This is a genomic window from Trueperaceae bacterium, assembly GCA_002707365.1.
Taxonomy (GTDB): domain Bacteria; phylum Deinococcota; class Deinococci; order Deinococcales; family Trueperaceae; genus UBA6957.
Genome location: PAMQ01000010.1, coordinates 115,344 through 173,014 on the forward strand (window position 1 = coordinate 115,344; position 57,671 = coordinate 173,014).

The 57,671-nt window shown below is 46.6% G+C and carries 53 protein-coding genes and 1 pseudogene (2 of these 54 cut by a window edge); 34 read left to right on the plus strand and 20 right to left on the minus strand.

The features are described 5' to 3' along the window. The 3 genes from CMO31_04865 to CMO31_04875 form a co-directional block, all read right to left on the minus strand. On the minus strand, positions 1-430 hold the 5' portion of the coding sequence (locus tag CMO31_04865) for a hypothetical protein (protein MAZ53331.1). The gene continues 197 nt to the left of window position 1, outside the view; 430 of the gene's 627 nt are visible here — the first part of the coding sequence; it begins with the start codon at positions 428-430; the stop codon falls past the left edge of the window. Positions 431-610: 180 nt separating this feature from the next. Next, positions 611-1,456, minus strand: a complete 846-nt coding sequence (locus tag CMO31_04870) for a hypothetical protein (GenBank protein ID MAZ53332.1) — start codon at positions 1,454-1,456, stop codon at positions 611-613. A gap of 47 nt (positions 1,457-1,503) precedes the next feature. Beyond that, a complete protein-coding gene (locus CMO31_04875; protein ID MAZ53333.1) occupies positions 1,504-2,325 on the minus strand; it encodes a hypothetical protein in 822 nt (273 codons plus the stop codon). Between the two features lie 321 nt (positions 2,326-2,646). On the opposite strand from CMO31_04875, the gene CMO31_04880 reads away from it, so the two are divergent. From CMO31_04880 to CMO31_04900, 5 genes are all read left to right on the plus strand, one after another. Next, a complete protein-coding gene (locus CMO31_04880; protein ID MAZ53334.1) occupies positions 2,647-3,480 on the plus strand; it encodes a xylose isomerase in 834 nt (277 codons plus the stop codon). Further along, on the plus strand, positions 3,477-4,445 hold the full coding sequence (locus tag CMO31_04885) for a dehydrogenase (GenBank protein MAZ53335.1): 969 nt from the start codon (positions 3,477-3,479) through the stop codon (positions 4,443-4,445). Before CMO31_04880 ends, CMO31_04885 begins: the two co-directional genes overlap by 4 nt. Before the next feature lie 246 nt (positions 4,446-4,691). Continuing rightward, the gene (locus tag CMO31_04890; protein MAZ53336.1) at positions 4,692-4,958 is read left to right on the plus strand and encodes a hypothetical protein; all 267 of its coding nucleotides are present in this window, start codon (positions 4,692-4,694) and stop codon (positions 4,956-4,958) included. A gap of 247 nt (positions 4,959-5,205) precedes the next feature. Further along, entirely contained in the window at positions 5,206-5,874 is a 669-nt protein-coding gene (locus tag CMO31_04895) for a pyrroloquinoline quinone biosynthesis protein PqqC (GenBank protein MAZ53337.1), read from the plus strand. A gap of 279 nt (positions 5,875-6,153) precedes the next feature. Beyond that, positions 6,154-7,140: a hypothetical protein gene (locus CMO31_04900; GenBank protein ID MAZ53338.1), complete on the plus strand. Its 987-nt coding sequence runs from the start codon at positions 6,154-6,156 to the stop codon at positions 7,138-7,140. 94 nt (positions 7,141-7,234) lie between these two features. On the opposite strand, the gene CMO31_04905 is transcribed toward CMO31_04900, so the two are convergent. Next, positions 7,235-8,767: a hypothetical protein gene (locus CMO31_04905; protein ID MAZ53339.1), complete on the minus strand. Its 1,533-nt coding sequence runs from the start codon at positions 8,765-8,767 to the stop codon at positions 7,235-7,237. Continuing rightward, entirely contained in the window at positions 8,764-10,026 is a 1,263-nt protein-coding gene (locus CMO31_04910; GenBank protein ID MAZ53340.1) for a hypothetical protein, read from the minus strand. Before CMO31_04910 ends, CMO31_04905 begins: the two co-directional genes overlap by 4 nt. Before the next feature lie 296 nt (positions 10,027-10,322). Here CMO31_04910 and CMO31_04915 point away from each other — a divergent pair, with 296 nt between their 5' ends. The 3 genes from CMO31_04915 (at position 10,323) to CMO31_04925 (ending at position 13,123) form a co-directional block, all read left to right on the plus strand. After that, positions 10,323-11,162: a hypothetical protein gene (locus CMO31_04915; protein MAZ53341.1), complete on the plus strand. Its 840-nt coding sequence runs from the start codon at positions 10,323-10,325 to the stop codon at positions 11,160-11,162. Positions 11,163-11,296: 134 nt separating this feature from the next. After that, positions 11,297-12,715: an amidohydrolase gene (locus CMO31_04920; protein MAZ53342.1), complete on the plus strand. Its 1,419-nt coding sequence runs from the start codon at positions 11,297-11,299 to the stop codon at positions 12,713-12,715. An 87-nt stretch (positions 12,716-12,802) separates the two neighbouring features. Next, on the plus strand, positions 12,803-13,123 hold the full coding sequence (locus CMO31_04925; protein ID MAZ53343.1) for a hypothetical protein: 321 nt from the start codon (positions 12,803-12,805) through the stop codon (positions 13,121-13,123). 104 nt (positions 13,124-13,227) lie between these two features. On the opposite strand, the gene CMO31_04930 is transcribed toward CMO31_04925, so the two are convergent. Beyond that, the gene (locus CMO31_04930) at positions 13,228-13,710 is read right to left on the minus strand and encodes a DUF4864 domain-containing protein (GenBank protein ID MAZ53344.1); all 483 of its coding nucleotides are present in this window, start codon (positions 13,708-13,710) and stop codon (positions 13,228-13,230) included. 259 nt (positions 13,711-13,969) lie between these two features. On the opposite strand from CMO31_04930, the gene CMO31_04935 reads away from it, so the two are divergent. Beyond that, a complete protein-coding gene (locus CMO31_04935) occupies positions 13,970-14,941 on the plus strand; it encodes a hypothetical protein (protein ID MAZ53345.1) in 972 nt (323 codons plus the stop codon). A 222-nt stretch (positions 14,942-15,163) separates the two neighbouring features. Here the strand turns inward: CMO31_04935 and CMO31_04940 are convergent, their stop codons facing one another. Beyond that, positions 15,164-16,156 carry an iron ABC transporter substrate-binding protein gene (locus tag CMO31_04940; protein ID MAZ53346.1) on the minus strand — a complete coding sequence of 331 codons (993 nt, stop codon included), beginning with the start codon at positions 16,154-16,156 and terminating at the stop codon, positions 15,164-15,166. A 156-nt stretch (positions 16,157-16,312) separates the two neighbouring features. Further along, the gene (locus tag CMO31_04945; protein MAZ53347.1) at positions 16,313-18,049 is read right to left on the minus strand and encodes a hypothetical protein; all 1,737 of its coding nucleotides are present in this window, start codon (positions 18,047-18,049) and stop codon (positions 16,313-16,315) included. A 245-nt stretch (positions 18,050-18,294) separates the two neighbouring features. On the opposite strand from CMO31_04945, the gene CMO31_04950 reads away from it, so the two are divergent. Beyond that, positions 18,295-18,765: a transcription elongation factor GreA gene (locus CMO31_04950; protein MAZ53348.1), complete on the plus strand. Its 471-nt coding sequence runs from the start codon at positions 18,295-18,297 to the stop codon at positions 18,763-18,765. A 266-nt stretch (positions 18,766-19,031) separates the two neighbouring features. On the opposite strand, the gene CMO31_04955 is transcribed toward CMO31_04950, so the two are convergent. After that, entirely contained in the window at positions 19,032-19,634 is a 603-nt protein-coding gene (locus CMO31_04955; GenBank protein ID MAZ53349.1) for a hypothetical protein, read from the minus strand. Between the two features lie 1,104 nt (positions 19,635-20,738). Continuing rightward, the gene (locus tag CMO31_04960; GenBank protein MAZ53350.1) at positions 20,739-20,936 is read right to left on the minus strand and encodes a hypothetical protein; all 198 of its coding nucleotides are present in this window, start codon (positions 20,934-20,936) and stop codon (positions 20,739-20,741) included. A gap of 272 nt (positions 20,937-21,208) precedes the next feature. On the opposite strand from CMO31_04960, the pseudogene CMO31_04965 reads away from it, so the two are divergent. The 3 genes and pseudogenes from CMO31_04965 to CMO31_04975 all read left to right on the plus strand — a co-directional run bounded on the left by CMO31_04965 (position 21,209) and on the right by CMO31_04975 (position 25,607). Further along, a pseudogene (locus CMO31_04965) lies at positions 21,209-22,535 on the plus strand (deoxyribodipyrimidine photolyase). Positions 22,536-22,959: 424 nt separating this feature from the next. Then, positions 22,960-24,447: a lysine--tRNA ligase gene (lysS, locus tag CMO31_04970; protein MAZ53351.1), complete on the plus strand. Its 1,488-nt coding sequence runs from the start codon at positions 22,960-22,962 to the stop codon at positions 24,445-24,447. Positions 24,448-24,461: 14 nt separating this feature from the next. Then, complete coding sequence (locus CMO31_04975; protein ID MAZ53352.1) at positions 24,462-25,607, plus strand: hypothetical protein; 1,146 nt, start codon at positions 24,462-24,464, stop codon at positions 25,605-25,607. A 67-nt stretch (positions 25,608-25,674) separates the two neighbouring features. Here the strand turns inward: CMO31_04975 and CMO31_04980 are convergent, their stop codons facing one another. Further along, positions 25,675-26,934 (minus strand): aminopeptidase, encoded by a 1,260-nt coding sequence (locus tag CMO31_04980; protein ID MAZ53353.1) that lies wholly within the window; start codon positions 26,932-26,934, stop codon positions 25,675-25,677. Between the two features lie 296 nt (positions 26,935-27,230). Here CMO31_04980 and CMO31_04985 point away from each other — a divergent pair, with 296 nt between their 5' ends. Both CMO31_04985 and CMO31_04990 read left to right on the plus strand, forming a co-directional pair. Then, positions 27,231-28,562 (plus strand): ammonia channel protein, encoded by a 1,332-nt coding sequence (locus CMO31_04985; protein ID MAZ53354.1) that lies wholly within the window; start codon positions 27,231-27,233, stop codon positions 28,560-28,562. Further along, complete coding sequence (locus tag CMO31_04990) at positions 28,562-28,915, plus strand: transcriptional regulator (protein ID MAZ53355.1); 354 nt, start codon at positions 28,562-28,564, stop codon at positions 28,913-28,915. Before CMO31_04985 ends, CMO31_04990 begins: the two co-directional genes overlap by 1 nt. Before the next feature lie 199 nt (positions 28,916-29,114). Here CMO31_04990 and CMO31_04995 read toward each other — a convergent pair whose 3' ends face one another. After that, a complete protein-coding gene (locus CMO31_04995) occupies positions 29,115-30,182 on the minus strand; it encodes a glucose-1-phosphate thymidylyltransferase (GenBank protein MAZ53356.1) in 1,068 nt (355 codons plus the stop codon). A gap of 284 nt (positions 30,183-30,466) precedes the next feature. Between CMO31_04995 and CMO31_05000 the strand changes: the two genes are divergently transcribed. Both CMO31_05000 and CMO31_05005 read left to right on the plus strand, forming a co-directional pair. Next, on the plus strand, positions 30,467-30,802 hold the full coding sequence (locus CMO31_05000; GenBank protein ID MAZ53357.1) for a gliding motility protein GldC: 336 nt from the start codon (positions 30,467-30,469) through the stop codon (positions 30,800-30,802). Between the two features lie 111 nt (positions 30,803-30,913). Beyond that, the gene (locus CMO31_05005) at positions 30,914-32,140 is read left to right on the plus strand and encodes a hypothetical protein (GenBank protein MAZ53358.1); all 1,227 of its coding nucleotides are present in this window, start codon (positions 30,914-30,916) and stop codon (positions 32,138-32,140) included. A 307-nt stretch (positions 32,141-32,447) separates the two neighbouring features. On the opposite strand, the gene CMO31_05010 is transcribed toward CMO31_05005, so the two are convergent. Both CMO31_05010 and CMO31_05015 read right to left on the minus strand, forming a co-directional pair. Next, positions 32,448-33,392 (minus strand): sulfotransferase, encoded by a 945-nt coding sequence (locus CMO31_05010; GenBank protein MAZ53359.1) that lies wholly within the window; start codon positions 33,390-33,392, stop codon positions 32,448-32,450. Between the two features lie 15 nt (positions 33,393-33,407). Next, positions 33,408-34,223 carry a hypothetical protein gene (locus CMO31_05015; GenBank protein MAZ53360.1) on the minus strand — a complete coding sequence of 272 codons (816 nt, stop codon included), beginning with the start codon at positions 34,221-34,223 and terminating at the stop codon, positions 33,408-33,410. 172 nt (positions 34,224-34,395) lie between these two features. On the opposite strand from CMO31_05015, the gene CMO31_05020 reads away from it, so the two are divergent. The 5 genes from CMO31_05020 to CMO31_05040 all read left to right on the plus strand — a co-directional run bounded on the left by CMO31_05020 (position 34,396) and on the right by CMO31_05040 (position 39,623). After that, entirely contained in the window at positions 34,396-35,268 is an 873-nt protein-coding gene (locus tag CMO31_05020) for a xylose isomerase (protein MAZ53361.1), read from the plus strand. Between the two features lie 185 nt (positions 35,269-35,453). Beyond that, positions 35,454-36,431 carry a phytanoyl-CoA dioxygenase gene (locus tag CMO31_05025; protein ID MAZ53362.1) on the plus strand — a complete coding sequence of 326 codons (978 nt, stop codon included), beginning with the start codon at positions 35,454-35,456 and terminating at the stop codon, positions 36,429-36,431. Positions 36,432-36,802: 371 nt separating this feature from the next. Continuing rightward, positions 36,803-37,405 (plus strand): hypothetical protein, encoded by a 603-nt coding sequence (locus tag CMO31_05030; protein ID MAZ53363.1) that lies wholly within the window; start codon positions 36,803-36,805, stop codon positions 37,403-37,405. Positions 37,406-37,631: 226 nt separating this feature from the next. Beyond that, positions 37,632-38,747, plus strand: coding sequence for a mandelate racemase/muconate lactonizing protein (locus CMO31_05035; GenBank protein ID MAZ53364.1), 1,116 nt, complete (start codon positions 37,632-37,634; stop codon positions 38,745-38,747). Positions 38,748-38,999: 252 nt separating this feature from the next. Further along, entirely contained in the window at positions 39,000-39,623 is a 624-nt protein-coding gene (locus tag CMO31_05040) for a hypothetical protein (GenBank protein MAZ53365.1), read from the plus strand. 40 nt (positions 39,624-39,663) lie between these two features. Here CMO31_05040 and CMO31_05045 read toward each other — a convergent pair whose 3' ends face one another. From CMO31_05045 to CMO31_05060, 4 genes are all read right to left on the minus strand, one after another. Beyond that, the gene (locus CMO31_05045) at positions 39,664-40,320 is read right to left on the minus strand and encodes a phosphoglycerate mutase (protein MAZ53366.1); all 657 of its coding nucleotides are present in this window, start codon (positions 40,318-40,320) and stop codon (positions 39,664-39,666) included. A 441-nt stretch (positions 40,321-40,761) separates the two neighbouring features. Continuing rightward, positions 40,762-41,670, minus strand: a complete 909-nt coding sequence (locus tag CMO31_05050) for a hypothetical protein (protein MAZ53367.1) — start codon at positions 41,668-41,670, stop codon at positions 40,762-40,764. A gap of 50 nt (positions 41,671-41,720) precedes the next feature. Next, positions 41,721-42,224, minus strand: a complete 504-nt coding sequence (locus CMO31_05055; protein ID MAZ53368.1) for a hypothetical protein — start codon at positions 42,222-42,224, stop codon at positions 41,721-41,723. A gap of 379 nt (positions 42,225-42,603) precedes the next feature. Then, a complete protein-coding gene (locus CMO31_05060; protein ID MAZ53369.1) occupies positions 42,604-43,434 on the minus strand; it encodes an endonuclease in 831 nt (276 codons plus the stop codon). A gap of 429 nt (positions 43,435-43,863) precedes the next feature. Between CMO31_05060 and CMO31_05065 the strand changes: the two genes are divergently transcribed. The 12 genes from CMO31_05065 (at position 43,864) to CMO31_05120 (ending at position 57,125) form a co-directional block, all read left to right on the plus strand. Beyond that, positions 43,864-45,345 (plus strand): hypothetical protein, encoded by a 1,482-nt coding sequence (locus CMO31_05065; GenBank protein MAZ53370.1) that lies wholly within the window; start codon positions 43,864-43,866, stop codon positions 45,343-45,345. A gap of 42 nt (positions 45,346-45,387) precedes the next feature. Continuing rightward, entirely contained in the window at positions 45,388-46,146 is a 759-nt protein-coding gene (locus CMO31_05070; GenBank protein MAZ53371.1) for a hypothetical protein, read from the plus strand. A gap of 34 nt (positions 46,147-46,180) precedes the next feature. Continuing rightward, a complete protein-coding gene (locus CMO31_05075) occupies positions 46,181-46,933 on the plus strand; it encodes a hypothetical protein (GenBank protein ID MAZ53372.1) in 753 nt (250 codons plus the stop codon). Between the two features lie 13 nt (positions 46,934-46,946). Beyond that, complete coding sequence (locus CMO31_05080; protein MAZ53373.1) at positions 46,947-48,533, plus strand: hypothetical protein; 1,587 nt, start codon at positions 46,947-46,949, stop codon at positions 48,531-48,533. Between the two features lie 112 nt (positions 48,534-48,645). Continuing rightward, a complete protein-coding gene (locus tag CMO31_05085; GenBank protein MAZ53374.1) occupies positions 48,646-49,368 on the plus strand; it encodes a hypothetical protein in 723 nt (240 codons plus the stop codon). After that, positions 49,365-50,330, plus strand: coding sequence for a hypothetical protein (locus tag CMO31_05090; protein ID MAZ53375.1), 966 nt, complete (start codon positions 49,365-49,367; stop codon positions 50,328-50,330). Before CMO31_05085 ends, CMO31_05090 begins: the two co-directional genes overlap by 4 nt. A 74-nt stretch (positions 50,331-50,404) precedes the next feature. Next, entirely contained in the window at positions 50,405-51,184 is a 780-nt protein-coding gene (locus CMO31_05095; protein MAZ53376.1) for a hypothetical protein, read from the plus strand. 19 nt (positions 51,185-51,203) lie between these two features. Beyond that, on the plus strand, positions 51,204-52,136 hold the full coding sequence (locus CMO31_05100) for a hypothetical protein (GenBank protein MAZ53377.1): 933 nt from the start codon (positions 51,204-51,206) through the stop codon (positions 52,134-52,136). Positions 52,137-52,270: 134 nt separating this feature from the next. Next, the gene (locus tag CMO31_05105) at positions 52,271-53,188 is read left to right on the plus strand and encodes a hypothetical protein (protein ID MAZ53378.1); all 918 of its coding nucleotides are present in this window, start codon (positions 52,271-52,273) and stop codon (positions 53,186-53,188) included. Positions 53,189-53,572: 384 nt separating this feature from the next. After that, positions 53,573-55,003 carry a sulfatase gene (locus CMO31_05110; protein MAZ53379.1) on the plus strand — a complete coding sequence of 477 codons (1,431 nt, stop codon included), beginning with the start codon at positions 53,573-53,575 and terminating at the stop codon, positions 55,001-55,003. 7 nt (positions 55,004-55,010) lie between these two features. Further along, positions 55,011-55,862, plus strand: a complete 852-nt coding sequence (locus CMO31_05115) for a xylose isomerase (GenBank protein ID MAZ53380.1) — start codon at positions 55,011-55,013, stop codon at positions 55,860-55,862. Positions 55,863-56,066: 204 nt separating this feature from the next. Continuing rightward, positions 56,067-57,125 carry a hypothetical protein gene (locus CMO31_05120; GenBank protein MAZ53381.1) on the plus strand — a complete coding sequence of 353 codons (1,059 nt, stop codon included), beginning with the start codon at positions 56,067-56,069 and terminating at the stop codon, positions 57,123-57,125. Between the two features lie 124 nt (positions 57,126-57,249). On the opposite strand, the gene CMO31_05125 is transcribed toward CMO31_05120, so the two are convergent. After that, positions 57,250-57,636 carry a hypothetical protein gene (locus tag CMO31_05125; GenBank protein ID MAZ53382.1) on the minus strand — a complete coding sequence of 129 codons (387 nt, stop codon included), beginning with the start codon at positions 57,634-57,636 and terminating at the stop codon, positions 57,250-57,252. A 9-nt stretch (positions 57,637-57,645) separates the two neighbouring features. Beyond that, positions 57,646-57,671, minus strand: the 3' portion of a protein-coding gene (locus CMO31_05130; GenBank protein ID MAZ53383.1) for a hypothetical protein. It continues 154 nt past the right edge of the window; the window shows 26 of its 180 coding nt (coding positions 155-180); the start codon falls outside the window, past its right edge — the gene reads right to left on this strand; its stop codon occupies positions 57,646-57,648.

A 57,671-nucleotide genomic window follows, 5' to 3' on the forward strand; every position in this document is an offset into this window, starting at 1 on the left:
AGTGTCGTGATAGTACTTCGAGCGTGCCAGTTAAAGAGGCTTTAGCCAGCCCTAGTCGCTGGAACGCAGGTCTGATTGCTACCCAGTGGATTAGGCCATAGTACTTTTGTTCAAACCGTCGGTACCAGGCGCCAATGGTGCCGACCTCATGCCCGCCAGGTTCTAGAACGAGGAACACCCTCTGCCAGGCAGTTTTGAGGTCGTCACCAAACTGCTCGAGAAAGTACCCAGGTTTGATGGTGAAGTAAGGCTCAGTTTCTTTCTGGATCTCGTCCCATAGCTTCTCGTCACCCGGACCCATAGGCCGCATCGTATATCCCGGCGGGAAGGTCCATCGTGGAAGGTTATCAAGATTTTCACGAATCATCCATAAAGAGTGGCCAGCGGGACCAGGATTGAGAGGATGCTGTGACGATTGGTCAGTAGACATGATTACCCGGAAAGTATAGTGGAATCATTTTGGTGCATGGACGGCAACAAGTCAATACCTTTCTGGTTGTCAATAAGTATCGATCGCATCTTCGGAGTTTTGTTTTTCAGAAATTATCTTTTAGAGGTTGCACTGGATTCTCAACTAGACTCTGGATCCAGCATCTGGTTGAGAGGGCGTCTATGTGATTGCCCGGCGGTATTCGTCTGCATCCCATCCGGGGTACTGGTCTTCTAGTAGCTTCAAGGTTTGTTCAGTGTAGTAAGGATGTCCTGCTGGTGGGAAACGCCAGAGCTGGCGCTCAGCTGCAGTTAAACCACCAATGAACTTTTGGAATACGGGCGTATTTTCCCCAAGCTGCGTATAGTTTATTAAGCCCTCCCAGTAGTGATCAGCGCGACCGAAGCCATAGCCGAAAGTAAATCGCTGGCCGTCCTTGCGAGCATAAGCACTAGCGCTATGCAAAGAAAAATTAGTGAATACGCAAAGAGTTCCACCTTTACAAACAAGCGGAATGCATTTCGTCATATCACGCCCATATCGTTTAGGGACTAGCCTTAACGGCGCTTGGTCCTCTTCGACGTCCTCAAGGTGAATCCAAAAGCCGATTTGACCAAACTCTCGTAGGTCTTCAGTAACAGGTAATAACGAGTTGTTTCCATTGTCAATGTGTAAGTTGGAATCATCGAAACCAATTCCTCCTCTACTGTGGCCCGGGTAGCGGGCGATTAGGCAGCCAACCCGCATGTGAATATCTTGCGTCTTAAGCCATTTTCGCGCGAATTTGATACTTTCCGGATTCATGGTGGCACGGTACAAATCAAGCTCTTCGTGAGGAAAACACTTAAGTAGACTATGGCCTGCCTGATCCTGCGGAATATCGTCCTTAATTTGCTCGTAGGTTGGCAGGACGCGCCGTTGCGCCGCTTGTAGTTTTGTCAGTTCGTCGCCACTAATAAAGTCAGGGACAATAATAAAACCTTCGTGATCGAGTTCTTCAATATGCGCGTCAGTTAATCTACTCATTGGTTTCGTCCCTTCAAAAATTAGAACAAAAATTTTATTGGTCTAAATCAACCATACGCCATCTCCGGGTGCTTACCGAGAACACGTAACAGTCTTTCATTAGCACCCTCAAGGACGTAATCCGGCAAGTGATAGTTAAGGTAGGGCCAGAAGCGTTGAGCAACGAACCGTTGCCCATATACTTGGTGAAACAAATAGCGTATCCGATTTGAGGTATTTGGAGCGGCTCGGTGCCAGGTCTGACTACTGAGCAAGTACAGATCACCAGCTTCCATTAGTAGTGATGTAGGGCCATGGCCAGCAAAACTTGGATTATCCGGGTCGTTGGGTCTTCTCCCTGAGTAATGACTGCCCGGAACAATTTGACTTGGCCCGTAACGATCCTCGTGTTGATCTGTGAGGGCAATTTGGAAGGACATCCTAAAAACAGGCATTCGTAACCGGCGGTCATGACCTTCTATATTTTTTTCGGTAATTGGGAATTCTAAACTATCGTCCACGTGAAACCGATTAATACCAAGGTCGCTACGGTTTAGGATGCACCCCTGGGCTATGCAGTGGCATTCAGAACCCAACACGGTTTCAGCAATAGAGATTATTGGCTCTCTAACAAGGAGGTCGCGGAATAAACGGTCGCATTCGAACAGTCTGTGTACGACAATAGGGTCCCCACCATCACTAGACTGTAAGTTCTTCACGTTACGCATCTCAGAAAAATACGGTTCTGAAAAAATCTGATCTACCCGGTCACATATTTGTTGGCACTCTTCACGCGAAAGAACGTTACGAATAATCGTTGCCCCGTTCTCGTAAAAGTCCTCGAGGATTGGTTGGATCTCTTCGTCTGTTAATGGTTCTTGCCGGGCCATGGTTTCTCCCTACCGTATCCAAGCTGCCTTCGCTTGATACTACCGTGATCCTTATCGCCTATTCAGAAGATTTAATTATGGTTTTAGATTAAGTAGGCTATTTTCAGCATCCGAGATGATAAAAGAGTTACCTCGGTGAGTCATAGGTATCAGTTCGATACTCTGCAGCTGGTATTTACCTCTTACATCTTTCTATAACCCCGATTGGGGTTTCAACAGGCCCTTGCGGGCGTTGGTTAACTTAAAAAATAGATTAACTTAGAGTTAATAAGCCAATAGAATGGACTCTACTCCGATAAGCCGTATAGAGAAAGGATAAACATGAGATTAGGTGGCCCGATATTAGAAAAATTTGAAACTCCAGACAAATGGATTCAAGCAATTTCTGCCCGGGGGTACCGAGCATCATTCTGTCCTATCCAACCTGGTGCCCCCACTGATGTAATAAGAGAGTTAATAGAGGCTGCTAATAAAGCAGATATTGTGATTGCCGAAGTTGGGGCTTGGAGTAGCCCCCTTAGTTCAGATTCCGCAACCCGAGTTGCTGCACTGAGGAAGTGTAAGGATTCACTTGCGTTAGCAGATGAAATTGGGGCTCGCTGTTGTGTAAATATTGCCGGATCCCGGGGTGAACCATGGCACGGACCGTTCGCTGCCGACCTTACCAAAGAGACATTCGAAATAATTGTGGAAACCGTGCAAGAGATAATTGATGATGTCGCACCAATCCGCACATGCTACGCCTTGGAGTCTATGCCTTGGATGTACCCGGACTCTACTGAATCCTATCTTGCCCTGCTCAAGGCTATAGATCGACCGAATTTCGGTGTGCACTTCGATCCAGTGAACCTGATTAATAGCCCCCAAAGATACTTTGGTAATACGGCAATCATTAAGGAATTTGTCGAAAAACTTGGGCCACACATCAAATCGTGCCATGCAAAAGACATTATGCTTCAACCAGGAGTAGCTGTGCATCTTGAAGAAGTAAGGCCCGGATGTGGACAACTTGATTACCAAACCTTTTTGAGAGAAATAGCAAAACTTCCAGAATACACGCCAGTCCTAATGGAACATCTTCCTAATGAAGAAGAATACGCCTTAGCAGCAAATCACATTCGTGGAATTGGGGAATCTTTGGAGCTCGTCCTATGAAAATTTCCGAGGTAACGGTTACCCGACGAGAAATGGCAGAACTGTTACCAAGCGAACCTCCGGGATCCTTGGGGCCTGAAGAGATCAGAGGACGTACCCTCGTGTCACTAGTAAGCCCAGGGACTGAGATTCAAGCTTACCTTAGTGACAGTCCAAGTACACCTGGTTATGCAGCTGTCTTTATAGCTGAAGAGATTGGATGTAACGTTGAAGGGATAAACCGTGGTGAACAACTATTCTGTATGGGTGGCCACCGAAGTTTGCAACAACTTCCGTCTAAAAGTGTTGTTCGGGTTCCTGAAGGATTAACACCCGAAGAAGCTGTTCTTGCTCGCCTGATGGGTGTGACTATAACGACGTTAATGACAACCTTAGCTCGTCCAGGAGATGTGGTTGTCGTAACTGGCGCAGGGCCGGTAGGTTACCTCTGTGCTCATCTATTTTCAATCTCCGGTTATGAAGTTTTGGTTGTTGAACCAAACACTGAGCGTTGTAGGATCGCGATTGAATCTGGTCTGGAGAAGGTATTTGCCTCAGTACCAGAAAACGATAAGATCAACGGCAGCGTTGCACTGGTTGTTGATTGCTCAGGACACGAACAGGCGGTTTTGGATGGGGCTAGGATTGTCCGAAAAGGAGGCGAGATCGTCCTTGTCGGAGTTCCCTGGTCACAAAGAACCAACCTCACGGCACATGAACTTCTGCATTTGGTATTCCACAAATACGCTGTGCTTCGTAGTGGCTGGGAATGGGCGCTTCCGCACCATGCGTCTGGTTTCCAACCTCATTCCATATATGGAAGCTTCCGATTAGCATTACGTTGGTTAGCAGATCAGAGAATTCCATGTGAAGATATCATCACCTTACACACACCAGAGAACGCACAGGATCTTTACCAAGGGCTTCATCACGGTTCGCTAGAAGGACTTTTTCAGATTTTTGATTGGCGGAATCATAACCAGTAAAGGTGCCAACAAGGGAATGAGCAGCCCAGATTGATGCTTTAGGCTAAATCACCTCAAAAAAACCATCTTTATTTCTAGTTGTAGTTGATTGGTTCGTCCCTTTATATGTTTGGACGCGAGTTGAGCAACGCGGTGTAAGCCAACGTACAAAAGTACAGATAGCCGAAGAGCTTCTTGCTTGATTCAGATGATTTGGTAAAGTTAATTCGGATATAAAAATTCAATTGCATTAGGAGCTGTCTAACAATGAGTATTACCGTACTAATTTCGGTCAAAATCAAAGATTTCGAGAATTATAAAGCTGCTTTCGATTCCAATGCTAGCGCTAGAGAAGAGGTAGGTATTAGTGGTCGTGCATATCGAAATGCTGATGATCCGAACCATGCCATTGTAATAGCTACAGCCCCCTCGAAAGAAGTATTTGTTGGGTTCTTTGCCAACCCAGATTTGAAGCAGATCCAGCAAAAAGCTGGTGTTCTTAGCCCCCCTGAAATAACATTCTTATCGAGCTAACCGACCATATCAACCCACTTTCACTTGTTGTCGAAGTGTAGTTGATCAGAAGGCCCTGTGGAGCAGGTCTTGCTGGCGAGATGGTACAGGTAAGTAAATATTAGAGGTTCGCCTGTTAAAGGATGCGGCTGCTCGGGGCTCTATTTGATAAAATGAATCATCTGCTACTGCTACCACCCGGCCAGCATGCTTGGGCGTAGGAGTGACGGTAATTTGTACGATTTTTAAAACTAAAGGAGGAAAACCGATGTTTTCAAAAAGACTAAACGAGCAATTAGATGAATATCACTTGCTCAAACACCCTTTTTATAAGGCCTGGAACGAAGGAGAGTTGACCAGAGAGGTTATTAAGGATTATGCAGAACAATACTACCAGCATGTAAAGGCATTTCCTCGGTATATTAGTGCTACTCACTCATTATGCGAAGATTTAGATAAAAGAAAAATTTTGCTAGAAAATCTGCAAGATGAAGAAAAGGATGGGGCGGATCACCCCAAATTATGGAAAAACTTTGCAGCGGCAGTGGGCGCTGATATTACGGAAATAGAAACAGTTGAAAAAGAAGAATTTACAGCCGGAATGATCGAAAATTTCTTTAAACACGGAAGATCAAGTTATGCCGAAGGGCTAGCATCACTGTATTCATACGAAAGGCAGATACCAGAGATCGCAGATACCAAAATTCGAGGTCTAAAAAATCATTACGGGGTTTCGTCAGAAGAAGGCCTTGAATTTTTCGAAGTTCACAAGGAAGCTGATATTCTTCATAGAAAAGCGTGTGAAAAGCTACTTGATGCACTATCCGAAGAAGAACAAGAAAAAGCAGAAATTTCAGCACTATCGACAGCCAAATCTTTATGGGGGTTTTTGTCAGGAATTGCTGAAAAACATAACCTGCCCGCACAGAACAACTAAACGCTAAGGGCTTACATAATTAAAAATGACAACGTTATCTTTGTGCATTCTTTCAAAGAAACTTAGGATGACGTTGTCATTATTGTCTTGTTATTAGCTTGGGTGGAATACCGTAAGAACTAAATTTAGTCGAGAAAACCTAAAACAAAATGGTCGTAGCACAATAATTTATGCTACGACCAACCCTATTGACAATCATGCTGAGTGTGATCATGCTGAAGGTAGTTGAGCCGGTATCTGGTCATTAAAGATAAGAATTGAAAAGTGGTGCTATACAGAATGGGTCTAAAGCTAAGAATTATTATCCCCCTCATGCTGCTTGGGACTCTAATCGTTGTTCTATTCTGGCTAATATTTAATAAACCCCAACTTCAACAGGAAAATGTTGAGTCAAAGTTAGAAGTGACAACTGTGAAGCCCAGTGGTTCGCCAGTTGCTGAAATCAGCTTTCAAATTCATGGGAGTGATCAAGTCCGTGGTGCAGTTGAAAGCGATTACAACTTCGCAGTACCTGTCGCACTCTATTTCGATGGCGGCAACTCATCGGATCCAGATGGTGATGAGTTATCGTATTCCTGGAAGCTTAATGATATTCCTGTGGGTAGTACAGCTCGGTTCAAACCATCAACTAACTTCCGTAATTTCTTCTTTGCTGACCTGGAAGGCACTTACGTGGTTTCTTTGACGGTTAGTGACGGGAACCTAACAAACGAAAAAACCGTGATTTTAACCACTTATACTGCCACGCCTGAACTGGATGTGACCTTCAACAGCACGGCAAGCTCTACCGATCAGAAAGAAAATAATCTAGCGAGAAATGAAGAGGTTGAACTTCCAAACATCGACGAGGGGGGACTCGGCTTCGATACTTCATTAGCTTTAAAGAGTTTTAATGAAAACTGCTCCATATGTCACAAGAGTACCGGCTTGGGAGACCCTGGAAACTTCCCACCATTAGTTGAGCACGCAGCTAACCTCTTTAATATTGAGGGTGGCCGGGAGTACCTCATACTCGTTCCGCTCTACGGTTTACAAGGACCAATCGATGTCCTTGGCGAGAACTACAACGCCTGGATGGCCAGGAGAAAAATGGTTTCTGACGATAAGATTGCTTTAGCACTCAATCACGTTGTGACTTCCTGGGGGAACCTAGACCGTCTGGATGGATTTTTGCCTTATAGCCCTGAAGAGGTGGCGAAACTTCGCGGACAGGGACTCACGCCCATCGAAGTGCACCTTCTACGACAGAAACTTGAATTGCCTTGATTAGTCTAACGGATTTTAGGTAAATAACTTACCCAGTAATCATGTAAAGGTAGTAGCGCAAGAATCGAAAGATCACATAAGAACTTAAGAAAAACTATTTAAGAATTAATGGAACACCAAGCACTTCAGAGCTTTGTGGAAAAAAAGGCTGTTTGAGGCGCTTAAAATTGACCTTTAGCACGCTGGCTGGTGTCGGCCCTGGAGTATCTAAAATGTAAATTGCACGGGCGACCTTTCCATAAACTTGTCTATAATTCATTGGGTTTTTAGCGACGATGTACAGGCAGTTCCTCGGGTCAACACCCATCTCCACCCACTGCTCATCCCGCCAGTCATAACTACCATAACTGGTGATTAGCACCGTTATGGATCCTATCTGCAGAAGGGCTGAGGGCCCCATCCCACCTACTGTGCCGTCAAAAATCCCACCCTTGTAGGTGAAGTGACCATCACTTAAACGAATGACCGTTCCTGTTACGGTTATTGGCTCGCCCCAGCGAGCGTCAAGCTTATGACCAAGAGTAAAAGTTACCTCGGTCGTTGTACCAGCAACGTGGCAAGTTGCTGCAGCCTCCGGGTCAACCACCGGCACTAACGCATAAATAGATTCAGGTGAATGCTGCCGTTGTGCATCTAAGAGAGCAACAAGTGTAGCTACGCTGTCCCCTGCTGCTCCACCACCACAACAGTCGGCCGTTTCAACTAGCACTATCGGACTATTGGTTTTGTTAGGTGATTTTACTAAAAGCCTCAGACTGTCTTTGATCGCTTCTTGTGGTGTCCAAGTATTTGGTTCGAAATCGTTACGAAGATCCCAATAAGCTTCTGCTACCTCATTAGCCATACGGGCAGCTAGCTCCGGCGCATTGTTAGTTACTACGATTGCACCGCTTCCCATTTGCGGTTGGTCCAGATAAGGGTCGACTAGGATAGCGCTTGTCGAAATTACCTCGGGATGGATTTCTAATGACTTGGTCATGCGCATTATTTCTGCAAAGGGATCATTACCAGTCGTGGCTCCCCGAATAGCACCAGTAATTACAGGCACTAACGCCGCAACCATAGTGGGCTGATACCGTCCAATCATGGTGTCTACCAGGATGTGAGCTCCGCGTTGTCCTGTGGTGTAAGCATCCGCATGAGGGTAGGTTTCCCATGCCACAAGAGCATCAGCATCTGACACCATTGCCTGGGTTATATGTGCGTGCAGATCAAGCGTGGCGACGATTGGTACGTTAGGACCCACTAAGGCACGTATGTGGGTGATTAAGTCACCCTCAAGGTCGGACCCTCCACCGGGGCCAGCAAAGACGGCAGCACCGTGAAGTGGAAGAAGAACCCCGGCTACCGGTAGCATTGTCCGCAGTGCCGATAACAGCTCCTTCCTAAGGTCCGAATAACATTCGCTTGTGAGAACTCCTCCAGGAGGACAGCTTGCCCACAACAGGGGAATTGGAGTGCATGCTCGTTCTTTAAGGACGTCAAGCATCCCCCCCAACGCTCCACTATCAACAGACAGGAGTTCTTTACCTCGGCGTAGTTCATGGCGTTCGAAATCATTAATGTTGATCGGTAAGCCACCAAGCTCGTTGCACTCAGTAAAGATAGCTCCAACAGCTACCCTCAAGCCTCGCCATCTCCTTCGATATAAGGTAAAGCCTTAGGGAAGTTCTGTACCCCGAACATCATGTCTGAATAAACCCCGTCAGGAACATTCAACGGGTCCTTAAGCCGATATTTTTCTACTACTTCCATGTCGAGACCGATACCGAGGCCCGGACTATCACCTAAAGAGAGCTGACCATCGATTACAGACAATGTGATTCCAGCTAAAGGGTCCAATAACTTGTCAACAAAAGGGTTATTTGTCCTGTCAATCTCTACCGTAAGGCCACTCGGTAGGGCACTAACCACGTGAGCGTTAGCGATTACTGCAACAGCATCGCTCCATGAATGAGTGGCGAAACGAAGACCATGCTCGTGCGCCAAAGTCCCTACCCTACTTACTTCAGTAATACCACCACACTGGGAGGCATCAGGTTGCAGGATATCCACTGCATTCACTCGGATCAATTCACGAAACCCTTGTAAACCGAACTCGTTTTCCCCAGCCGCTAAGGGAACTGTGGTCAGGTTGCGCAGTAAAGAAAAAGCATCAATGTTTTCTGGTGCAAAAGGCTCTTCGTACCAAAATACATCATGATCAGCGAAAATGCGTCCCATCCTAACCGCTAATTCTGGATGGTAGCGCATCGAGGCATCAACAATAATCCCCTGATCAATCCCTATGGCCTTACGAACGACATGTAGAGCCTCTCTATCATAGGTTTCACTTCGAGCAAGCCTCATCTTCACGCGACGGAAACCCTGGTCTATGTAATTTATTGCTTCTCGACTTAGGTCCGCTAATTGATTTTTCCATAAAAGACCACTCGCGTAGGCAGAACAGGTTCCAGTCTGGCCACCCAAAAGTTGCCACACAGGTTTACCGGCAATTTTCCCACGAAGATCCCAAAGCGCTGTGTCTATGCCTCCTATGGCCGACATCGCTGCTCCTTTGCGTCCATACCACCGAGTCAGGCCATACATCTGTTCCCATAGATCCTCTACCTGCGTCGGATCTTTCCCGACAAGAAATGGTTCTAGCTGATCACGTACAACTATGTGAATAATGCCCGGATGTGAGTAGACTGAGCCGATACCAATCTCATCGCCATCCGTTCGGACCAAAATCAGTGTTGTGAGTCGCCCGTCACATCGCCCACCGGCATACTCGAATTGATGCTCCAAAGGGTAAGAGTGCCGTAACGTTATGGTTTCGACGCTAGAGATCTTCACATGCCCCCCAAACCCACGTCTCAATACCGTCTTTATCAGTTGTTTCATAGGAATACTTTCAATCCTATCTAGAAACAGTTTTAATTAAGACGTAGCGCCTAAAACAAGTATAGCTAACCTTTGATTGTTAGATAAAAGGTTAGCTTCAAAGTCAATTCAACAGAAGATTTCTTTACAGCGCCATGCGATAGAATAATGTGGTTGAGTATCACAACTTCTATTGTGATACCGCAAAAAATACTCGGAGAGAGACCTTTGGTGGAACCTTTCGTAATCAGGTTCCTTAAATTCCGAACTGATTCTGGAGGTAGTAATGCATTACTTTGCCAGCGGCCTGGAAGCTTATGGGTAATTACGAAGAAGTTCCTCTCATCCTTGGTGGTCACAGTTTTTTCAGCACCATGGGTAATGACCCTATTCCTAGTCCAGCCGAAGCCCGAGAAATCGTAAGTACCTGTCTCGACGCAGGAATTCGAATGTTTGACACAACTCTTTCTCCTGAAAAAGTAGCCCTTGGTAGGGCTCTTGAAGAACTAGGTCGGCGGGACGAGGCTTATCTAATCGCTTGGAATTTTTTGACGCCTATGGCACCAGCAGACAGCGCTGAGCGGCCCACTGAATTCCGGCCTGAACATCTCGACCAGCTTCTTAGCGAATTGAGAACGAATCGGATTGATGCTCTAGTCATTCACGACCTCGACACCGGCATCTCGGACAAGTATGCTCGAATGGAAGCACTGGTCATAGATTGGCAGCGGCAAGGACATATCACTGACCTGGGATTTTGGTCTCCTGACGAAACCACATTAGCTAGGTTTGAGCAACATAATCCGTTCTCATTCATGGTTCGTCCATTGAATGCCTATAATGCCGCTGAAGTCGCACCCCACTTTAAGGTTAGCCAAGAAAGCCTTGGTTGGAAAACCTATGCTTGCTCACCATTCATCCGAGGATGGTTTCTAGACAAAATGGTTGCTGAAGGGGCTGCAAGTGGTGTCAATAAGATTCAGCTTGCAGACCTACTATTGCGTTACTCCTTATTCCATCCTCATGTCGATAAAGTCATTACCGCCATTCGCAGAACGAAATGGGTTAGGCCTAACGTCAATAGTGTGCAGGCTGGCCCACTATCTGAGGATGAAAGGTTGTTGGTAGAGACATTGGTTAAAGCTGTTCAAATGTAAAAACAAGGGGAAGTTTAATGAGCAGAGCTATTCTCTTTAAAATAAGCGCATTTCAAGCTTGTGTGTAGGTAACGCAGAGGCAGTCGCTCCACTAATGATCGCAGGAGTAATCCCTAAAAAAGGCGGCTATGTATATGACGGCTGAAGAAATGATCCTCAAAAACATTAATGATCAGGAAGAAAATCTAGTCCGTCTCGCTACGGAAATCTGGAGACGGCCTGAAGTTGCCCTTGAAGAAGAATTCGCATCAGCTTTATTGGCGGGGGAGCTCGAGGCTGCCGGGTTTCACATCGAGTGGGGTGTTGGGGGGATGTCAACTGCCTTCGTGGCTCATTGGGGTAAAGGTACCCCAGTTATTGGCTATCTCGGTGAGTATGATGCGCTACCCGGTCTTTCGCAGGAGATAAACAACGAAAAGGAACCCATTCATACTGGAGGTCCTGGTCACGGATGCGGTCACAACCTGTTTGGCACTGCTTGCCTAGCATCAGTCTTAGCCCTAAAAACAGCTATGGAGGAAGGTGGTGTAAGGGGAACTATTCGTTTTTACGGGTGCCCAGCAGAAGAAACGCTAGTTGGTAAAACATTCATGGCTCGTGACGGTGTGTTCGATGATCTTGACGCTGCCCTGAGCTGGCACCCGAGCGACTCCAATATCGTTTGGAGTAATACTTCCCTAGCAATGAACTCTTTTAAGGTTTCTTTTCATGGCATTTCATCCCACGCAGGTGGGGCGCCGCACCTTGGTCGTAGTGCTCTGGATGGGGTATTGCTAATGGATGTAGGTGTCAACTACCTACGTGAGCACGTAATTCAACAGGCACGGATACACAGTGTGGTTACCAGCGGTGGTCAGGCTCCCAATGTGGTTCCTGCTTATGCGCAGGTGTGGTACTTTGTGCGCGCACCGACTCGAGACCAGGTTGAAGAGATCTATGCTCGCTTGCTGGACGTTGCTAAAGGCGCTGCCTTGATGACTGGCACCAATCACAAAGTTGAATTTGTCACTGGCTGTTACAACCTGTTGCCCAACGACACTCTGTCTGACCTCTTGCTAGCAAAGATGCAGGCGGCAGGAGGAATATACTTCACCAAGCAAGAACGAACATTCGCAAAAGCTCTACAGGATACCTTTCCCGAAGGTGCTGTTCAGAATTCCTTTAAAGCCATAAAACATAAAGCCAAAAAAGGCATATCAGAAAACGACCTTCAAAATCCACTATGGGAACATGTCCTACCTCATAAAAGCAAGTTGGAAGGAGGGAGTGGCTCTACGGAAGTGGGAGATGTTAGTTGGATTACACCAACTGGCCAAATAACTACTACTTGCTGGCCGCTCGGGACTCCGGGTCATAGTTGGCAAACGGTTGCATCTTCTGGATCCACTATTGGATTAAAAGGCATGATATTTGCTGCCAAGGGACTTGCCTTGGCTGGATGGGATCTTTTCACAAAGCCGGAACTCCTTGTCCGAGCTAAGGAAGATCTCAACGAGGCGAGCGGTGGTAAGGCATATACAAGTCCTTTGCCAAGTGGTTTAAAACCAAGTTGATTAGGTTATTTTTCCTAATCAACTTGGTTTTAAACCATCAGATCGTGAGACAATAGGTAGAGGATAACCACAGTTAGGAGTGACAACATGATTACGCAAGGCCTAGTACTTCGCCTTAAACCAGGGGCGCTCGAGGAGTATACTCGGCACCACGACCAGATCCCGACACATTGGCCAGAGCTGGAAAAAGCACTTAAAGAAAGCGGAATCATAAAGATCCACACCTTTGTCATGGAACCATACCTTTACCTTTACGCCGAGGTGATTGATCAGGAGGCGTTCCCCCGCTTATGGGATACGCCAGCACACAAAAAATGGGCCAAGGTAATGGATCCCCTCATAGAACTAGATTCGGAGCAAAAACCTGATGCTCGCTTTATGCCCCAGATCTTCACATTTAATGCCTGATTCAACTTTATCTTTCTGTGGCATAGAGTTGCGGTGGTAATGGGGAAAGTATGGGGCTTGCCCGACGTTGGTAGGGCACTAACCAACTGGGCTACCACCTTGTATTAGGTACTACTAGGTTCTGAAACGCTAAAGCGAAAAACGGTGTCAGTCATCCACATACCGGAGTATTGCCCTCCAAGTTGTTTTGACAGAACAAACATAAAACCGTGCCGGGTGCCTTCTGGTGTAGTTAGAATAACTCCCACCCGAGCTTCGTTGCCCAAAATTTCGGCCTCGCTAAATTCTGCTTGCGCGTGATACAGCATTACTCCATAGCTTTCTTTGATCATGTGAGCAAAGCGATTGACTGGACCAGTATTTCTCCGGTTACTCGGTGAGGCGAAGCTGAATGCAAGGGAAATTCCCGCATCTATATATGGATCGTCATTGCGTTGCAGAGCAGCAATCTGAATCCGTACAACTTCGATGGGTGTAAGGTCAGTAGAAGGCACGGCCAAGGAAGTAGCTACCTCTTGTTGCGCAAAGCTTAGGGTCAGAAACAAAAGAGAAGTCAATAATCTAATGCATAAGCGTAGGCATCCCATTAAAGACTAGTTTAAAGCTTTCTGGCTTTAATGGAAGACTAATTAGTGGGCTTAGGCAGCTTTCCTACCATTTACAGCCAATCAGCCTAGTGAGTTCTTTTCGGTAAAATTTGGGTAGCAACGTCACTAATAACAGATGCATGGGATAATATTGCATGTTTTATGACAAACCAAGGGTTACGGCCAAAATGGACCACCATTACAGGTTTATAAAGGAACCCACTGGTTTAGTCCGTTCAGGGAGCTTAAACCTCCAAGGATGCTGGATTTGCGTCCTCTCATAAGTCCCGAGGCCGACTCAAGGCAGCAGGTAATCCTAATGAATGAACTGACTGTTGCTTTGTTGCATTGTGATCGCCTCGATGAGAGTTTCTTTAAAGAATTACGGATAAAGTTCCAGGCACTCTTGCCTAATACCATGGGCGCCCTTTTTCTCTACCATCCTGATGATAGTGACTGCGAACTTGTTGCTACTTGGGACGTAGCAGGTCAACCAAGTGAGCCAGAGCCTTGGACTTCTAAAACAGAGGCTTTACCGTTCAACTCGGCTCAAATAGATTCTTTTGAACTGCAATGCCCACTAGTATTTCAGGGACGAGATATAGGCATATTAGGTACGACACATGTTGGTGATGCTCTTTCTAGTGACGCCAAACAAATGTTCTTAGGAGCTGCTGAAGTACTGTCCCTAGTAATTGCTAATCTTCAGTTGCGTGCTACGCTCGAGGAGCAGGTTATTAGGGACTCCTTAACTGGGATGTTTAATCGTCGATACCTTGGACAGGTACTTGACAACGAGATCCGCCATGCTAGGCGTACTGGTGAGCCAGTGTCATTAATCATCGCTGATATCGACCACTTTAAATTATTCAATGATCGTTACGGCCATGAGACTGGTGACAAAGTGCTCAAGGCGCTGGGTTGCCTTATGAACTTGACCTTTCGGGTTCGGGATATCCCCTGTCGTTATGGCGGCGAGGAATTCCTCATAGTGCTTCCGGAGACTAACCTCGTATCGGCAGCCATTAGAGCCGAGAGATTGGTTAGCCAAGTCTGTCAACTCAAGATAGAGGGTTTTAGCGGGTTAATGGATAGCCTTACGATCTCTGTTGGTGTGGCTTCTTACCCCGAGCATGGTGAGGTTGCGCAGGAGCTTATACGACGCGCGGATGATGCTTTGTACCAAGCTAAAGATCTTGGGAGAAATCGTGTGGTGCGTGCCAGCAGGTGATTTCCGTTGGGTAAGTTTGAGCGGAAAGGGTTCCGCCCTCCATAAGCCTTTTGTAATAACTTCTGATACTCAAGATTAACCCTATTAGTTGTTCTGTCCCTAGCTTGCTTCGTGAAAAAGAATCCCCCTCACTGCTAGGTGCGGAGCGGTGAGGGGGATTTATTCCTCGATCTACCTAGGCTTCGGTAACCGGTAGAAGGGGAACAAAAAGGGATTGGGAGCTTAGTCTAAAGCCCCTGTTTCCAGTAGGAGGTCAAGAGTGCCTTGAAGGTCAGATAGGTCCGACAGATCGATATCTGGGGTATCAAGATCACTAAGAGGTACGAGGCCGGGATTGGCAGGTACGCCCTCAACCAGTGGGTACTCGTTAACCGAAGATGCGAAGTGCAATTGTGAGGTGTGCGAAAGCAGGAACTCAATAAATCGGAGAGCCGTTTCACTGTTGTCGCTGCTGCTCAGAACGCCAGCGCCAGCAACGTTAATAAGGGAACCAATGTCGGCGTCAGGTAGATAGTAGTTGAGAGCAGGGAAGTCGGGATCGGTGCTCGTGAAGCGGTAAAGGTAGTAGTGGTTTACCAGTCCAAAATCGATTTCGCCCCGGCCAGCAGCGTCAACCTGAGGGGTGTTTTTGGGGTAAATCTGTGTGTCATTAGCGATCATGCCACGAATCCAATCGCCAGTTTGAGCGTCTCCGTAAATATTGCGCATGGCTGTTACGAAAGACTGGAAAGAAGCGTTAGTGGGAGCCCAACCTACCCGACCCCGATACTTCTCATCAGTTAGGTCGAAAACGCTCGCGGGATAGTCAGCTTGAGGAACCGAGGCGCCAACAACTAGAACGCGAGCTCGCCCAGTTACTCCAACCCACTGTCCACTATCGCTCCGAAAACGGGCTTCTACGTGGTTAAGAATGCCATCTGGTAGTACATCAAGAAGTAGTGCTTCGCTTACTGCCCCTAGGGCTCCTGCATCTTGCGAAAGGAATACGTCAGCTGGGCTGGCTGCACCCTCTTCGAGCAGAAGGGCTGCTAGTGGAGATGATTTGCCGTAACGGACTTCGATATCAATTCCGGTTGCGATTTCAAACGCATCGATAACGGGGCCAACGAAGGCCTCGTTACGACCAGAATAAACTGTTAGTGCCTGCGCAGTACTTGTGCCCACAAGAAAGGCAACTAGAAAGCAAAGAGATACCCTAAAGCTGGATTGTTTCATACTACATAAACTCCTTTTTTAATTCAGACTAATTTAGTATAGATTAGCCATCGAAGTGAATTTTATATATTTGGCGAGCGTATTGTCAATACCTGAGTTGCCAACTAGGGATTAGATGTTATTTCCTTACTAAATTGTTTCGCGAAGAGTACTAAATTAGTTGTATAGTTCTCGGTAGATCGCTACGGACAACATAACTTTCTGCATATACTCTCTGGTCTCTAAAGTGTCTATTTCTCTGTATAGTTCATCTTTGTCTCTGCCAACAACTGATCCTTCAAATAGTCGTTGGATATAACCTTGACCGCGGTTATACGATGCTACAGTCAACTCTAGATCATTTTCAAAGAGCTTCATTAACCAAGCTAGGTAGGTGCTACCGTACTTAATATTCAATGCTGGGTTAAATGGGTCACCTGGTTTTTCGCTTCTTAGTTCGGCAAGCCAATTCCAAGTTGAGGGTATTACCTGCATCAGGCCTTGCGCATTAGACCGAGATACTGCTTTTGGATAGAATGCAGATTCCCTACGCATTACTGCCCATATAATTGCTGGTTCAAGATTGTACTGGTTAGCTTCGATCAAGACTAACTCAGGGTAGGCCTGTGGGTAGGCTAATTTCCAAGTTCGGAGATCGGTGCTGCCTCGGGAGACAAAACTAGCAGCTTTGCGCTGGCTTTGGCGGTACTCTCCATACATTTGGAGAGCCTCACCTAAAGCGACAATCGTCGCCTCATCGTCAGAATAATTAAGGCTCAGTTTCAGCTCACCAATGGCTGACTCTATATCCCCAGCCTTTGCGAGTGCTGCTGCTAGATCGATGACCGGAGGGCGAAGATTTGGTAAATGAGAGGTTTTAGGTACATACGGAAATTTACCAACCTTGAGCCCAAAAAAAGAATCATTGGGGATTAGGGATTTCGCCCGACGGGCAGTATCCTCAAGGCTTAATCGTTGAGCCAGGATCATTGCCCGGTATGCAGCGTCGTCATTGTAGTGTGTCTCGCTTTTAGCAAGATGCAGATAGATCGGTAGTGCATCGGAATACCGATCTTTTGCTTCAAGAAGGCCAGTTGCTAGCCAGGCGTGGGGTGACCTACCGCTGAGCATCAATAGTGTCACAGCTTTGTCTACGTTACCTTCGCGATTAGCAATTAGAGCCTGACCGTAAAGAGCATTAGAACCAGTGAGGTTGAGTAACTTCCCTTTAGCTACCTCGATATTTCCGAGGTGAAAGTGTGACCAAGCCTCGCCATAGAGGGCATCAACATTACCCGGTTGTTCTGTTAGCCATCGTTCAAAGGCGTCAAGCGCGTTTTCGTGTTGACCCAGCTTTTGGTAAGAAGGACCTTCAATAGAAGGAGCTTGCAAGGTACCTAAGGCTTTTAGGGCATCTTGATATAATCTCCCCTTAAAGTAGCTGCGACTAAGATCGTAAGGGTTTGTGTGAAGTTGTTCTAAGCCTTTTCTCGCATCGGGAAGCGGAAGAGAATCTTCGTAGGCAGCCAATGCCTTCTCAGTATTACCTGACTTCTCAGCGAGCCGGGCTAACTCCAACATCAACTCCTGATTTTCCCGTCGTGCTAGAGGATCTTCAGTTCGGCGGGCCAGGGCTCGTTCAAAGTGCTCTAATCGTTCGCTTGGTTTTAAGGCTGAGGTGCGGGCAAGATCGAAAGACGCTCGAACTCCAAGAAAACCAGCGTTATTAATTGCGATAGTTGACATAGTTGCAAAGTTTTTTGCCAAATTAGCTTCTCGGTAACTTCTGTAGTCAGCGAGAATTGTGGCCTCAAAAGGATCGACATTAGAGATTTGGATAGCGGGTACACGCCTATGGCACCCAACTGTAATTAAGAGGGTGCCAACAAAGATAAAGACGAAATAGCGAAACATCGTCTCCAAAGTGTACGAAGTTCTGGTGATTTACGCCTGAGAAAAGCCAGAATGTGAAATTTTGAATATTTATTTGATGTTTAAGAAAAAATTCCACGCTAAATCGCAATTTGAACAAAGTACCAGGAACGTCATATGTTTGTGGTAGACTCGAGCGAATCGAAAGTTTAGTAGGTTGTTTGGAACTGTGGGGGGCAAGACTTCTCATTAGATGTGTTGGCTTTGTATGAGATGGGAGACGGGAGATGAGAAGGCAAGTTCAATTGACACAGCAAGGCTTTGAGCGCCTGAGCGGTAATCTCGAGCAAGAATACCGTAGGCTTGAGGAAGCCACCGAGATTTTGCAAGAGTTGACTGGGTCTTCTGACGACTATGACGATGCGGGACTTGAGGAAGCCAAGCACGAAAAGATTCGCATCGAAGAACGAATTGATAGATTAGAAGACGAGCTTAACCGTTCCATTATTATTGAGGAACACAAGATGGAGTCGGTTGAACTTGGGGCCGTTATTTCCCTGCAGGAGATTCAGACTAAGGAAGTATTTTCAATCCAGCTGGTTTCGCCTATCGAAGCAGGTGTGCTTGAAGGGAAGATTCCCAAAGTAAGTGATGAATCACCTTTGGGAAAGGCTGCTATGGGGCACAAGGAAGGCGATCATTTCAAAGTAACTATTAGTCAAAAAGAAACAGAATACGTCGTCATGTCTATTGAGTGAGGGTTTTAAAGACCAATAGGTTGCCTGGGATTTTCCTAAAGCCTAAAATTGGTGCGGGATATAGAGGTAAATCAGAGGAATTTAACAATGAAGTTGACCCTTTGTATTTTGCCGGGATAGACGCAATTTGCAGCTACAAAGTACAGGCAACCTTGTTGATAACTGTTTCTAGGGGTTCTCGGTGTTTTACAAGTCCATTTGGTACAGGTATTTTAGTTCGGTTGTAACTACGATATTTACCTAGATAGTACGAATCAAGTCTTAGTTTACTCGTCATACTGACTGGCTAACTTTATAATCTCATAAACGTTTCGTGCTTTTTCATCGGTGTAAGTCCCCTCGGCCATCCACAAAACGTCGCCTTCCTTCTCTACTAAAAGAGTAAGGATCGAACTTGTAGATGAAACTCCAAGGTTTCTTAGAAAATCCGTCCGGTCAAGATAAAGGGTGATGGTCCGGGCTCTAGTTTCGGGATCTTTAATGCCTGAGCGCATGCCACCCTCAATAATATTTCGGAACAGACCGTTGGCTTTGGTTAAGGTAGGTATTTCGTAAAAGTACATGCTTGGCAGATTTTCTTCGACGGTTTTAGCGAACGGAAGCCAAGTGTCTACTTCGTTTTGTTGGGCCTGAGAAAAGGCTAGAAAGATGAGATTGAATTGACCTTCAAAATCTTCGGGTAGGGAGTAATCAACACGATTCAAATTACGTCCAATAACGGGCGGAAAGGTTGTTATTGGCCTAGGGAGCTGTTTCACTGAAACCTCACTGACGTGCGGAGGCTGAGCAACACCGTAACAGCTAATAACTAAAACAGTTACCAATATAAACAGTAGTGGATGGGGGGTAAACAGGTTTAGGCTAGACATGATTAATCCTTTGCTTACTCAAGATGTCAACAAGTCTCTTAGGCTCATCGCAAATTGCAGCCTAAACATGACTTTTCTATTCTGCCTGCAATTTACTTGGGACACCACCTTAAGTTAAATCGGCACTGGTGTCTTTAATTCTGCCGAGAATTCTAGTGAGCTTACATTGCTTTGCTCGAAAAAAAGTGTAGTCCTAGTGGGGTTCTCTAAATTTTTACATTTTGCAATATTGGGTTTTGATGTTGGGGAGGAAGATGTGTCAGTTGGAGATGCGTAATAGTATTTTCCTCTATAATTAATTACCAGGCATTTGATTGTTATTTTAATTTTCGTGTTGAGTTTTGGAAAACAAGGGTAACCAAAAGAATTAATTCGGTGCTGAGTCCACATCCTTGGTAAATTCTTTCCTGGAGATCGTAACCGTGACCCAATTGACGTGTAGATAAGGCAGACTATGGTGACAGTGAGTTACACTGCGCAAAAGAGGCTTAAGACCAATTCTGGAGGTAGAATTCGTGCTTAAAATTACCGACTATATTCTATTGTTCGCTGCATTCATATCATTTCTTTTCTCAGTCTATCTTTGGTTTTCTGGACAGAAAGATGAGGGCGTGTTTGTAGGTATCTGGGTACCCTCGATACTTGCTTTTGGCGGGTACCTTAAGGTCGCTATGAGGAACCGGTGACATGAACAGTATAGTCATCTTTGTAGTGGGGTTATTTGTTACTCTTCTAGTAGCAATCTATGTTTACCTTATGTTTAAAGTTGGAGCCGTCGGCGAGTAGATTAAGATTGTATTTTGGGAAACCAAAGTTAGGTCTATGAGTCCATATATGTTAAGTCAAAAAGCTTAATTGTTTCACTATGTACCTCAGAATGGCGACCTTATTACCTGTTTCAAGGTTTTGTCTGGCTAGGTAAGTTTTGCGCCATCAATGTCTAACGTATATTTTGATAGGCAACTAGCTTCAATTCCAAGATGCAAATCTGGAGGTCTCGGGATATAGTGATTTTAGCCGTTTTTTGCGGATTATGAGTTGCCATAGACATAACTCATAGGGTTTTTCCACTAACCGTCTTACGGTACATGCTTAGAGACTTCTCTATTCCGGTTTCGTGTTGTTCTTAATTAATGCTCGATAGTGGGCCTTTACTCTGGCAATTGTTTCAGGTATTGGTTGGTTGTCTGGAAATCCTTGGTCTAACTTCGCCAGGATGCCTTCCAATGTAGGACTTTTTTCGTATGACACTGAAACAGGTGTCGCACTACCCTCGTTTTTCTTATCCTCTTGAGTCGCCATAAGTCGTTTCTCTCGCTTTGTAGTGTAGGTGCAGATTTATGGTGCGTCAAGGTCAAGTCAAATTTCACCGTTTACGGGGTGAGTGATAGGTTGTAATTTTAGAGAAAGGAGCTAAACGATACTTCTTTTCTTTCCGGTCGGCTCTGAATCATATTTCAGATATTTTTGCTTTGATATAAAGAGATTGATATTTGGCAAAGTCGTCTTCTTGTTCTATCTAACCTGGTTGTGGGCTACTGAGCTGAAGATGATTTCCGACTTAGGTTGGCAGTATGGAACTTGTCTGGCACCGTAACGATCTTCGGGTGCACGATCATCCAGCTCTTAATGCTGCTGTCGCGGGAGGACCTTGTCTGGGCCTAGTAATTATAGAACCCCGAGAACGCAACTACTTTTCAATTCGTCGACAAGCCTGGTTTAACATGAACTTAAGAGAACTTTCTAGAGCCTATCGGGATAGGGGCGGTACGTTAATAATCAAAAGCGGGTATCCGTGGGAGGTTCTGCCTGCTTTAGCTACTCAGACTTCTGCCACCGCGGTTCGTGCATTGAAGAGATACAGCCCAGATGACCAAGTGTGGGATAAAAAGACAGAGATGTCTTTGAGGATACCTATTTTTTGGCATGCTGGGAATTATTTGTATGAGCCTGGAACCGTGGTGAAGAATGACTCGACGTCCTATGTTATTTTTAGTCCTTATGCTCGCCGGGCCAAAAAATTTCCTTGGCCGGATCCACTACCGTCACCTGAAGTGATTCCCGGTCCTCAGACCACTTCTCTTGGAGAAATACCAGATGAACCTATTGATTGCTCCCTTCCTGAAGCAGGAGAGGGGCCAGCACTAAAATTATTGGGCAGCTTCTTGATTAATGGTGTTGAGAATTACCATAAAACTCGAAACGCTTTAGATGGGAGGGGAACCTCCCATCTTTCCCCCTATTTCACGCTTGGAGTACTATCTCCTCGATTGGCTGCTTCCGTCGTGACCAAATTGTCTGGTCCCGGCTCCGAGAAGTGGCTTGCTGAGCTGTTTTGGCGTGATTTCTGTGCCGATTTACTATTAAATTACCCTCAACTTTATATATTGCCTTTTGATCGGCAGTGGCTTAAGTTTCCCTGGCGTCATGATTTACAGAAGTTCGAGGCTTGGAAATCAGGCCGGACTGGTGTGCCGGTCGTGGATGCTGCTATGCGGGAGCTTAGGACTAATGGCTGGATTAGCAATCGGGCTCGAATGCTAGCAGCACAATTTCTAGTTAAGTACTTGTTTGTTCCTTGGCAATGGGGGGAGCGATACTTTAGAAATTGCCTAATAGATGGTGATTTAGCGAGCAACGTTGTGGGTTGGCAGTGGGCTGGCGGTTTAGGTGTCGACGCAGTACCGTATTTTCGGGTTTTCAATTTCGAGAGCCAAATAATTCGAGAGCCAAATAATGCAGCATGACCCGGAGGGTAGCTGGCTTCGTCGGTGGTCACCTGAATATCCAAACGGGAGCGAACCGATAGTAGATCTCGCTAGGATGCGACTTCAATATCTTGAGATTGCCCAGGCAATTAAGCGACATCCATCAGCGACTACTAGCAAGAAAATGGATTAATTATATAGAAGTGTAAGAGTAAGCCACTTAAGCAAATCTTTCCTCACCAATCAGCGTTAGTGGACTGTATGGAACAGATAAATATAAACCCAATTTATTCTAAGGTACTCTCCCAGAGAGCCTTGAAGCTTGTGGCGAAAAGGAAAGCCAAGGCGTCAAACTGTTCTCTAAACACGGTCAATGCTATCAACGAAATAACACGAATGTGGGCATTAAACCTGACCTCATCTTTAACTAACCTGACCTAATTTGTAAAACGCATCCCAGGTCGACGAATTACCGTGACTACAGCTCCACTATTAGTGGAAGAGATAAATTGACCGGATTACAGATAACGTTATCTGTAGTGGTTTTTTGTAGACTTAGCCCGTTGAATTACCCTAGCGTGTGTTCAACGCTTGCGAATTAACGTAAACTGACGTTCATGTCGCAGAAGTCGCTCCAGGAGCAGCGCGAGCAGCGGCTCAGGAACTTAGAGTCTTTGAGCGAGCGCGGTTTTGAATCCTATCCTCACCGCTACCGTTCTAGCCATAGTGCTGCTGAGCTTCATAGAGCTCGCTCGGAAATAACGGCAGGGGAAGAGTTTCCTGAGGAGCGGGTCGTGATTGCTGGCCGGGCAATGCTACTCCGTCGAATGGGTAAAGTAACATTTGCCACGCTACAGGATGCGTCAGGGCGTATTCAAGCTTATTTTCAGCGGGACCAGCTTAAGAACTATACTTCTGTTAAGAAAGTTGACCTTGGTGATTGGATTGAGGTCCACGGTAGTCTTTTTGTCACTCAGACTAAGGAACTTACCGTGCGAGTTGATTCGTTTAGGTTGTTGGCAAAGTCATTGCGTCCCCTTCCAGACAAGCATCGAGGTCTCGTTGATAAGGAAGTTCGTTATCGCCAACGTTACATCGATTTGATGGTTAACCCTGACAGGCGAGACACTTTCGTATTACGCAGTAAAGCCGTGTCATTCATACGTCGCCATTTAGATGACTTGGGCTTCATCGAAGTTGAGACTCCGGTATTGCAAACGATCCCGGGAGGTGCCGAAGCAAGGCCCTTCCTTACGCACCACAATGCTCTTGATTACGACTTTCATTTGCGCATTTCACTGGAGTTACACCTCAAGCGCTTGATCGTCGGTGGGTTCGAGGCAGTCTATGAAATCGGTCGTAACTTTCGTAATGAGGGTCTTAGTCACAAGCACAATCCGGAATACACGATGCTTGAACTGTATTGGGCTGGACGTGATTACCTTGAGATCCTGGAGCTTGTTGAAGATATGTATTCGAAGCTAGTGCAGGAAATTACCGGATCAATGATTCTCACCTATCAGGGACAGAAGTTGGACTTTACCCCACCGTGGCCGCGGATCGATTATACCGATGAGCTTGCAACGCGCATGGGTATCGAATTCGATCTCCTCGATGAGCAGCAGCTGCGTTTATGGGTGCATGATCATCACCCACCAGCAGATGGCGAAGAAGCACTTGGGAATCAAGCGTTCAATCAGGTGATGGATAAGCTCTATGATATTTACTTAGAGCCGCACCTAGTCGGGCCTGTATTCGTCATGGATCATCCACAGGTAATTAGTCCGCTGGCAAAGGTACACCCTAAGCGCCCTGGTTTAGTTGCTCGTTTCGAACCGGTAGCAGTGGGAATGGAGCTGGGCAACGCATTTTCTGAACTTAATGATCCACTAGATCAACGTGAGCGTTTCGAACTACAACAGCAGTTGCGTCAAGCTGGTGATGAGGAGTCCCCTCCCCTTGATGAGGATTACCTTGTTGCACTGGAGTACGGTATGCCCCCGACGGGGGGCCTTGGGTTGGGTATTGATCGACTAGCTATGCTACTAGCCGACGTTCCATCGATCCGTGACGTAATTCTATTTCCCCTTTTAAAGCCGGAGTGAGTAAACCGGTAGAAATGTTAGGTCGTTTAGGACCTATTCCACCGACAGCCCGGTCCCTGAGTATCGACATATTGCGTGGCTTAGCACTGTTCGGCATTCTCCTTGTCAACATGCTAGATTTTGCTGGACCGACTTTGAGGGCAGTGCCTATGACTGTTTGGGAATCTCCGGTAGACCAGATGGCAGAGTGGTTCGTTAGGGTTTTTGNTGAGGGTGCCTTCGCTCCTATTTTTGCGTGTCTTCTGGGAGTTGGAATAGCAATCCAGCTTCGCACTAAAGAAAATAGAAGGCCTATGCTTTTTCGCCGCTACGCTTGGCTGGTCCCTATAGGTTTGGTGCACGCGTTGTGTCTTTGGAGGGGCGATATACTCCTTGTTTACGCTTTTGCAGCTTTGGCCCTACTCGCCTTTGCATTGCGAACTACCCGGTTTTTATTCCGCTTTGTTACTGTTCTCTTCTTGGTTTTGACAACATTTTTTCTTTTTCTGGTTCTGTCGGTTGGAGATCCTGTTGGGGCAAATTTTACGGTGGTATTGGAACTCGTCCAACTCTATAGTTCTGGGACGTACTTTGATTTGCTTAGCGCTCGCTTCCCAGAGTTAATGGAGGGCCTAATTTTCTTACCGGTTGTTTTTGGGTGGATTATTATTGNGTTGCTTCTAGGTCGCTTTGGATTTCTTGAAGTTCCAGTGTTGCACCTACCTAGATTGCGCCAGCTAGTTTTGATACTGTTGCCAGCTGCCATCTTGTTTAAAGCTCTGTATGGTTTTTTGCTACTTGATTGGACAGTGGGCCTAGGCCTGTTTTTCACATACGGTTTTGCTGGGCCCTTGCTGGGAGCAAGTTACATGTTTGTCTTTATGCTTGTTCTTGCTTCTCCTGGGGCAGAGGATCGTTTTGTGCCCTTGGCTGCGGTAGGCAGAATGGCTCTAAGTAATTATCTTGCCCAGACCCTTATAGCAGTGACTATTTTTCACGGTTACGGANTGGGTTTCTATGGCAAAATCGGACCTGCGCTGGGCTTGCTCATAACGTTAGTGATCTTCGCCTTACAAATAGTAATTAGTATTTGGTGGTTGAGGCGCTTCTATTTTGGTCCGGTTGAGTGGTTATGGCGGAGCCTAAGTTATCGTAGACCACAACCATTTTTTAAAGGCTAGGCCTCATTTTCAAAACCAACTATGATTCAATTGCTTAGCGGCTTACAGAATGCAACTTTTGCCTTTTTCATGATACCCATTCACCTGCATGGAGAATCGCCTCAACAGAGCCATTTTCTCTCACCCCATCGATGTTCATCTCTTCCGAACCAACCATGAAGTCTACGTGAGTGAGGCTCTGGTTGATTCCGGCTTTCTCAAGGGCCTTGTCCTTTTGTGATTCCCACCCACTGAGGGTGAAAGAGAAAGCGCGACCAATAGCCATATGACTTGAAGCGTTTTCATCGTACAAAGTATTGAAAAAAAGTAATCCTGATTGGGAAATGGGACTAGAATTTGGGACTAGAGCTACTTCACCCAGGTGGCGTGCTCCCTCATCGGTTTCGAGAATACCTTCGAGAGTTTCGAGGCCGCTATCAGCCCAAGCGTCTACTACTCTGCCGCTTTGGAAGCGTAAGCCGAAATTCTCGATTAGTACTCCGCCGTAACTCAGTGGCATTGAAGCCCTAACCACACCCTCGGCGTGGTTACGATGTGGGCTAGTGAACACTTCTTCGGTTGGGAGATTGGCAATGTAGGATGTGCCACGCTGGGTTAGGAATCGTGCGTTCATCCAACAGTGTTTCTGTGGGAGTCCAATCTCTAGGTTAGTTCCAGGTGCCCGGTAACGGAGAAGTTTGTAGCGGCGGCTGTTAAGGTGTTTTAGAATTCGGTCAAGAGTGCCTATGTGAGTGTCCCAAGCAGCTACGGGATTAGTGTTATCAACGCGAACGGCTTTGAAAACTTCGTCCCACAGTCGCCTCTTTCCTTCCTCTGTGGGTAGTTTAGGAAATACGCGAGCGGCCCAGGCATCGCTGGGTACAGTCACTATTGTCCAGTTGACCATCTGTCGGTCTCGAGATTCGTTAAATGATCGCATTGCCTCATTACCTGCGCGTTGGTGGCGGCGTACTCGTTCGGGATCCTGATCAGCGAGAAGATCAGGATTTGGTGAACCGACGTATATTACGGCATCTCCCCTTTCCCCTGCACGAGTCATGGCTTCTCGTCGCCATGAAGGAACAAGGTCGAAGCTGTCGTCTGGGGCAAAGTTAAAACGTGTCAGCGTTACGCTGGGATCATTCCAAAGAACATCTACTAGTTCGGCTCCAGCTCTATAAGCTTCTGAGGTTATGCGACGCACCATTGGGGCAGCCTCTATTGAAGCATCGATGATGAGCCGTTGTCCCGGTTGCAGGTTTAGCCCGACACGAACCGCCACCTCAGCATATGCGGCTAGTTTTTTTTCAAATATTTGTACATTTGTGACTTGGTTATCTTTAGGCATAGCAATGCATTCTATCTGGATTATGGTCGGTTGCGGGATCATGAACTTTCGGGTTTACTTTTTAGCCGGGTCCCTGTAATGACAACATGGTTGGATTTAACTAGAGGTTGAAATGTGCACGGTGTTAACTAAAATGTGAACAAGAAACATAAATTAGTAACATTCGGGGATCATTTACGCATACAAAGTGGTTTCATGGCGCATTTGTGATTGACACCAAGCAACTATTTTGCTAATATCGAGCAACTTGGTGGAAAAATTCCACCTCAGCTGATTTAGTGGGAGGTTGTAACCGAATGAAGAAATTTTTTGCTCTACCTACCTTGATGGTGATTGGCAACGCGTTTGCTCAGGAATCCACCCTCGATCCTGCAGCTACGGCATGGATTCTTGTTTCTACTGCCTTTGTGTTTCTCATGGTAATTGGTTTGGCCTTCTTTTACGGAGGATTGGTTCGACGTAAGAACGCTCTCAACACCATGATGATGAGTTTCGTGTCACTCGGAGTCGTCGGTCTCACCTGGTCCCTCTTAGGTTATAGCTTTGCCTACGATGTCGGTAATTGGTTCGTTGGTGGTTTTAAATTCGCATTCCTAAACCATGTCGGTCTCACGGGTGATGGTGTGCCAGCAATCCTTGATCTCGCTTTCCAGGGGGCCTTTGCAATTATCACTGCCGCTCTTATCTCTGGTGCGGTGGTAGAGCGAATGCGTTTCAGTGCGTTCATGCTGTTCATTGCTCTTTGGAGTCTGGTGATTTATGGGCCTCTAGCCCACTGGGTCTGGGGTGGCGGGTTCTTATCNACGCTTGGGGCNATTGATTTTGCGGGCGGCACGGTAGTACACATCAATGCTGGAGTAGCTGCACTTGTACTAGCTTTGATGATTGGCAAGCGTCGCGATTATGGAAAAAAAGCTATGCTCCCCCATCAGGTTCCTTTTACGTTGCTTGGTGCTGGTCTNCTGTGGTTTGGTTGGTTCGGCTTTAACGGTGGTAGTGCATACGCCGCTGATGGTATTGCCTCACTTGCACTCGCAAACACGCTGCTTGCTCCAGCAGCCACAATAGTCATTTGGGCCATCATCGATCTTTTCCGTGTTGGGAAGGTAACTGCAGTTGGTCTTGCAACGGCGGTTATTGTTGGCCTTGTTGCCATAACGCCTGCGGCTGGCGTGGTATCGCCTTTGGCCGCCATCATTATTGGTTTGATTGCGACCTTTCCAAGCTACGCTTTCATTACGTGGCGTGGCAANTCAAGTCTAGACGACTCACTAGACGTCTTTGGCGCCCACGGATTAGGGGGTATTTCCGGTGCCCTCCTGACGGGTGTGTTTGTCTCTACAGCGTGGGGAGGCGAGGTGTCTGGTAGCTTCAATCAATTCATTATTCAACTTGTTGCTGTAGGGGTAGCCATAGTGTTTAGTGGCCTAGGGACCTTTATCATCGCTCGTATTGTGGGTCTGTTCGTGCCACTCCGTGCAGAGGAAAAGCCGGAGGAGCAAGGTCTTGACGTGCCGATGCATGGTGAGGAAGCTTACGGTGACGGTGAAGGAGCCCTACTGATCCCTATCAGCACTTCGACCAAGGCCGCTCAGGTAGCCACGGGTAATTTGGAGAACCAGTCATGATGAAGCTTATTACTGCTGTCATCCGTAAAGAGCGACTGAATTACGTTCTAACTGAACTCTTTGAGAACGGAATCCACGGGATTACTGTTACTCAGGTTCAGGGCCATGGTGGGGAGACAGAGAAGGTCGAGACGTACCGGGGTCTTACGGTAAAAATGGGTTTAACGGAAAAGATCCGTCTTGATATTGGCGTAACAGAGCCCTTTGTTGATAAGACTGTTGATGTGATTCTACAGACGGCAAGGACTGGTGATGTCGGTGACGGCAAGATTTTTGTCTTGCCAGTGGAGAAGGTCTATCGAATTCGTACTGGAGAGGAAGACGCTGAAGCCGTAACGCCGGTGCTCAATTAGCTGCCTTAAAGTTATAAAAGTACTCACCTTNATAGGGAGCCGGCTTCGGGCTCCCTAATTTGGTTAAATCCCCAAATTCATAAGAGATCGGGACTAATAAAATTCCTACTATCAAGGTTGTAGTTTCGCCTATTAACGTTACGTCGATTGGGATATCACTCGACTAAATCTCCGTTAGGAAAGAGTTTGTCACCAAGGCCTATGGTTGCTGTAGAGTGACCTTACTATTGTCACCGATGATCAGGCGGTGGGTATTGGGTTGACTAGAATCACCGCAGATTTCGACATCCTCACCAATAAGACTTCCTTGCAGCCGTGTTTCGATAGTTTTGATCCGGGTGCGATTCCCAACCACGGTGTACTCGAGTTCTGCCTCGAAAATAGAAACTTCTTTACCGATAGTAGTGAAAGGCCCGATATATGCGTTCTCTATGACGGCACCTGACGCTATTATGGCTGGTCCGCAGATAGTCGTGTCACGTACAATTGCTCCTGATTCAATCACCACGTCACCAGTGATCTGGGTGTTTTCGACCTCACCTTCTATTCTTCTGCGGAGATTAAGAAGCTGAAGGCGGTTGGCGTCGAGAATATCCTCGGCTTTACCAGTGTCTTTCCACCAGCCATCAACTAGCACTGGTCGCACGTTTCCCCCTGAGTCTAATAGAAGTTGAATCGCGTCTGTGATTTGATATTCACCCTTGGCACCTGGTTCCAACACCTCTATGGCATCATGAATAGAAGTGTCAAAAACATAAACACCTGCTATAGCTAGATTGCTCGGAGGGACCTCTGGTTTCTCAACAAGTTGCGTGATGCGGTCCCCTTTCACTACAGCTACCCCCAGGGCCCTTGGGTCTTCAACTGGAACCAGCGCTAAAGCCGCGTTGACATCCGAATCAGTGTTGAAAGCCTCAAGAAAATCTCTAATTCCCTTCTCGAAGATGTTATCGCTTAGGTACATGACAAACGGTTCGTCGCCAAGGAATTCTCTTGACACTTTAACGGCATGAGCCAGGCCCTTCGGTTGGTTCTGCAAAATGAATTCGAAGTTTGTATCGGAGAACCCTGTGAGTACTTCTTTCAGGGCTTCTGCGGTGACCTGGTTTACTACTACACCGATCTCAGTGATGCCGACCTCGATAAGATCCTGAACTCCGTAGTGGATAAGAGGTTTGTTGGCTACATAAATCGTAGGCTTTGGTCTCAAGCTGGTAATGGGTCGTAACCGGGTGCCGAGTCCCGCTGCGAGGATGAGTCCTTTCATTATCTATAACCCCCCACTCATTGGGACGATACCGCAGAATGACCTGTGTTGAAGTCAGACATGTTCGTTAGGGAGTCGGGCAATAGTGTCCTATTTCGGCTTGAAATAGGGTTAGATTTTGTCTGACGCTTCAAGCATTCGTGTCAAGGCATATCGTGATGTACAAACTGAGATCAAGAACCGTATGTGTTTGTGAGCAATTTTTCTGGTGCGGTGAGGCTAAGGAATACCGCAAAACATAAAATCTACTGAAAAACCTGGTTTGCCATATTAAGATGCCATATATGACAACTTCGGACATACACGTGTCGGTTTCCATGGACGATGAGGGAATTCAGGATATCCGTTGGGAGGCTGATGACGCTCCTGAACCAACTTCCCAGCAGGCTAAAGCTATGATATTGGCGCTATGGGATGGGGTGGAACGCAACGCGATGCGTATCGACCTTTGGACCGTAGATATGACGGTCGATGACATGAATGATTTTGTTTTCCAGACGCTTATATCACTTGCCGATAGTTACGGAAGCGCCACTGGTAACAAACCCATGTCTGCCGAACTGAAGATATTTGCTCGCGAGTTTGCTGAGAAGGCGAGCCGGGCAGAGGGGCGACAGTAACTGTTTGCGTGAAAAACCAAATAGCCTAGCAATCTTGCTACGTCAGTGGGCTATATGATCTAAACTCGCCTTGTGAGAAACTTTTTTTGTCTGATCATAATTCTTGGGATTATGGCACCTGCCTTGGCCCAGACTGGTACATTTTCTCGAATTGCTTTTGTTACTTTGGAGGGTCAGCTCGCGACTGTTCAACCTGATGGAAGTGACCTTGTTCTACTTACCAGAGGAGACTCAGAGTTGTTCAGGTTTCCAGCATGGTCGCCAGACGGGCAGAATCTAGCTGCAGTGCGTGATCGTAACAATGAGGGAGCTGTTGTAGTTTTTACCTTTACTGAAGATAGTGTCGAGCAATCTGTGCTCTACACAAGCAAAGCTGAACCACCTTTCTACCTCTATTGGTCTCCAAACAGTCGAATAGTCAGCTTCCTAGCAAACAATGCCCAAAGTGTATTGGCACTACATCTTGCCAACGTGGGAGATAATTTTGAACGAACATTGGCGGGAGGGAGTCCTCTATACTGGCAGTGGGCTGCTAACAGTAGCCAAATGTTGGTCCATATCGGGTTTGCTGGTTTTGGGGCCCAACTTGGTTTCATAGATATCGTAAATGACGCAGTGATTGTTGACTTGGATGACCCAGGATTTTTTCAAGCTCCTGCCATTTCGCATACCGAAAAGTTTGTTGCTTATGCGAAATCCTCAACCGAAATTGGTAACAAAATATTAGTTCGCCCTACCAATGCCGATTCCCTGGATGTTCAGGATTTTGAACACAAAGGACATGTAGCGTTAGGCTGGAACCCAACCAAGGATGTCTTAGCAGTAATGAGTCCTCGGGAGCCCTATGCTACTTTTGCTGGCCCTATAGATCTTATCGATCCTAACTCAGGATCAACCGAACAGCTCGTTGATGGGAANGCTATTGCATTTTTCTGGTCACCCACTGGTCAACACCTGGCTTATTTGACCCGTGCGGGTGGCCAGGCTGGTGAGTTTGCGTCAACTGCAAACAAATCTTTCGCGAAAATACGGACAGATGGCTCACGTTATCGAGTAAAACAACAACGCCCTTTACTGCTTAACCTCTGGGTCATAAATATCGAGACAGGTAACTCGGAGTTACTGGCTACTTTCGAGCCAACACCAACTTTCTCCCGGCAGTTCTTACCCTTCTTTGACCAATACTCTCGGTCGCACCGATTGTGGTCACCAGATGGGACTGCGCTGACTGTCCCAGCGATGGGTGAAAACGGCAACTCCCAAATCTTGGTGGTGAACTTGGACGGCACCATAACTAGCATTGCGACAGGTGATATGCCCTTTTGGAATCAAAGATAGGGACGGTAGAAATTCGCCACTTGGCAGATAGGTACTGAGTTTCATGCAAAGCCACAACATTGAGTTGGGATTCCGGCATGCTTTCCAACCGGTTTTCCAAGATGAGCAGAACTTCTCTAAGGTGTTAAGTCAGGCCTACAAGCGCCAGTTCGAAGTGGGGAAACCCACCCTAGAATACTGCTGAATTGGGTCCTAAAATCACGAGACTGAAGCTTTACCCAGATTCACAAAGGATTGAATAAGGTTGAGACTGCTTAAACCACCATCATTGTTTAAGAGATTTTGATTTGAACCGGAGTAATACTATCTAGGGTGCTATCTCCTGAGCAAGGGCTCGTTGAAGAGCTATATACGACGGATACCCTAACTTTGGTGCCACCTCGGTGTGCCATACTTCGTCCATTTCTTTTATGACATCGGTTGGTAACTCGTATCGGTAATCACCGACACGACCTCGACGTACCTTGGAGGCATCACCCCCGGCAGGGTGTAGGCCTTGGCTGACCATCATCTCCCGCATTAGGAGATCGTTGAAGCGATCCCCGTGCTTGAGCATGAAGTCCAACGAGGATTGTTTAACAATCAGACTAAGAAGGGTTTCGTCAAGGGTTATGCCTAGGAAGGCCGCAATCCGCCGCACACTCGCAGGGGTATCCCGCTTCATCTCTTCGTAGCATAGGAGTAAGACATTGTTGTTTTGGCGGTGTTCCCACCATGAGATTAGATGACGCCAGTAACCCCCCTGGAACCGATCTGTAAGGTATATCTTCCTAGCAAAATCTGCGATGGATACAGAGTTAGCCTCGAACATCCAGTTGTTGAAAAAGTGAAAAAGTGAAACTACGGCATCCTTCGGGTCACGGATCGATACTAGATAGCGACCCCCTTTGGGGATATCGTCCCAACTTAAGTGGCTTTTATAGGCCCTGAACGCACCAATTTGTGGCGCTTGGAGGTTGAGACCTAGCGCCTGAGCGGTTTCGATCCAAGGCACCACCCGGGAAACGTCATCGAAATCCAGGTTGCCGTGGGTTTTTAAGCCGTAGACAATATGCTGAAGCCAGGTCGTACCACATTTTGCAAAAGGCGAGATAATAACGTCTGTTTTACAAGGCCGGAAGTTGAGGCCGTGCTCCTTACTGCTGTCCCATAGGGACTGGAACCCCGTATCAATTCTTCGCTTAATCATCTCCTCGAGTGAAGTCGGGCGGTTCAAGTGGTTCAGGCTAGGCATCTCTCTCTCCTGAGACATGGAAAGCGAATAATCTTAAGTCCCGAAAAATTCTGCGCGAAGTAGCTGTGCGGCTACTTCAACACCAAGTGGAGTAAGTCGAATTTGCCAGGTTTTTCGGTTACTCATATTGAGACAATTGCTATGAAGGAGAACGCCACGGTCTTGCAGTCGATCTAAGGCTTTTCCCAAACCCGTCACCTCGCTTTTAGAGGGCTCTCGCCCAAAGACCTCAAGGAAACTTTTTCCGCCAGGTGTCCCAAACCAATACTGGTGCCTTGGAATGTCGGGCCGTCCATCCTCGCGGTTGGCAAATTCCCTCTTTGAAAATCCAAGAGCCTTGAGGCGCACCCCCTCATGGTGTTTTTCATTACTAGCGCTATCAGGCCCAACCTTCAAAAAGAGGCCCTTCGCAGCCAGGCACTCCTTAATTTCCTTAGTAGCTTTTTTTCCCACACCATCAATGCCTATCAGGTCCTGTTCAGAGAGCTTCGTTAAGGCATCGACGGAACTAATCCCACCTGCTTGAAGCGAGTTTAATGCTCGGCTAGATAGTTCAAGAAATGTGATAGGTAGGCAAGAATTAGAGTGACTCAAAGTATCGATTTTACTGTTGTCGAAAACTTTGGAATCCACTGGAGGCAATGTGCGCCAATTGCTTGTTCCTGACTCGTGAAAATCTACAAATCGAAAACTCCCAGGGTTGCCCACGGTCCGTTCAAGTATCAGTTGAATAAGACGACGGTCAACTGCTGGTGTTAAGCTGGCGAAAATCTGCAACACTCGTTTCTGAAGACTACCGAGACCCCTAAGAGCTTTTTTCCATTCGGTGTCGGATGGGGTGCCTGTCATTACCCGATGATATCCTTTGTAGCTTAGAGAATGAAGGGAAATGAGGTTGTATTAAGCGGCAGGTCTTTGCCGTCAAATGCAACGATCAATACTACAGGTTATATTTGCTGCGATAATGGTATTGACGGACGGTGTCTTGAAAGAATTTGGGTCACACGTTCAGAGGGGGAGCATGGATAACAATAAGGTTCTTCTCACAATCTTAAATAGTATGGCCGGTGGCACAGTCGAGGAATCTTTCGACCAGCACCTCGCATGGAACCTACAGACCCTAGATCTGAAAGATGCCCTCTACGGTAAGACTGTTGAGCAGATCACTATTCCTGAGGCTGACCAGATTCTTCAAGCTGCGGAGAGCCGGGGGCTTAGCATTAATACCCTGTCTAGCGGCCTGTTTTATGGGGATATTGAGCAAGGTGAGGTTGCGTTCCGCGAGACGTATTTTCCTAAACTCAACACCCTCCTAAATAATGCACGAATATTGCAGCCCTCCCAAGTGCGCTTGTTAATGGCCACCTCGTCAAAGCGGGAAGGGATTCTAAACTCAATAGTGTATTTGGAAGCCCGGCACCCGTGGGTGTTTGGTGTTTATCAAGAAGCTGTAGAGAAGATTCACTCGGCAGGTTTCCATACCGTTCTTGAGAATGAGGTTCATAATTGTTTGTTTGCTAGAACTGATGAGATCGCAGGATTTTTTGAGCTCCTAGACTGTGGAGATGCTCTTTCATTAACTTGGGACGTGCAGAATCTCTGGCAGATGGGGACCTTTCCAAGCTTAAGTGTGTATAAAGTACTTCGGCCCTACCTCGGCATGATCCATGTTAAGGGAGGACGTACCGATGTTGCCGGGGGCGCCTTAAAGTGGAGATCTGGCCTTGAAGAAGCCTCTTGGCCAGTGATTGATATCGTTACCGAGGTCGTTGCTGATGGTAAATCACCAGTTATATGTCTCAACTCTTCGCACGGTGAGAGTACGCCGGAATACACGCCGGATTACGAGGGTGACCTGAAATTTTTACGCAGGAATGTAAAACAGATTGCGTAGAGTCAGGTGAACAATGAGCAGGCACCTCGTGCCTTTTTTTGAGATCCTTTATGCCCTTCTGAATATCCCAGCATTGCCTTCTTTCTAGGCCTTACTTTTGTCGTAATGAATCAAGCTATACTCATTAAATGAGGTAAGTTATTGCCATGGGTGATGCGTAAATTGTTGAAGGAAGGGAAAAAATAATGGAAGGTCTTAGTCGATCGCAACTGCAGCAATTTCGACAGGAAGGCTATCTCAAACTAGATGCACTACTTGATCCAGTCAAGGATCTCGATCCCATCATACTTGAGTATGATGGCGTCCTAGATTCCCTTGCGCAGAACCTATATGAAGCCGGCAAGATTTCCTCCACCTATTCAGACCTATCGTTTGGGGAGCGTGTAATCCGTATTTACGATGATACAGGAGAGTTACACGCCCAATACTTTGATTTTGCTCTTCCACAGGGAAATGTTAGGCACGATACACCTATGTGGCTGGGGCCAGCGGTATTTCGGGCTATTACTAATCCCCGCTTACTTGACAAGGTACAGTCTGTAATCGGTGGCGAGATCTATTCAAATCCCGTCCAACATGTCCGAATAAAGCCTCCTGAAAGGTACATAAGGAGTGAGACGAACTCGGTGGCTGGCTTGGTTGGGGTAACCTCTTGGCANCAAGATAACGGTGTAGTGCTCCCAGTAGCCGACGAATCAAATATCCTAACTGTTTGGTTTTCTATAACTGATGCCACGGAGGAACAGGGATGCCTGCAAGTGGTACCCGGTAGTCATAAGGAGGGGTTATTCACTCATTGCCCTGGTGGGCCAGGAGGGCTCGAGATTCCCGAACAACTTCTAGATCGTGCTCGAGCAATCCCTGTTCCGACGAAAAGGGGTGATGTGCTATTCCTTAATAAGCGGACGTGTCACAACTCGCTCAGCAACGTAAGTAACGACATTCGCTGGAGTTTTGATCTACGCTACAATCCCATTGGCCAGAACACTGGAAGGGAAGAGTTTCCGGGTTTTGTTGCCCGGAGTCAGCAAGATCCAGCAAGCGAACTAAAAGACCCAAAACATTGGGCTCAACTGTGGTACGAAACGCGCAAACGCTTGGCTGATGATCAGATTAAAGGTCCCTTCAACCGCTGGAAGGCAGATGTACCTGCATGCGCCTAAAAAATAAGTTTGAGGTAGAAAACTTAGTAAGCAGTTAAAAAAATCATTAATAAACGTAAATCGTTCCTAAATATAAGGACGAAGNTAGACGAAGCTAAGTGATGTTTATCAATGCTCAAATCATAAGAATCGTACGGTTATTCCGATTAGAAGCGGGATTCCGTGCAAAAGCCTCTCTGAATCTAAAATGTAGGCAACCAAGGCGGTTTCAAGAGGTTTCATAGGTTGCGGTACAGAGAAGTATTGCCACAACCCCAGTTGCGGTTGCGGTACTTAGTAACAGTGCCACAACCCCGGTTGTGCCGAGGCTACCTAATGTTTCGTGGAGTTTCGTACCACAACGAGTGGNATAACCCGTGTAGGCTGAAGATATGGGTAGAGCAGCAGCAACAGCTCGCAGGCTAGGAATTAGTGAAACAATGGTCCGACGACACATTCGAACTCTCGAAGAGGTACACGGGACCCTCCCTCGTGATTCACAGGGGCGAAGGTTCTATGACGACAAGGTTACAGACCAACTGTCGGATGCTTTGGACGCGGTGCGGTCGGGAGCAGTGGCATCGGTCCGAGAAGCGTTAGAGGGCACCCTAAACGGCACCACCTTAACAAAGCCCGTGGGACGTTCTGTAGGAGAAGGTCGTGTAGGTTTAGTGCTCCAACATCTGGAAAGTTTAACGACACAAATCCAGACGTTGACACAAGAAGTTAGCGATCTGAAATCACAAGTATCGAGTGAAGTTAGCGATCTGAAATCACAAGTATCGAGTNAAGTTAGCGATCTGAAATCACAAGTATCAAATCAACCTGATTGGGCTGACCCAGGTCAACGTATTACCTCATACAACACAGAGATTAAGCGAAGAATGCTGAATGAGATTAAGTGCAAGCTTCAAAACTTAAAAAGCCTCATTCCATCTTCCGTAAGCCTAATGCAGTCACTTAGACAGTTTCTCAATCGGGCTAACACCCCATAACACCTAATGACGAGNGTAAGCCAAAACGCTGGGGTCAAGAGATTATGTGTACACAGTTTTATTTGTATATTTGGTAAAGCGATATTCAAGCCTGGACGCCAAATAGTCGGCCAGGTATGAATTCGTATTGAGCCCTAACCTAGTCTCTTTATAACCCGACTGCTTTGGACGCTCAAAAGAGAGTCGGGTGCGTAAAATTCATAGTTTGGTTAAGATGAATAATCCTATGAAGATTAATCGAGTAGAAGCCATTGCCATAGAAGTGCCGTTGCCCAAAATTCATTCCGGAGCAACCTATACGATCCCGACAAGAAACACCATCATCACCAAAATCTATACGGACGAAGGGCTTGAAAGCGAAGTATTTAATGGTGATAACCGAAGAAGCGGTACAGAAGTGGCTCGTATTATTAATGAAGATATTGCTCCACTGATTTTTGGGGAAGATCCGACATGTAACGAGGCAATTTGGGCAAAGGTATTCACAATTACTAGGGCGCATACCCAAGGTGACCGTAAAAACCTCATGGAAGCGATTGCTTGTGTTGACACAGCAGTTTGGGATTTGAAAGGTAAAGCTCTAGGAATTAGCGTTAATAGACTCATGGGTGGCTATCGACAGAGAATTCCTATTACAGCAACTGGCGGATATTACCGAGAAGGACGCACAATCGAGAGTTACGCGGAAGAGATGAAATGGTTGATAAGTGTTGGTATGGGAGGATGCAAATTCAAAGTTGGTGGGTTGAGTCCGGAAGAGGACTACGAAAGGGTAGCTTCGGCCCGGGAAGGGGCTGGCCCCGAGTTCATACTCGGATGCGACGCTAACCAGGGATGGAATATCGATGAAGCGACCCGATTCGCAGAATTAGTGGCTCCTCTAAATATCGCTTGGTTCGAAGAGCCTGTCCATTGGCAAGATGATGTTCGCTCAATGGCGGAGTTACGAAAGAGAATTCAGATCCCAATCAATGCCGGTCAAAGTGAAATTACCAGTTGGGCTGTTCGCCGGCTTTTGGATGCAGGTGCTGTCGATTACGTAAATTTCGATATGTCTCACGGAGGGGGTCCCACTGAATGGTTACGTGCCGCTANCCTTTGTAGCTCCGTAGGCGTGAAGATGCTACANCATGAGGAGACTCACTTAGCAGTCCACACTCTAGCTGCAGTACCGAACGGACTTTATGTAGACTGTTTTCCTGATCCAACTCGTGATCCTATTTGGGACCGAATGATCATTAACAAACCGAAAATTTCTAAAGGCTTTATCGATGTTCCTCAAGGATTAGGTTTTGATATACAACTTGATTGGAACGAGCTCAGTAAATATATTGTCTCCTGAACTCCGCCTAGTTTTTATACCTAAAATCTTCTTAAAGCCTGTCTGTGAAGCAATCTAGAGCCTAAAGCGTAATGCTGTCTATAGGTATTTGTAGCTTAATTTATAGCTTCCTAAGCCCTATAACTCGACTAAAGTCATTGCTGCCACTCGGTGTTGACTTGTGTTGATATGAACGTATATACCCTAACCAATCGACTTGTTGCTGTGCCCCATTTCTTCAGCTATCATTATGACTCCATGTAGGCAGTAGTAATGATGTATGGAACGCAAAATATAGGAAAAAGTTATAATAAAAAAGTCATGAATTCACGAGTAATAACTCCTAAAATCAAAGACATTTTTCCTTCTCAGCGGCAGTTGTTACTTTGGATAGCGTCTAGTACAGGATTCAAGCCAGTACCACCAATCCTAGCTTTACAAGTTGATAACCCGGTTCAAGAGCTAAAAAAGGTTATAAGTAAAGATAAGCAGCTTTATGAAAAAAGTGTGTCTGGTGGTGAGATAGGCTATGTTTTTGAGGGCCGCAAGCATGTTCCGTGGTCTACTAAGCGGTATTTCGACACCAAAGCGACTGGTTTCCTTGCGAAATTGGCGAAGGAAAGGAAAGGAAAGGTAACACCTAGCGAAAGGGCGAATACGAGTAATGACCTTATTGCTCTCGAAAAGAGGGGGCTTATCAAAAGGTTGGACCGCAGGACTCACAAAACCACCAATAGGCACACCACTCATGTGAGGCTTACCGATAAGGGACGGTTTTACGTACAAGTGTATTGGGACTCGTATATTAATAGGGGCATGCTGGCTGCGCCGCCACCAATGTCGAACATCATGTGGGTAGTAGAAGGCTCCGAAGGTTTATACCGAAAAGAACCTTAATCCTGGGACTGACGACTAACCCTTTTTTCTTGACATTCTTCTAGTGCTTGTTGACGTGGCTGGCATCATTAACAGTCTGGACACGAACGTGCCCGTTCGTGATTTGCAGGCGAGTGATACTTGTGTTTTCGAAACGGAAACCCNAACCACCTTGAACACCCGAATCTCTACTCGTTGGCCTTCCTATTACACCAAAGAGAATAGCTCCGATACTACCGCCGTGAGCGACGGCCGCTATAACTCCTTGGGTTGGCAGTTCGTCCCGCCAGGTCCTTAATCTAGCCTGAAGGTCATCGCTCGACTCCNCACCCGGAATTCGGAGGTGATAAGGTCCGACAACCCCNCGGGCGTGTAGGGCCTTATCTTCAGGCGTAAGGTCAAGCCAACGCCTACCCTCGAAACAGCCCATATTGATTTCNCTCAGCCGAGACTCAGGACAAATGTCCAAAACGGTGGGAAAAACAATTTTCGCAGTCTGGTGGGCACGCTGCAAGTCCGAAGTATAGACCCTATCAAAAGTGGTCCCCTTTAACCGCTCATGAAGACTTTGAGCCTGTCCAACACCAACTTCATTTAACGGGATATCTGAACTCCCCTGAATGAGTCCTTTGGAGTTCCAGTCAGTCTCTCCATGACGAATTAGCCAAAGATCAAGCATCTCTCTATCTATCCTACATCTAGATTGCCAGAACCCCATCCAGGAAACGTAATGTTCATTCCCAGTGTTGAGCCAGANATTTTAATTGTTGGCGGGATTCTTGAATACGTCCATCGTAAACAACGCCGCTCCTGGCTGAACAGACTCTATTCGCCTGCGGATGTTGGTTTCGTAATACCCACGATATTGATGTGATCCTTCTTGCGCTGACGACTAACCCCAACAACTAGCTCACAGAACCGAGTTAAAGATTATATTACAGGTGTAATTGGGGGTGTTTCAGGACGTGAGAAAAGGCTAGAAGTGCCGTCCTGGCAGGCACTGGCAGGGTTTTAATATACTAAATTATTTCTTAATCATACCAAGGGTTATCGTTTCGTCTTCAGTTTTACAAGGACCAGGTGGGTTTGTCGTGCGAGGAGTTATAGCGACCTCAGTAGTTATTCCTCAGGAGGTCCTGTCTCAATACCAAATGCGTACCTAATTACGGCGTGCCGTTAGTGCCCCGAACCAAACTCCAACGAGAACTAAGGAACCACCCAGAACAAATAACCAAGTTATTCGTTCTCCAACGAGTGAGGTAGCAAGTACAACAGTAATCAGCGGAATAAGAACATTAATATATGAGGTGGATGAAGCAGTCCACCGTTTTAATACATATAGGTAAAGCAGGAACCCGAGAACTGAAGTACCGATCGCTAAGTAAGCAAGAATCCACCACATACTAGCTGTGCTTGGAAGTACCCAAGTTTCACCAGATAGCAATGAGACCCCAAGGATCATTACTGTGCCAATAGTTGTTGCTATTGCACTTACTGCTATTGGGTCTAACTTTGGGAACTGCTTCATGATAACAGTTGCTTCAGCCATGCATGCTGCAGCAAGCACTAAAGCCAGGAGCCTAATTACCGACACGTCACCACTGACGGTACCGCTGAACGCGATAGCTATACCGCAGGAGGCGACCAAGGCACTGATTAAATTACGAAGATTGATTGTCTCTAGGCGATGAAAGAAAGCAAAAAACAACGTGAGTAGCGGTACGACTGAAAGAACGATCGAATGCAAACTGGCAGGCGTTTTTTCAAGACCCCAATAGATTAAAACTTTGGCACCAACTCCGCCAAGAATACCGAAAAGCAAGCACGCGAGTAGAGCTCGGCCTCGTGGTAATGTACCTTTACGGAACGCAAGTAACACCCATAAAATTATTGCTGCTGGACCAAACCTTAATGCTGCACCCCAGAAAGTAGGCAGCTCAGCGTAGCTGAACCGTATTGAAACTGCTGTGCCCCCAGAAATGACTACAACAGCCACGAAAGCAACAAACGTAGGAGTTAAAATTGACCATAGGCCCGGCCATCTGTTTAGGCCAAATGATTTTGGCATAGTTAGGCTACAGTACTCTTTGATCTACCGCAAAAATTTGTGCCCAAGGATCACTCCGCAGGATGGGAGTCAATCTTGATTGCACCTTTTACGGTGGGGTCGAAACTAGAGTAGGGCCAAACTGTCGAGTCATCAAAGATGGCATAGGTTAAGACAGCACCAGCTAAGTCCGCATCGTGGAAGTTAGCCCCAATTAGGTTAGCTCGTGTGAAGTCAGTAAGCGTCGCTGATACGAAGTGTAGGTCAGCCTCTTGAAGATCGGCCCCAGTAAAATTAGCACCGGTAAGATCACCGTACGAAAGATTAATGCCACGAAGATCTGCACCCGTAAGATCAGCCCATGTGAGGTAGGAGTCATTCATTGCCGCTCCACTGAGATCAACGCCTCTTAGGTTCGCACAAGACCAAAATACGTTTAACTCCGGGTTTTNCCAATCTACGGTCCTGAGGATTTCGCATGGCCCAGTATCCATGTCATCTTGACGTGACTCCTCATCTCCAAATGTTACGCCCGAGGACAGAATAATAGCGGTGGTTACCGCTACCAAAATCATTCTTATAATGTGCAGTCGAAACGTCACCGGTTTCCTCCCTCTTTTAATTTGCCAGTGCACCCGCCGGAGAGCGNCAATTGAGCACTTGTCTACAGAGTCTCGTACTATAACCTGTTTCAGATACCTTAGAAACTTGAGGCCTATTGGGACAGGTATGTAAATCGGGTCATGCTGGCCGTGCCGCCGCCAATGACGAAAGTTATGGAGATAGTAGTGACAGCCTAAAATTTATTACGCTAATTACTCAAGTCAGCTAGAAGACATTGGTACCGATGCCTGTGTTCCAGTCCCTGAAGGATCTGNGTTAAGCATAGGTTGGAATTCGTAATTCATTACACGTAATCGCACTGGTTATTGTCTATACAAGGATTAGGCACATCTAGACGAATTGCAAATATCTCTTCTTTGCGATTTTGACTACCTCGTCAGGATTACGACGCCACCAATTTCGTTCGGAGAATATTTCGACTTCATGAAAGCCGTTGTAGCCGGTGGCCTCGACTAGGTTGCGGATCCGAGGGATATCGATAACACCATCACCCATCATTCCGCGATCAACGCGAAGATCAACCGTTTCTCTAAGCCAATCACATACATGAAAAGCTGATATTCGTCCCCGTGATCGTTCAATTTCACGTTCTAGATTTGGGTCCCACCACACGTGATAAACGTCAATAACTATGCTCAGTTCCGGGCCCACATCCAGCTTTTCAATCCAATCGTTAGCCTCACCGAGGGTTGTAAGACAGGAGCGGAAGGCTGAAGTCATGGGATGCAATGGTTCAAGGCCAATCGTTACGTCCCGTTCCCGAGCGTAGGGGAGAATACTAGCCAGCCCCTCTAGACAACGTTCGCGGGCACCCGTAAAGTCCTTAGAACCTTCGGGTATGCCCCCTGCAACGAAAACAACACAACGAGCCCCTATCTCAGAGGCTTCGTCAATAATGCGGAGGTTTTCGTCAATNGCCTTCCGGAATAGTTTCTGNTCATTATCCGTCAGGAGCCCACCAATACAGTAACCAGTGACGGTCATACCGTGGTTACGTAACATTCTGGATGCCTCCTTCAAGCCAACTTCACGTAACTTTGTGTGCGATACAGAGACACCCCGAATGTTGTGACGGGCATAGCCCTCAATAGCATCACGAAAGCCCCACTGTTCCCTAGTGGTGTACATGTTGATTGAAAGTTTAGTTAGATCGCTAGCCATTGCTTTTACCTCAAACGGTTTTTACCGTTACTTTAATCGAATGTTACCTGGCTTGCCGTAGAAAATGAAGTTGGGGCGTTCAAGCAATTCTTACTTTGGGCTGTAGTTGCCAAAAGGATCACTAAGATATTTTATGTACTTAGGATATCTAGAATTTGTTTAGAATGCCAGATAATGTTACGTCCATTATGTTGCATCTCGGGCGGCACTAATCCTCACCCGAGATGGCGTTGATCGAACCACACCTCTGGAATTAGGCACGTATTATCAGGNGGTTAACATTAACCAGAAAAAATATAAATTTTGCTCGATACGATATACGGCAAACCTAAATTATTAAACTAACGTACTTCTGATTAGGAAAAACACGACCGTTACACTAATCTATTATGAGGGTCACAACTAGTAGTTAACTACCTAGCGGGGCCCATGGGAGTAATGATGACAAAACCCAAAGGTTGGTGGACTAATCACCCGACAATTCTTAATGTAACTGTTGCGGGCAGTTGGGATTCTAATGGTGATGGAATCGGTGATTTCGAAGGCATAAGGCAACACCTGGACGATCTAGTAGCTATGGGAGTGTCTGGCTTACGCTTTCAACAGATTACCCGGTTTGACGATGATTTCGAGTGGTATGGACTTGTAGCTCAGGACTGGTTCGATGTCGATCCGCTGTATGGAACCATGAAAGACTTTGAGCGATTAATGAATGGCTGCCAAGAGCGTGACATCGCTGTGATGGTCATGGCCGTTCCAGAGTATTTAGGGTGGCAACACCCTGATTACCTAGCTGCTAGTAAGGCTCGGCGGGATGGTCTAAATGATCCTCGGGTTGACTGGTTTAGCTGGGAAGATGATGGGACTGTTGAAACGACCTGGGATCGACCGGCGCCAGACTTTGCGAATCCAGGTTATGTCGAAGCATACTTAGAGCACTTACGCTTTTGGATGGATAAGGGGGTACGAGGTTGGGATGTAGATGACCTTTACTCNTGGAAAAACCTGAATGTTGAGGCGCTTCGGGAGATCACAAAATGCGTGATTGAACGAGATGGTTTCATCTGTAGTGAGCACAGCACACTCGAAGATGACACCACACTCCGTGGTGGATTTAACGCAGGTACTGGCCTTCACCGTAGTGGTTTTTATAGGGAAGTGGACGCCATTATGGAAGGGAACGCTAACTATATTCGCCAAGGCTTGGCACGAAGAAAGCAGCTTATCCAGTACGGCATGTTTCCCTTTCAGCAATTTGGCGATGACATTTATGAACGATATTCAAGTAAAAATAAGCGTTTCAAGCGCCAACAGTTTCGATTGCAGGTGGCCTTTAATGCGGCACTACCAGATCAGGTTTGGGCTCTGGCTAACACCATTGCTTTCCCCACGAAGGCCCTCACCCCGCTACCAACCCCCCTCGGGGTGGTCTGTTGGGGACAACTTGATCACAGTGAAATAGCAAGACAGAAAAACAATCCCGAGTCACCATTTAGTTTTTTTCAGAAGATGTTTCGCCTCCGAGCAAACGAGCCAGCCCTTGGAATTGGTGACCTAGAGGAACTTCCTACTCAATTACAAGAATGGTTAGTAGCTTCACCAGAGTCCTCTGTTTATCGTTTAAGTACAGACACTGCACTATCGAAAGAGCCAAATAATGATATTGGTCAACACCAGCAAAGTATTTGGCAGACAACTTTTGCAGGCCTAAGGACTAGTGAGGACGGGTCCCAAAAGGCGGTAACGGTGTTCCATTTTTCAGCAGATCCGTGTCGGATTGAAGTGGCAGTGGGGAACCAAATCAAAACCCTGCGAAACTTCCTAAGTGGTGAGGTGATTAGCGCTAAGGAAGGGGTTGTTACCGTAGAACTTGGCCGATACGGATTTAAACTACTAGAGGTTATCGATTAGTGAGAGTTTTTTACAATGCCAGAAAATTTCTGGAGTGATTCTATGAGTAATCTTCAGAGCGACCGAGTTGGCAAAATCCCAATCTCCTGGTTTGAACCAAAACAAGACCCAGGGAGCCGCACTCTAGTCATCTGGATCCCAGGCTTTAGTGGAAGCAAAGAGGACATGAAACCCTATCTGGCTGACCTCACTTCAGCTGGCTTCTTAGCTCTCAGCTTTGATCCCCATCAGCATGGTGAGCGGATGGTGGATCCCTCACGNGAGGCCTTTACCAATCGCGTTCGAGGAAACCTTNGGCGGTATTTTTGGCCTATTTTAGNTGAGACTGCCAAGGANGCCTCGACNGTAGTTGATTGGGCNGTCAAGCATTTGGGCGTGAGAGAAGTGGCTGGTATGGGAGGTATTTCCGCTGGGGGTGATGCGTCCGTTGTTGCGTCCAGTATTAATCGGGACATTGCTGTAATAGCGACTGGTCTTGCTACTGCAGATTGGTTGAGGCCTGGATCGTTCGAGCCACCAGGGAAACCAGACGACACAGCCCAGGATCACTACGACCAATATAATCCACTGACCAACCTTGAATCTTATGAACATACACCTGCAATAAATTTCCAGGTTGGCGCAATTGATAGGCAGTGCCCACCTGACGGTGCGAGGCGTTTTATTGAGGCGTTACATAACAACATTTACAAGGATTGTCCAGAAAAACTTGAAGTCGAATTACACCAGGGTATAGCTCACGAGTTTACGGACGCGGCATGGCAGAACTGCCTGGACTGGTTTCTGAAGTATCTTAAATAAAATAGGTCGCTAAACTTCTGGAAGGAGCTCGGCCATGTCTACTGAATCAGCCCGTACTTTGACCAACAAAGAAAAGTACACATTCGAAAATGACGGCTATGTGATTTTACATGATGTCTTGCCGATTACTGAACTCGAAGCGTTGAACCGCGAGATGGAAATCCAGTATAGGGAGCGATTGAATGATCCTGAGATTTCATCGAACGAGGAAAAACGGAACCAAATTCATAGTCTAGGGAGTGACTCGGAACGGTCCCAAAATCTTGCGCGTGACTCACGACTACTATCTCTGATAAAGGATTTAGTCCGTCCTGGTATTGCGTTGTTCTCGGCAAAGCTTATCTCTAAAGGTCCCCACGAGCCAAATAACGTCTGTCACTGGCACCAGGATGAGGCATACTGGCATACTCACTCCCAAAGTGAATGTCGAATGTCCATTTGGATACCATTAAAGGACACAAGCAAAGAGGACGGTTGTTTGCGGGTAATCCCTGGGACACACAGGAAAGGCATCATTCCGCACCAACCACGCAGTTCACGTGATCACGGAGCTTGCCGTCTCAGTTTCCTGCCAGGGGAGCAAGAGTTACCGGGCACCGTATATTGTGAAATCTCTGCAGGGTCGATAGTGCTTTTCTCAAACAAGTTGTGTCACTCTTCTTTGGGTAATCACACCGGTCGCCACCGTCGAGCGTTCATTTTGACGTACCAAGAGGCAACGGTAAGCCACGGAAAAGATGGGAACTTCACGATACTTCCAGCTGATTCAACACAACCACTGAATTAGGGGGTCCGCTAACTTGATTGAACATCCCCGATCTATTAACGAAAAGGTATTCAACATTTGGCGTAGTCCTGGACGCTTCACAAAAAACCCAGATATCATTGCCCTCCCGAACGATCGAATGCTGCTCGTTTACAGCGACACAGATGCCCACTGGTCTCAAAAAAACCAGATCATAACTCTTCTTGCTAGTGACGATAATGGCCAAACTTGGTTCAAGCATCGAGAGATTGACGAGGCTGACATCACCAAAGGAGATTCAAGGCTTGTGACACCGCGTTTAAGCCTCCTTGATGACGGTCGTCTAGTGGTGATTTGTGATCATAATGACGACGGTCACTTCCACGAAGATCAAGGCCCAGGTAACTGGTTATGGTGGAGTGAAGACCTTGGGGACACCTGGGTTTGTCAGAAGGAAAATGGGATTCTCGGTTTCGAACCCGATCGGATTATCAATTTACCTGACGGGACTCTAGGCGTAGCAACTCACTTGATGCGTGGTGATACCCAGGAGTTTGCTGACGTCCTCTTCGTTTCGGAAGACAATGGGGACACTTGGCATGAACGGAGCACCATTGCCCACAACGGTTACCACCGGTTCTGTGAAGGAGCTATCGTGATCTTAGATGGGGGCAAATCACTAGCTTGTGTAATGCGGGAAAACCACTCTGGTGGTATTCCCTGCCTAGTTACTTTCTCTGAGGACTGTGGTCACAGCTGGTCAACCCCACAGCTTGCACCATTTGCATTACACCGGCCCTACGCAAAACAACTTGAAGACGGTCGAACACTAGTTACTGGGCGTCACGTTAATGGTGGCCTAGGATGCTACGCCTGGATTGGCGACTTGCGGGTTGAGGCTGGTACTCATGTTGTAGGAGGTCCTCGGCGCAAGTTCCACGCTGAGTTGACCAACGAGGCCCTAATAATTAACAACCGTCCCGAGCACGATTGCCGCTACACCATGTTGCCTCCTGAATCTAATTTCAGTGAGGTGATCTTTGAAGCCGATGTTAAAGTTACTGCTTCGAGCAATACTCAAGTAGCCTTCCTATCAATCTCCCGGATTGGTCATATAGTTACCCTTGCACCCCAAAAAATTTCAATAGGACTAAACGATAGTCACCTCCACGCACAGGTTGATCTGACCCGCTACCGCACAGTGCGTCTTCATCACCACCGCGGCTGGATGCGTGTTGAGGTTGACGGTGAGGTGCTACTTAACCGTTCCGTATATAGGGAGGAAGCTCCAGCCACTGATCACCATGGAGTCAACCCAGAACGTCGCACCCAGTTTGGCCAGATAGGTATTAGTGGGGAGAGTCGATGGAGAAGAATTTCGTATCAGGTGAACAATCCAACCCTCGATAACCACCATTGGTCGTGGGCTGCATCAGAAGGTCATTGGCCAGACCAATACCAGAGAGATCGATTGATTCAAGTACACGCTAACCATCCTGCCCAAAAACCCGATCATGGGTACTCCTCCTGGTTACCCCTACAAGATGGCCGAATTTTCCTTGTCGACTACACTAATTACCTGGATGTGCCAGGGACAAGTCATCTCGTTGGCGTGTACATAACACCAAACGACCTAAAGTGATAATTGTGTTGCAGAAAGAGTCGTTTTCACGTACACCGTAATTCCAGCCTGAAAATAGAGTTCATACGTTTCGTGTTCTTATTGCCAAAAGTCGTGATACCGTTGGTCGCACATGGAGTACGTATGTTTGGCAGCAGGACGCGGTACGCGTATGGGTAGCTTGAGCCGCTATCTACAGAAATGTATGTACCCCATTGGTCTCCACCCGTTTCTAGAATATTCGATTCGTAATCTAGTGCTGCATTCTGACTTTAACCCCGATGAAGACTCCTTAACGCTTGTAATCGGTCATCATCAAGAACAAGTTAGGTCATATTTTGGGAGCGAGTATCAAGGCTTGAAAATTCGTTATGTTCAACAGCAACAACAGCTAGGTACTAGTCACGCTATTCATCTTGCTTACGAAACGCTTCTACCTACTAGTTCTATCATCGCTTGGTTAGCAGACCTTTATGTTCCGATCGAATTATTCGATGAAATTCGGTCACATTCGAGTGATAATGTTCAAACACTCGCGATGGCAACTCCTGGTACTTCCTCCGAAATTCAGGTGACGGTAGAGAAAAACATTGTCACTCGCTCATGGAAGGGGTCCAGTGGACTTGTAGATATTGGGCTATGGAAACTAGCACCCGATATTTTAGGCGCAATGATGGAGCGTCATGAGGGAGAATACCGAATCATGCCGAATCTTCAGCATGCCATCGAGTCCGGTAAACAGATCGTGGCCTTGTTTGCTGAAGAATGGGTACATTTGGGTGGTAACGAACCAAGCACAAAAGATAACCTGCGCGCGGTAATCGAACGAGTACTTGAGTTGGAGCAGAGTACGTGATTGTTGCTAAGGTTCCTCTCCGCATTCCTTTAGCGGGAGGACTAACTGATCTTAAGCACTACACACAAGACTTTGGCGGGGTCACCCTCAGTACCACAATAAATAGGCACGTGTACATCATTATTAAAGAAAGCTACTATGGTTTCACTGACCTTCATTACCAAGATAAACATGAACGGGTTGATACTATTGACCAAATACGTAATGACCTGATTCGTGAATCTTTACGGCTTACTGGTCTAGAAAACACCCCATTACAACTTAATGTATTAACCGACTTTCCAGGTGAAAGTGGGCTTGGGGGTTCAGGCGCGATCACGGTAGGTTTACTTCACGCAATGCTTACCTTTCAGGGTAATACGGTTACACCTGAGCAGCTCTTTACTCAAGCTGCCCAGATCGAGGTAGAAATTTTAGATGGAGCCTCGGGCTATCATGATCCCACAATTTGTGCAATTGGCGGGTTTAAATTGATCGAGTACCACGGGAATGAGATCTTGTCCCGAGACGTTACTATGAGCGAAAGAACCAAAAAAGAATTTGTTAATAAGTTATTACTCTTTTACAGTGGTCGGCACCAACCTAGCAAACCATCTCTAAACATACTTAGTCGCCAACTTCCTGATGCGTATGAGGTACTGCATGAGATGAAACAGTTGGCTTACAACCTCGAACAGGCTTTCGGAGTTGGTGACTTGTCCAAAATCGGAGAAACTATTGGCCAACAGCAAAAGTTGAAGCAGCAACTCCCGGGACATTTCCGGGATGAATTTGTTCTAAATGTCACTGAGCGTGTGCAGCAGGCTGGTGGTTATGCCCAGATTCCTGGTGGCAAGATCAGTGCTTTCGTGATCGTGTGTTGTCCCAAAGGGAATGTTGACGAGATTAGAGCTGCTCTGCCCGACCTACAAGAAGTACGATTTGAGCTAGCAACTGAGGGATCCCAGGTCCGACAATTCTAATTACGCTAAAAAATCATTCTAGGCCGGCAACAGAATCGCCAGCCCACCTTATGTTGGATTGAAACGACAAACCTGTGGTCCCAATATGGTTACCAAAAAACATCGACACAATTAATTCCATAGATTTCCTAATGAAGAGAAGGTTATCCTCAGGTAGGAAGGGCGGTACTTTTTTAATGACCGACATAGCTAAGGCTAAGGCTCACATTGCCAAGATCGGTCAAATGCTTTTCCAACGGCGATTAACCGATGCGGCGGGTGGAAATGTGAGTGTTCGAGTTGATGACGTTATGTGTATGTCACCTAGTTACAGTGGTAGCAAACGCCAATGGGAGCTCGAGCCGGACCAAGTGCTAGTTGTTGGAATGGATGGGAAAATTCTCGAAGGAGACGGAGAAGTTTCGCGTGAGACGAACGTTCACGTGACTCTAAATGCTGAATTTAGCGATTACGGTAATGCAGTTATCCATGCTCACCCACGCAACCTATTGGTATTTGCCGCGTTAGAAGAGTCGATGCCCCCAGTGCTGGAAGCCAACCTCAAATTCGGCGAAATTCCGTGTGTACCGTATGCCCCAGCTCATAGTCCAGACCTAGCTCGACATGTGGCGAACGGAATACGCGGTCACGAAGAACGCATTCGAAAGCATGCTTTCGGAGTAATTGCACCGTGGCACGGCCTTTTTCTAATGGGTAAAGACTTAGATGCCGCTTTCGATGCAGTAGAACGTTTTGATACCAATGCTAGAGCGATACTAATGGCCCGAATGACAGGCCGTTCCGATAAGATTGAAGAGAAGCGAGAAGCTCTACAGCAAATTGTCAAAGTTCACGAGCAGGAACACAAGGTCTAGAGTCAGGCCTTTTTGATTCGTGATCATTACTTTTACTGGCAACACATCTTTAGATCACATTCTGTTCGTGCCCGAGATCCCTACTAGCGGTACTGTTAGGGCATCCCGTGCATTCGAGAGTATGGGTGGCAAAGGTACGGACGCCTCATGGATCCTTAGTAAACTCGGGATTCCGAGTCTCGCTCTCGGGTTTATTGCTGGTAGAAATGGCGAGCGGATCAAAGAAATGCTTCAGGAACAAAATGTCGAGACGGACTTCGTGGCTGTTGAAGGTGAATCGCGCCGTAACGTTGTGATTATTAATGAGAGTGATTCTCAGCAAGTGACTTACACTGCACCCTCCCTTCAGGTAGAAACCAAACACATAGAGAAGCTCTTCTCAAGCTATAAAGTTGCTCTCAGTAGGGCCAGTTGTGTGGTTTTAGCCGGCACCTTACCCAACAATGTGCCACCAGATCTCTACACCGAAATTATTGAACTGGCCCGCGCTAAGAGAATTCCTGTAGTGTTTGACGCGAGCGAACCATTCCTATCCGCAGGACTTGCTGCTGGACCTAACTTCGCCAAACCAAATCTCCCAGAATTAGAAGCCCTTGTAGGGCACCCACTGCCAAATATTGACGACGTACACACAGTAGGTCGCGAGCTTCAACAACGTCATGGCACTGCATTAATTATTTCATTAGGAGACCAAGGAGGCCTTGCAGTACTACCGAATCTAACGTACCGGATACCGCCAATTACCGTCGACGTAGTAAACTCTTCCGGGGCTGGCGATGGGATATTGGCCGGGTTAGCTTATTCACTCTCTGCAGGCATGTCGATAGAAGATGGACTTAGACTCGGTTTCGGAATCGCTACAGCAGTGTTGCTTTCACCACGTACAGCTGATTTTGATCCCACCGCGAGTGAACGGTTCCACGCCGAAATAGATCTCATCCCAATTAAATAGTGAAGCGTCCTAACTCACTACAAAACCCAGCAAGATACCCTTTACCCCCAAACCCTAAACGAACCGATATGACTTCCCGCTACGCGTTCGTTACGCTCCTGATGATGAATGACAGTTATCTACCAGGAACCCTCATGGTAGCGTACGCCCTTCGTCAGCAAGCAGTAACAGCAGACCTTGTCTGTATGGTCACAAGTGAAATTTCCGAATTTGCCCGAGAAGCCCTCAACATTGTCTATGACAAGGTGATTGAGGTCGATTCAATCTTTGTTCGTTTTGACGGTAAACGCAAGGTTCCTCCATTCGCACCCTTCATGATGACGCGACTGAATGCCCTCCAATTGGGTGTCGGAGGAGAACTAGGATGTACCTACGACAAGGTAATTACTGTAGATGCTGACGTCCTACCCTTGGCCAATTACCAGCACCTATTTTCCCTAAACGCACCAGCGGGGATCATTAACGAACACAAGGACCATTTTCTTGGTCCGGGCATCACAGGTTCTCACAAGGTTACCGAGGAAATTAGTCGCACCGGAAAATGGTACTGGCATGATGTATACGAGTCGATTTGCCCGCACGGTCACCTGATCCCGAAGCAAATTACTGACCGGGTTCATATAGACAAGGCGAATATGGGTGTTAATGGTTCTATTTTTGTACTAATACCAGACCAGGCAGAGTTCTACGATATCCAAGCCGATCTTGCCACTCAGAAGACTAGACGACTAATAAATTCTTCTATGACCTGGCCCGATATGCAGTACTTGACTATGCGCTGGTCAGGACGTTGGACCAACATAGATTTACGGTTCAGCGGTTTCAAGGGTTACCCAAGCCTGGAATTACTTTTCGGTACACACTTTGCTGGCCTCAAACCATGGAACTTCAATAATCGATCTATCAGGTCATACAGCAACTTCCCTGACTTTCAATTGTGGTTCCATACTTATCAAACTATGTTGGAAGATTATCCTAAACTCAGGAGCATTAAACGGCTAGCTACTTTAAGTTCAAACATAGACGAATTATTAATGACTACGGAACTATAAGTTAAGACCTAACAATCTCAGGAACCGGAGTTAAACCCACATAAGGTCACGGTTTGCATCTCAAAGCCTTGACGTAAAGGAAGAATACGCAATCTATTTTTAAGGTTACCTAGAATTATGCACGCCAAGTTTTTGCTCTGGTGAGGGTAGTGTTGGTGGCCAAGCTGCAGAAATTTGTAGGTTAAAGAATTTCAGTAGAAAATACAATACGAAGTGAGATTAAGCCAAAAGCATATTGATACAATAGATCCCATAGTTATAGGTTTGGGTTCTAACCAAAGAGCCTTAGAGACTCGAAACAACTTTTTGGCAGTTTGCTCTCGAGAGAAACTCAGGGTTTTCTAGCATGTTTTAGAATTATTAGCCAAAGATAGGGAGACCAGGATGAGTGCACGCCAGCCGCCGAATATCGTTCTTCTGGGTATCGATTCGTTACTCGCCACCCACTTGAGTTGCTATGGCTACCCAAAGCAAACCACGCCACACATAGACCATTTTGCCGAAGGTGGCGTCTTGTTCGAAAGGACCTATAGTCCCCACATACCGACTACTAGTGCCTACGCATCTATGCTTACGGGAATGGATTCCTTTGGCACACAAGTTGTTGCACTTCGCCATCAAGGGCCTCTTCGCTCCGAGGTTTTAACAGCGGCAGAAATCTTTCGCGATTTCGGTTATGACACTAGTTGTGTTGGTTTTACAGGTAATCCTAGCTCCCGAGGGTTCGACCGGTATTTTGATTACCCCGCGTGGGATTGTCCCCCAGAGGGTCGCATGCATAAGGCGCACGATCTAAACAAAGTAGCTATACCCGAGCTTGAGCGCATGGCTGGCAATGACCAGCCGTTTTTCCTCTTCTTGAGGCACATGGATCCTCACTCACCATACTTGCCTCCTGAGCCTTACGACCGGATGTTTTACCATGGTAATGAGTTCGACCCAGCTAACAAATCTATGGATCCCGTTTGGGCGTTCAAACCAATGTCAACCTATTTTTCGACCTGGATGCCAAAGGGAGTTACCGATAAAAACTACATAATTGCTCAATATGACGGCGCAATAGCCTACATGGATGCCTGTATCCAACGAATCTTCACAACTTTAGAAGGACTCGGCATCTTGGATGAAACTATCATAGTGATTAACGGTGATCACGGAGAAACTCTTTATGATCACGAGTGTTGGTTTGACCATCATGGTATTTACGACGTTACGTTGCATGTCCCATTGATATTGCGTTACCCAAAGAGAATTCCAGCAGGTGCGCGAGTAAAGGGCTACAACCAACACAAGGACCTACTTCCCACTTTGCTTGACCTGGCAGATTTAGAACAAAATAAAATTGACTGGCCTAGCGACAAGCGTTTTGACGGACACAGCCTAATGTCTTTGGTGGAAGGTGAAGAAGCCTCATTTGACAGCGAGTTTTACATCACCGAATGCACCTGGATGCGTAAGCATGGTTGGCGCACACCCGAATGGAAACTTATCCAAGCACTCGAACCCGACTTTCACTTTAAACCTGAGATTGAACTCTACAACCTCGTTAAAGATCCAGGTGAGAACCAGAACTTAGCAGCTAAGGAACCCGAAATGGTAGCTCTTCTCACTTCAAGAATGGAAAGATGGATCGCGAAACGTGAAGCTGAGACAGGTTTTACCAACCCTATGTATACCCAGGAAAATTGGCATGGCAACAGTAATGTTGGAACGTTCAAAACTTCTCAGGAGGCATACGAAACGTTGTTCATCGGCGCAGTAAAGGATGGGGAAAGACTTCAGGCAGGTGAAGTAAATAACGATGAGGAGGAGTGAGTTCCGAATGAAATTAGGTGCAAATTCTGTTCTTTTTGGTAACGACAATATGGAAACGACTTTTAAGTATTTATCTATGGCTGGTTACGATGGGATAGAGATGGGTGCTATTCCTCAAATGGCGGACCATCTAGACCTTAGCTGCTGGCGTGATCAGGTTGACGAAATTAGAAGGCTTAGCCAAACTTATGGATTAGAACTACTGGCGATGGAGCAACCACAACAAGACCCAGACCTTATGGAACAAGCATTCCAGGCTGCTGTTGAGATCGGCATTCCCATTATTAATGTTGGGCCTGGTGGGACATCTGGTGAAAAGGAGAGTCTTCAGCAATCTATTGACTCTTTGGGTCAGTTAGTAAATCGAGCTGAGCACTACGGTGTGACTCTTTGCGTCAAAGCGCACGTCGGAGCCGCAATCTATAACACCCCAACGAGCCTTCAAGCCCTAGACGCTATTAGGTCACCAGCCTTCGGTTTAGACATGGATCCATCTCACATTTACCGAGCTGGTGAGGATCCGGTAGAAGCTCTCAGGGCAGTAATAACGCGCATAAAGCATGTACACATACGTGACTGCAAAACTCGGCAAGATGAGATGGACGCAGCGACTGCAGCGCAATTACAGACTGCTGCAGGTCATGGCCCAGGTGAACCACCTGACCAAGCTAATGGTCGGGGTGACATAGATCTTCTGGGATACATAAGAACCCTTCATGAACACGGCTACACTGGACCCCTCAATCTGGAGGTAATTGGAACGCGAGCTAAAGGTTACACAACAGAACAGTGTTGCGTTATAGCTGCCGAAGCGCGTGGGCACATGCAGAGTTGTCTTCAAGCCTGCGGTGCTCGCTAGAAAAAATCTTTGTTGAGCATGACGATTAAAGCACTAACTTTTCCTAATGGAAGTGTTTTTTGTGCACAGTGCAGTTGCCTTATCGTCGTTTATTGCTCAGTGGAAAGTTGGTTGTGTTTCTTCAATCGAGTTAACGACGGTGCAAACGAAAGGATTTTTTATTCACTCTAGATCTCTTTAGAAAGATTGCCTGAAGGAGAAAATATGACTGAACAGAACCCCGTTAAGGTAGGAATCACAGGACTAGGGCGAAGTGGTTGGAACATACACGCTAACGCTATCCATGAGCTTCCGAATTTATTCCGAGTTGTGGGCGTGTGTGACCCGGCCCCAGAGCGTCAGAAGGATGCTAAAGACAGATTCGGATGTACCACATATGCCGAATATGATGATCTCGTCAAGCAGGCTGATATTGAACTCATGATTGTGGCAACTCCAAGTCATCTCCATAAAAAGGACGTGATTGCTGCTCTTCGTTGCGACAAAGACGTTATGGTTGAAAAGCCAATGGCTAGCGACCTAGCTGGCGTTGATGAGATGATCTCTGTCGCTAATACAACTGGTCGCATGCTGACAGTCAACCAAAATCGGCGCTGGCAGCCAGATTTCCTGAAGGTAAGGAAAATCATTGCTTCAGGCGTTCTTGGACGTACTATTGAGGTCCGCATTAGAAGCGATCGTTTTGGTCGACGTTGGGACTGGCAAACCCTAAAGCAGTACGGTGGAGGCGAGCTAAATAACTCGGGTGCTCATTACATTGACATGGGTCTACTCCTATTCGATGATCCTAGGCCCAAGGTTTTTTGCCACATGGAATCAACTTCGTTTTATGCTGGCGATGCAGAAAATCATGTCCGAGTTCTTCTTACGCCGGAAGCCGGACCGCTCGTAGATGTGGCTATCACTACCCATCAGTCATATCAGGAACCAAGTTGGGTGGTTATCGGGACTCGTGGTTCCCTGGTCTGTATGGGCAAAGAGATTCGCTGGAAGTTCTTGAGTGACGATACTGTACCCCCCATGTCGCTCGCTACAAAAGCAACTGACGGACGAAAATATAATCAAGAACAACTTCCAATGACAGAAGAGATCGTAGATCTAAGCGATGATTTCAATAGGTTTAGTCAAGGTCATGGTGTTCTGGATCTTTACCGTTCACTTTACAAAACTCTTCGGCATGGTCAACCATTAGCTATTACACCTGAAAGCGTGAGAAGGCAAGCAGCTGTACTAGAGGAGTGCAGGAAAATTTGTCCTGTTTAGCTCCAAGAAAAAATACAAAATCTAGTTACTAACTCAAATATCTAAACTAAATGCCGTTTTCGATACTTAGGGAATTCACTCTAATCTGTTATCCAGAGTTTGATGCCACTCCATTAGCTTGGCGTTACCGGTATGAGTAGGTATTAAGGCCTGATTTTTCTAAACTCTCAGCCGGCCAAGAAGCGTAGCAGATTCGGGCATCACCCACCACAACGTCTACCGCTTTTACTGGAACGTCAATTTCGCCAGGAAAATCCTTAAAACGTTTATCTTCAGGATTTGCAAAACGTTTTGTCTCCCTGTCGTGTGCTACTCCAGTTTGGTGCAAATCATGTCGTTTCCGGTGGGTGCCAGGTAACAATCTTAGACAACCGTTTTCCCGGGAGGTGTTATCCAAATAGTACATCAGGAAGATCATTGGTGGCATGTCACTGTAAGCACGCGGGTCGTTCCACATGAAACAGTCCTGGTGCCAATAAAGTTTTGGTCCACCAGGTGGCTTGCTTATTATGACAGCTTGTCAAAACCGAATGTCATCTAGTCCCA

Coding starts and splice junctions, on each gene's coding strand:
- CMO31_04870 (MAZ53332.1), bottom strand. CDS start 1,456: ATGAGTAGATTAACTGACGCGCATATTGAAGAACTCGATCACGAAGGT.
- CMO31_04875 (MAZ53333.1), bottom strand. CDS start 2,325: ATGGCCCGGCAAGAACCATTAACAGACGAAGAGATCCAACCAATCCTC.
- CMO31_04880 (MAZ53334.1), top strand. CDS start 2,647: ATGAGATTAGGTGGCCCGATATTAGAAAAATTTGAAACTCCAGACAAA.
- CMO31_04885 (MAZ53335.1), top strand. CDS start 3,477: ATGAAAATTTCCGAGGTAACGGTTACCCGACGAGAAATGGCAGAACTG.
- CMO31_04890 (MAZ53336.1), top strand. CDS start 4,692: ATGAGTATTACCGTACTAATTTCGGTCAAAATCAAAGATTTCGAGAAT.
- CMO31_04895 (MAZ53337.1), top strand. CDS start 5,206: ATGTTTTCAAAAAGACTAAACGAGCAATTAGATGAATATCACTTGCTC.
- CMO31_04900 (MAZ53338.1), top strand. CDS start 6,154: ATGGGTCTAAAGCTAAGAATTATTATCCCCCTCATGCTGCTTGGGACT.
- CMO31_04910 (MAZ53340.1), bottom strand. CDS start 10,026: ATGAAACAACTGATAAAGACGGTATTGAGACGTGGGTTTGGGGGGCAT.
- CMO31_04915 (MAZ53341.1), top strand. CDS start 10,323: ATGGGTAATTACGAAGAAGTTCCTCTCATCCTTGGTGGTCACAGTTTT.
- CMO31_04920 (MAZ53342.1), top strand. CDS start 11,297: ATGACGGCTGAAGAAATGATCCTCAAAAACATTAATGATCAGGAAGAA.
- CMO31_04925 (MAZ53343.1), top strand. CDS start 12,803: ATGATTACGCAAGGCCTAGTACTTCGCCTTAAACCAGGGGCGCTCGAG.
- CMO31_04930 (MAZ53344.1), bottom strand. CDS start 13,710: ATGGGATGCCTACGCTTATGCATTAGATTATTGACTTCTCTTTTGTTT.
- CMO31_04935 (MAZ53345.1), top strand. CDS start 13,970: ATGCTGGATTTGCGTCCTCTCATAAGTCCCGAGGCCGACTCAAGGCAG.
- CMO31_04940 (MAZ53346.1), bottom strand. CDS start 16,156: ATGAAACAATCCAGCTTTAGGGTATCTCTTTGCTTTCTAGTTGCCTTT.
- CMO31_04945 (MAZ53347.1), bottom strand. CDS start 18,049: ATGTTTCGCTATTTCGTCTTTATCTTTGTTGGCACCCTCTTAATTACA.
- CMO31_04950 (MAZ53348.1), top strand. CDS start 18,295: ATGAGAAGGCAAGTTCAATTGACACAGCAAGGCTTTGAGCGCCTGAGC.
- CMO31_04955 (MAZ53349.1), bottom strand. CDS start 19,634: ATGTCTAGCCTAAACCTGTTTACCCCCCATCCACTACTGTTTATATTG.
- CMO31_04960 (MAZ53350.1), bottom strand. CDS start 20,936: ATGGCGACTCAAGAGGATAAGAAAAACGAGGGTAGTGCGACACCTGTT.
- lysS (MAZ53351.1), top strand. CDS start 22,960: ATGTCGCAGAAGTCGCTCCAGGAGCAGCGCGAGCAGCGGCTCAGGAAC.
- CMO31_04980 (MAZ53353.1), bottom strand. CDS start 26,934: ATGCCTAAAGATAACCAAGTCACAAATGTACAAATATTTGAAAAAAAA.
- CMO31_04990 (MAZ53355.1), top strand. CDS start 28,562: ATGAAGCTTATTACTGCTGTCATCCGTAAAGAGCGACTGAATTACGTT.
- CMO31_04995 (MAZ53356.1), bottom strand. CDS start 30,182: ATGAAAGGACTCATCCTCGCAGCGGGACTCGGCACCCGGTTACGACCC.
- CMO31_05000 (MAZ53357.1), top strand. CDS start 30,467: ATGACAACTTCGGACATACACGTGTCGGTTTCCATGGACGATGAGGGA.
- CMO31_05010 (MAZ53359.1), bottom strand. CDS start 33,392: ATGTCTCAGGAGAGAGAGATGCCTAGCCTGAACCACTTGAACCGCCCG.
- CMO31_05015 (MAZ53360.1), bottom strand. CDS start 34,223: ATGACAGGCACCCCATCCGACACCGAATGGAAAAAAGCTCTTAGGGGT.
- CMO31_05020 (MAZ53361.1), top strand. CDS start 34,396: ATGGATAACAATAAGGTTCTTCTCACAATCTTAAATAGTATGGCCGGT.
- CMO31_05040 (MAZ53365.1), top strand. CDS start 39,000: ATGATGTATGGAACGCAAAATATAGGAAAAAGTTATAATAAAAAAGTC.
- CMO31_05050 (MAZ53367.1), bottom strand. CDS start 41,670: ATGCCAAAATCATTTGGCCTAAACAGATGGCCGGGCCTATGGTCAATT.
- CMO31_05075 (MAZ53372.1), top strand. CDS start 46,181: ATGTCTACTGAATCAGCCCGTACTTTGACCAACAAAGAAAAGTACACA.
- CMO31_05085 (MAZ53374.1), top strand. CDS start 48,646: ATGGAGTACGTATGTTTGGCAGCAGGACGCGGTACGCGTATGGGTAGC.
- CMO31_05105 (MAZ53378.1), top strand. CDS start 52,271: ATGGTAGCGTACGCCCTTCGTCAGCAAGCAGTAACAGCAGACCTTGTC.
- CMO31_05110 (MAZ53379.1), top strand. CDS start 53,573: ATGAGTGCACGCCAGCCGCCGAATATCGTTCTTCTGGGTATCGATTCG.
- CMO31_05115 (MAZ53380.1), top strand. CDS start 55,011: ATGAAATTAGGTGCAAATTCTGTTCTTTTTGGTAACGACAATATGGAA.
- CMO31_05120 (MAZ53381.1), top strand. CDS start 56,067: ATGACTGAACAGAACCCCGTTAAGGTAGGAATCACAGGACTAGGGCGA.